46 protein-coding genes, 2 pseudogenes and 1 other annotated feature (1 of these 49 running past the window's edge) are annotated in these 57671 nt (G+C 72.4%); of the genes and pseudogenes, 21 read left to right on the plus strand and 27 right to left on the minus strand.

Annotation, left to right across the window (positions count from 1 at the left end):
• Window positions 1-4343, plus strand: a 4343-nt coding sequence (locus tag FED44_RS38280; RefSeq protein WP_138463265.1) for an SDR family NAD(P)-dependent oxidoreductase, incomplete at its 5' end; no start/stop codon positions are given.
• A 30-nt stretch (window positions 4344-4373) separates the two neighbouring features.
• Here the strand turns inward: FED44_RS38280 and FED44_RS34265 are convergent.
• Complete coding sequence (locus FED44_RS34265; RefSeq protein ID WP_138463266.1) at window positions 4374-5042, minus strand: winged helix-turn-helix transcriptional regulator; 669 nt, start codon at window positions 5040-5042, stop codon at window positions 4374-4376.
• A gap of 79 nt (window positions 5043-5121) precedes the next feature.
• Between FED44_RS34265 and FED44_RS34270 the strand changes: the two genes are divergently transcribed.
• From FED44_RS34270 to FED44_RS37890, 3 genes are all read left to right on the plus strand, one after another.
• Window positions 5122-6600, plus strand: a complete 1479-nt coding sequence (locus FED44_RS34270; protein ID WP_138463267.1) for an MFS transporter — start codon at window positions 5122-5124, stop codon at window positions 6598-6600.
• Between the two features lie 22 nt (window positions 6601-6622).
• Window positions 6623-8305 (plus strand): MBL fold metallo-hydrolase, encoded by a 1683-nt coding sequence (locus FED44_RS34275; RefSeq protein ID WP_138463268.1) that lies wholly within the window; start codon window positions 6623-6625, stop codon window positions 8303-8305.
• Between the two features lie 295 nt (window positions 8306-8600).
• Window positions 8601-9998, plus strand: coding sequence for a lectin (locus tag FED44_RS37890; RefSeq protein WP_138463269.1), 1398 nt, complete (start codon window positions 8601-8603; stop codon window positions 9996-9998).
• Between the two features lie 112 nt (window positions 9999-10110).
• Here FED44_RS37890 and FED44_RS34285 read toward each other — a convergent pair whose 3' ends face one another.
• Window positions 10111-11445: an aminotransferase-like domain-containing protein gene (locus tag FED44_RS34285; protein ID WP_138463270.1), complete on the minus strand. Its 1335-nt coding sequence runs from the start codon at window positions 11443-11445 to the stop codon at window positions 10111-10113.
• Between the two features lie 106 nt (window positions 11446-11551).
• On the opposite strand from FED44_RS34285, the gene FED44_RS34290 reads away from it, so the two are divergent.
• Window positions 11552-12325 (plus strand): enoyl-CoA hydratase-related protein, encoded by a 774-nt coding sequence (locus tag FED44_RS34290; protein ID WP_111699480.1) that lies wholly within the window; start codon window positions 11552-11554, stop codon window positions 12323-12325.
• 152 nt (window positions 12326-12477) lie between these two features.
• Here FED44_RS34290 and FED44_RS34295 read toward each other — a convergent pair whose 3' ends face one another.
• From FED44_RS34295 to FED44_RS34330, 8 genes are all read right to left on the minus strand, one after another.
• Window positions 12478-12903 carry an ester cyclase gene (locus FED44_RS34295; protein ID WP_111699481.1) on the minus strand — a complete coding sequence of 142 codons (426 nt, stop codon included), beginning with the start codon at window positions 12901-12903 and terminating at the stop codon, window positions 12478-12480.
• A 46-nt stretch (window positions 12904-12949) separates the two neighbouring features.
• Window positions 12950-13762, minus strand: a complete 813-nt coding sequence (locus FED44_RS34300; protein ID WP_111699482.1) for an SDR family NAD(P)-dependent oxidoreductase — start codon at window positions 13760-13762, stop codon at window positions 12950-12952.
• Complete coding sequence (locus FED44_RS34305) at window positions 13759-15624, minus strand: dipeptide ABC transporter ATP-binding protein (protein WP_138463271.1); 1866 nt, start codon at window positions 15622-15624, stop codon at window positions 13759-13761. The genes FED44_RS34300 and FED44_RS34305 overlap by 4 nt, the downstream gene beginning before the upstream one ends.
• Window positions 15621-16496, minus strand: a complete 876-nt coding sequence (locus FED44_RS34310) for an ABC transporter permease (protein WP_208759324.1) — start codon at window positions 16494-16496, stop codon at window positions 15621-15623. The genes FED44_RS34305 and FED44_RS34310 overlap by 4 nt, the downstream gene beginning before the upstream one ends.
• Complete coding sequence (locus FED44_RS34315) at window positions 16493-17428, minus strand: ABC transporter permease (protein ID WP_244302505.1); 936 nt, start codon at window positions 17426-17428, stop codon at window positions 16493-16495. Before FED44_RS34315 ends, FED44_RS34310 begins: the two co-directional genes overlap by 4 nt.
• A gap of 4 nt (window positions 17429-17432) precedes the next feature.
• Window positions 17433-19145 (minus strand): ABC transporter substrate-binding protein, encoded by a 1713-nt coding sequence (locus tag FED44_RS34320; protein WP_133305923.1) that lies wholly within the window; start codon window positions 19143-19145, stop codon window positions 17433-17435.
• Between the two features lie 216 nt (window positions 19146-19361).
• Window positions 19362-20264 carry a LysR family transcriptional regulator gene (locus FED44_RS34325; RefSeq protein ID WP_111699485.1) on the minus strand — a complete coding sequence of 301 codons (903 nt, stop codon included), beginning with the start codon at window positions 20262-20264 and terminating at the stop codon, window positions 19362-19364.
• A gap of 24 nt (window positions 20265-20288) precedes the next feature.
• A complete protein-coding gene (locus FED44_RS34330) occupies window positions 20289-21020 on the minus strand; it encodes an alpha/beta hydrolase (RefSeq protein WP_111699486.1) in 732 nt (243 codons plus the stop codon).
• A 195-nt stretch (window positions 21021-21215) separates the two neighbouring features.
• Between FED44_RS34330 and FED44_RS34335 the strand changes: the two genes are divergently transcribed.
• Window positions 21216-21902: an HAD hydrolase-like protein gene (locus tag FED44_RS34335; RefSeq protein ID WP_138463272.1), complete on the plus strand. Its 687-nt coding sequence runs from the start codon at window positions 21216-21218 to the stop codon at window positions 21900-21902.
• On the opposite strand, the gene glpK is transcribed toward FED44_RS34335, so the two are convergent.
• Together glpK and FED44_RS34345 are read right to left on the minus strand one after the other, a co-directional pair.
• Window positions 21903-23420 (minus strand): glycerol kinase GlpK, encoded by a 1518-nt coding sequence (gene glpK / locus FED44_RS34340; RefSeq protein WP_111699488.1) that lies wholly within the window; start codon window positions 23418-23420, stop codon window positions 21903-21905. It lies immediately after the preceding gene.
• Window positions 23421-23439: 19 nt separating this feature from the next.
• Window positions 23440-23640 (minus strand): hypothetical protein, encoded by a 201-nt coding sequence (locus tag FED44_RS34345; protein ID WP_138463273.1) that lies wholly within the window; start codon window positions 23638-23640, stop codon window positions 23440-23442.
• A gap of 211 nt (window positions 23641-23851) precedes the next feature.
• Between FED44_RS34345 and FED44_RS34350 the strand changes: the two genes are divergently transcribed.
• From FED44_RS34350 to FED44_RS34365, 4 genes are all read left to right on the plus strand, one after another.
• Entirely contained in the window at window positions 23852-24550 is a 699-nt protein-coding gene (locus FED44_RS34350; protein WP_138463274.1) for a methyltransferase domain-containing protein, read from the plus strand.
• A gap of 113 nt (window positions 24551-24663) precedes the next feature.
• Window positions 24664-25887, plus strand: a complete 1224-nt coding sequence (locus FED44_RS34355; protein WP_208759331.1) for a PP2C family protein-serine/threonine phosphatase — start codon at window positions 24664-24666, stop codon at window positions 25885-25887.
• A gap of 206 nt (window positions 25888-26093) precedes the next feature.
• Entirely contained in the window at window positions 26094-26981 is an 888-nt protein-coding gene (locus FED44_RS34360; RefSeq protein WP_138463275.1) for a sulfotransferase family protein, read from the plus strand.
• Window positions 26978-28153: a glycosyltransferase family 4 protein gene (locus tag FED44_RS34365; RefSeq protein ID WP_111699492.1), complete on the plus strand. Its 1176-nt coding sequence runs from the start codon at window positions 26978-26980 to the stop codon at window positions 28151-28153. Before FED44_RS34360 ends, FED44_RS34365 begins: the two co-directional genes overlap by 4 nt.
• Window positions 28154-28159: 6 nt before the next feature.
• Here FED44_RS34365 and FED44_RS34370 read toward each other — a convergent pair whose 3' ends face one another.
• Window positions 28160-29146: an ArsR/SmtB family transcription factor gene (locus FED44_RS34370; protein WP_111699493.1), complete on the minus strand. Its 987-nt coding sequence runs from the start codon at window positions 29144-29146 to the stop codon at window positions 28160-28162.
• A 142-nt stretch (window positions 29147-29288) separates the two neighbouring features.
• Here FED44_RS34370 and FED44_RS34375 point away from each other — a divergent pair, with 142 nt between their 5' ends.
• A complete protein-coding gene (locus tag FED44_RS34375) occupies window positions 29289-30455 on the plus strand; it encodes an MFS transporter (RefSeq protein ID WP_138463276.1) in 1167 nt (388 codons plus the stop codon).
• A 162-nt stretch (window positions 30456-30617) separates the two neighbouring features.
• Here FED44_RS34375 and FED44_RS34380 read toward each other — a convergent pair whose 3' ends face one another.
• Entirely contained in the window at window positions 30618-31154 is a 537-nt protein-coding gene (locus tag FED44_RS34380) for an NUDIX hydrolase family protein (RefSeq protein WP_244302507.1), read from the minus strand.
• Window positions 31155-31260: 106 nt separating this feature from the next.
• On the opposite strand from FED44_RS34380, the gene FED44_RS34385 reads away from it, so the two are divergent.
• Window positions 31261-33960 (plus strand): DUF6493 family protein, encoded by a 2700-nt coding sequence (locus FED44_RS34385; RefSeq protein WP_138463277.1) that lies wholly within the window; start codon window positions 31261-31263, stop codon window positions 33958-33960.
• A 2-nt stretch (window positions 33961-33962) separates the two neighbouring features.
• On the opposite strand, the gene FED44_RS34390 is transcribed toward FED44_RS34385, so the two are convergent.
• Window positions 33963-34937, minus strand: a complete 975-nt coding sequence (locus FED44_RS34390) for a patatin-like phospholipase family protein (RefSeq protein ID WP_138463278.1) — start codon at window positions 34935-34937, stop codon at window positions 33963-33965.
• Here FED44_RS34390 and FED44_RS36850 point away from each other — a divergent pair.
• The 4 genes from FED44_RS36850 (at window position 34921) to FED44_RS34410 (ending at window position 41814) form a co-directional block, all read left to right on the plus strand.
• Complete coding sequence (locus tag FED44_RS36850) at window positions 34921-37734, plus strand: MGMT family protein (protein WP_208759325.1); 2814 nt, start codon at window positions 34921-34923, stop codon at window positions 37732-37734. The genes FED44_RS34390 and FED44_RS36850 overlap by 17 nt on opposite strands.
• 203 nt (window positions 37735-37937) lie before the next feature.
• Window positions 37938-38666, plus strand: coding sequence for an NUDIX hydrolase (locus FED44_RS34400; protein WP_138463279.1), 729 nt, complete (start codon window positions 37938-37940; stop codon window positions 38664-38666).
• Window positions 38663-39817 carry a 5'-methylthioadenosine/S-adenosylhomocysteine nucleosidase family protein gene (locus FED44_RS34405; RefSeq protein WP_138463280.1) on the plus strand — a complete coding sequence of 385 codons (1155 nt, stop codon included), beginning with the start codon at window positions 38663-38665 and terminating at the stop codon, window positions 39815-39817. Before FED44_RS34400 ends, FED44_RS34405 begins: the two co-directional genes overlap by 4 nt.
• On the plus strand, window positions 39814-41814 hold the full coding sequence (locus FED44_RS34410; RefSeq protein WP_138463281.1) for a hypothetical protein: 2001 nt from the start codon (window positions 39814-39816) through the stop codon (window positions 41812-41814). The genes FED44_RS34405 and FED44_RS34410 overlap by 4 nt, the downstream gene beginning before the upstream one ends.
• A gap of 93 nt (window positions 41815-41907) precedes the next feature.
• Here FED44_RS34410 and FED44_RS34415 read toward each other — a convergent pair whose 3' ends face one another.
• Genes FED44_RS34415 through FED44_RS34425 form a run of 3 tightly spaced genes read right to left on the minus strand, consistent with a single transcriptional unit; the run spans window position 41908 to window position 45381 of the window.
• Entirely contained in the window at window positions 41908-43119 is a 1212-nt protein-coding gene (locus FED44_RS34415) for an acyl-CoA dehydrogenase family protein (protein ID WP_111699503.1), read from the minus strand.
• Between the two features lie 56 nt (window positions 43120-43175).
• Window positions 43176-44141, minus strand: a complete 966-nt coding sequence (locus FED44_RS34420) for a glucosyl-3-phosphoglycerate synthase (RefSeq protein WP_208759326.1) — start codon at window positions 44139-44141, stop codon at window positions 43176-43178.
• Window positions 44142-44175: 34 nt separating this feature from the next.
• Window positions 44176-45381: an MFS transporter gene (locus tag FED44_RS34425; RefSeq protein WP_138463282.1), complete on the minus strand. Its 1206-nt coding sequence runs from the start codon at window positions 45379-45381 to the stop codon at window positions 44176-44178.
• A 142-nt stretch (window positions 45382-45523) separates the two neighbouring features.
• Between FED44_RS34425 and FED44_RS34430 the strand changes: the two genes are divergently transcribed.
• Window positions 45524-46123, plus strand: coding sequence for a TetR/AcrR family transcriptional regulator (locus FED44_RS34430; protein WP_111699506.1), 600 nt, complete (start codon window positions 45524-45526; stop codon window positions 46121-46123).
• A 48-nt stretch (window positions 46124-46171) separates the two neighbouring features.
• On the opposite strand, the gene FED44_RS34435 is transcribed toward FED44_RS34430, so the two are convergent.
• Complete coding sequence (locus FED44_RS34435; protein ID WP_244302509.1) at window positions 46172-47644, minus strand: helix-turn-helix transcriptional regulator; 1473 nt, start codon at window positions 47642-47644, stop codon at window positions 46172-46174.
• Window positions 47645-47888: 244 nt separating this feature from the next.
• Between FED44_RS34435 and aceA the strand changes: the two genes are divergently transcribed.
• Complete coding sequence (aceA, locus tag FED44_RS34440) at window positions 47889-49181, plus strand: isocitrate lyase (RefSeq protein WP_138463283.1); 1293 nt, start codon at window positions 47889-47891, stop codon at window positions 49179-49181.
• Window positions 49182-49386: 205 nt separating this feature from the next.
• On the opposite strand, the gene FED44_RS34445 is transcribed toward aceA, so the two are convergent.
• The 6 genes and pseudogenes from FED44_RS34445 to FED44_RS34470 form a co-directional block, all read right to left on the minus strand.
• Window positions 49387-50187 (minus strand): ABC transporter ATP-binding protein, encoded by an 801-nt coding sequence (locus FED44_RS34445; protein ID WP_138463284.1) that lies wholly within the window; start codon window positions 50185-50187, stop codon window positions 49387-49389.
• Between the two features lie 62 nt (window positions 50188-50249).
• Window positions 50250-51824 carry a serine/threonine-protein kinase gene (locus FED44_RS34450; protein WP_167521666.1) on the minus strand — a complete coding sequence of 525 codons (1575 nt, stop codon included), beginning with the start codon at window positions 51822-51824 and terminating at the stop codon, window positions 50250-50252.
• Window positions 51825-52092: 268 nt separating this feature from the next.
• Window positions 52093-52680: pseudogene (locus tag FED44_RS34455) on the minus strand (IS3 family transposase); the annotation flags it as partial.
• Window positions 52609-52722, minus strand: a sequence feature (AL1L pseudoknot). (Overlaps the previous pseudogene by 72 nt.)
• Window positions 52723-52725: 3 nt before the next feature.
• Complete coding sequence (locus FED44_RS34460) at window positions 52726-53001, minus strand: transposase (RefSeq protein WP_111701256.1); 276 nt, start codon at window positions 52999-53001, stop codon at window positions 52726-52728.
• 117 nt (window positions 53002-53118) lie between these two features.
• Entirely contained in the window at window positions 53119-53547 is a 429-nt protein-coding gene (locus FED44_RS34465) for a hypothetical protein (protein WP_133306026.1), read from the minus strand.
• Between the two features lie 219 nt (window positions 53548-53766).
• A pseudogene (locus FED44_RS34470) lies at window positions 53767-54541 on the minus strand (transposase family protein).
• Window positions 54542-54697: 156 nt separating this feature from the next.
• Here FED44_RS34470 and FED44_RS34475 point away from each other — a divergent pair.
• The 3 genes from FED44_RS34475 to FED44_RS34485 all read left to right on the plus strand — a co-directional run bounded on the left by FED44_RS34475 (window position 54698) and on the right by FED44_RS34485 (window position 55966).
• Complete coding sequence (locus tag FED44_RS34475) at window positions 54698-55108, plus strand: HsdM family class I SAM-dependent methyltransferase (protein ID WP_138463286.1); 411 nt, start codon at window positions 54698-54700, stop codon at window positions 55106-55108.
• A 34-nt stretch (window positions 55109-55142) separates the two neighbouring features.
• A complete protein-coding gene (locus tag FED44_RS34480; RefSeq protein WP_341868642.1) occupies window positions 55143-55454 on the plus strand; it encodes an NADPH-dependent FMN reductase in 312 nt (103 codons plus the stop codon).
• Between the two features lie 71 nt (window positions 55455-55525).
• Complete coding sequence (locus FED44_RS34485) at window positions 55526-55966, plus strand: YybH family protein (protein ID WP_111701253.1); 441 nt, start codon at window positions 55526-55528, stop codon at window positions 55964-55966.
• Window positions 55967-56010: 44 nt separating this feature from the next.
• On the opposite strand, the gene FED44_RS34490 is transcribed toward FED44_RS34485, so the two are convergent.
• Together FED44_RS34490 and FED44_RS34495 are read right to left on the minus strand one after the other, a co-directional pair.
• On the minus strand, window positions 56011-56373 hold the full coding sequence (locus FED44_RS34490) for an ester cyclase (protein WP_111701252.1): 363 nt from the start codon (window positions 56371-56373) through the stop codon (window positions 56011-56013).
• A 455-nt stretch (window positions 56374-56828) separates the two neighbouring features.
• Window positions 56829-57671, minus strand: the 3' portion of a protein-coding gene (locus FED44_RS34495) for a helix-turn-helix transcriptional regulator (RefSeq protein WP_111701251.1). It continues 105 nt past the right edge of the window; 843 of the gene's 948 nt are visible here — the last part of the coding sequence; the start codon falls outside the window, past its right edge; it ends in the stop codon at window positions 56829-56831.

The raw sequence follows: 57671 nt of genomic DNA on the forward strand, positions 1-57671 counted from the left end.
GCGCCATCGCCGCCGCCCACACCGCCGGCATCCTCACCCTCACCGACGCCGCCGCCCTCGTCACCACCCGCGCCCGCCTCATGCACACCCTGCCCCCCGGCGGCGCCATGACCGCCATCAACGCCACCGAAACCGACATCACCCCCCACCTCGCCGCCTATGAGGGCAGGGTCACCATCGCCGCCGCCAACACCCCCACCTCCACCGTCATCAGCGGCGACCACGACGCCGTCACCCACCTCACCGAACACTTCCGGCAGCAGGGACACAAGGTCCGGGCCCTGACCGTCAGCCACGCCTTCCACTCCCCCCACATGGACCCCATCCTCGACGACTTCCACAAAGCCATCGACGGCCTGACCCACACACCCCCCACCCTCACCTTCGTCTCCGACCTCACCGGCACCACCACCCCACCCGACGGACCCGACTACTGGACAGACCACCTGCGCAACCCCGTCCGCTTCGCCGACGCCACCCGCACCCTGCACGACCACGGCGCCACCACCTACCTCGAAATCGGCCCCGACGGCATCCTCACCGGCCTGATCCGCGAGACCCTCGACGGCACACCCGGCCTGGTCGCCGTTCCCGTGCTACGCCGCGACCGGCCCGAACCCCACACCGCCGTCACCGCCGCCGCCCACACCCACACCCACGCCCACGCCACCCCCGTCGACTGGACCGCCATCCACGGCCCCGCCACCCCCGTCGACCTGCCCACCTACGCCTTCCAGCACGAACACCTCTGGCTCACCCCACCCACCCGCCAGACCGACCCCGCAGCCCTCGGCCTCACCACCACCGCCCACCCACTGCTCGGCGCCGCCCTCACCCTCGCCCACAACGACACCACCGTCTACACCGGCACCCTCTCCCTCACCACCCACCCCTGGCTCACCGACCACACCGTCTTCGACACCCCCATCCTCCCCGGCACCGCCTACCTCGACCTCGCCCTCCACGCCGCCGACCACACCGGCCACACCACCATCGACGAACTCCTCCTCCACGCCCCACTCGTCCTGCGATCGGGCCGTAAGGTCCGGGTGCAGGTGATCGTGAACGGCGCGGACGCCGACGGGAACGCGACGCTCGACGTGTACTCACGCGACGAGGGAGAGCACGGTGAGTGGACCCGCCACGCGACCGCCGTACTGACCAGGGACGACTCCGAGCCCGGCTTCGATCTGACCGTCTGGCCGCCCGAGGACGCCGTGCCGATCGAGGTGGAGAGCGTCTACGACGCCCTGACCCTGGCAGGCCTGCCGTACGGCCCGGCGTTCCGGGGGCTGCGCACGGCATGGCGGCGCGGCGGCGAACTGTTCGCCGAGGTGACGCTCCCGCAGGAGGCGGACGGCGACGTCACGGGCTACGGCGTGCACCCGGCGCTGTTCGACGCGGCCGTGCACCTGCCGGCGTGGGCCGGCCTGGCGGAGGTCCCGGAGGGGCACAACCGGCTGCCGTTCGCCTGGAGTGGGGTGCGCCTGCACGCCACCGGCGCCACCGACCTGCGGGTACGCGTCAAGCTGGGCGACGCCGGGTCGCTGTCACTGCAGGCCGCCGACCCCACCGGCGCGCCGGTCGCCTCCATCGACACCCTCACCGCCCGGCTCGTCTCCGCCGAGCAACTCAGCGTCTCCCGATCGGCGCCCGACGACAGCCTGTTCCGGGTGGAGTGGTCACCGCTCGAGCTCCAGCCGGCGGCGCGCGAGGCCTGGGCCGTGCTCGGCGACCGCGACCTCCACGAAGCCCTGCGCCAGACCGTCACCGCCTCCTACTACGACGACCTGACCGCCCTCACCGACGCCGTCGACGCCGCCGAACCCGTCCCCGACGTGATCGTCCTACCCGTCGGCTCCCACCTCCACCAGGAACACCCTGTCCGGGACGACGACACCGAGCCCGCCGATCCGGAGCGGTCCACATCCGCCACCGGCAACGAGACGGGCGATCACGGCAGGGCGGGCGGAAACCCGGTGGCGGCGGCGCATGCGGTGACCGAACGCACGCTGACCACCCTGCAGACCTTCCTGACCGACGACCGCCTGACCACCACCCGGCTGCTCGTCCTCACCCACCACGCCGTCGCCACCACCAGCCGGCAACCCATCGACCTCACCACCGCACCCGTCTGGGGCCTGGTCCGCTCCGCCCAGACTGAACACCCCGGCCGCATCCACCTCATCGACCACGACCACAACACCCCCAGCCTGCTCCCCCAAGCCGTGACCACCGCCCGCCACCACGACGAACCCCACACCGCCCTCCGCGACGGAACCCTGCTCACCCCCCGCCTCACCCCACACACCACCCCACACACTTCCGAGGACGCTCAACCGCGTGCCTGGAACCCCGACGGGACCGTCCTGATCACCGGCGGCCTCACCGGCATCGGCGCCCTGCTCGCCCACCACCTCGCCACCAACCACCACATCCGCCACCTCCACCTCATCGGCAGACGCGGCCACCACACCCCCGGCGCCGACACCCTCATCCACCAACTCACCCAAGCCGGAGCCCACGTCACCGTCACCGCCACCGACATCACCAACCCCCACGCCGTCCAAAACCTCATCACCTCCATCCCCCCCGACCACCCCCTCACCGCCGTCATCCACGCCGCCGGCATCACCCACGACACCCCCCTCCACACCCTCACCCCCACCCACCACCTCCACCCCGTCCTCGCCCCCAAAATCGACGGCGCCACCCACCTCCACCACCACACCCGCCACCACGACCTCGCCGCCTTCATCCTCTTCTCCTCCATCAGCGGCCTCCTCGGCGGCGCCGCCCAAGCCAACTACGCCGCCGCCAACACCTTCCACGACGCCCTCGCCCACCACCGCCACACCCAGAACCTCCCCGCCACCAGCCTCGCCTGGGGACTATGGGCCCACACCAGCACCCTCACCGCCGGACTCACCTCGGTGGACCAGGCGCGGATCAGGCGGACCGGGCTCCGGCCGCTGACCGCGGACCAGGCACTCGCCCTCTTCGACGCCGCCGCGTTCAGAGACGCCGGCCTGCCCCTGGTCGTCCCGACCGGTCTCACGTCCACCGCGGAGGCGCCGCCGCCCCTGCTGCGGGGAGTCGTCCGGCAGGCCCGCCGCGCCGCGCGCGGCGCGGCGTCCGCGGGTTCCTCCCCCACCGCCCGGCTCACCGGGCTTACCCCCGAGGAGCGGAGCGCGGCCCTGCTCGACCTGGTCCGCACCGAGGTCGCCACCGTCCTCAGCCACCCCGACCCCCACACCATCCCCCCCGACCGCCCCCTCATCGAACTCGGCCTCGACTCCCTCACCGCCGTCGAACTCCGCAACCGCCTCACCACCACAACCCACCTCCGACTCCCCGCCACCCTCACCTTCGACCACCCCACCCCCGAGGGCATCGCGGCGTACCTCGACCGTGAGCTGCCCGGCTCCGCCGAGGACCCGGCCGGTGCGGCCCGCCGTACCGGATCAGCTCCGGCGGGAGGGCTCGCCGCGCTGCACCGCCGCATGCACGAGACGGGCAAGCACGACGAGGCGGCGGGGCTGCTGGTCGCGGCATCGCACGTACGCGAGCACTTCGCCGCGCCGGACCGGGACCGGCACGCGCTGCCCCCGGTCAGGCTCGCGACCGGGCCCGGCCGCGTCTCCGTGGTCTGCTTCCCCGCGCTCAGCGCGATCTCCGGGCCGCACGAGTACTCCCGGTTCGGGCAGGCGTTCCGGGACGACCGGAACGTGTACGTCGTGCCGTCGCCGGGGTTCACCGACGGGGAGGACGACCTGCTGCCCGGCTCGCTGGAGACGCTGATCCAGATGAACGTCGAGGGCCTGCGCCGGTGCGTGGCCGACGACGAGCCGTTCGTGGTCGTCGGCCGTTCCATGGGCGGCGCCGTGGCGCACGCCGTGACCCTCGCCCTGGAGGAGCAGGGCCTTCGACCGGCGGGGCTGGCGCTGATCGACAGCTACCCGATCGACGCCTCCGCCCAGGAGGGCATGGAGTGGTGGCAGGGCGCCATGATCGGCGGCATGCTCGAACGCATCGACCGCTTCGACATGACGCTGCACGACACCAGGCTGACGACGATGGGCGCCTACAACCGGTTGTTCATCGGCTGGCAGCCGAAGCCCCTGGACACGCCGATCCTGCTGCTGCGGGCCGTGGAGCCGCTGCGCGGCACCACGGTCGACCCGGCCGATCCAGCGCGCTGGCAGGCGTACTGGCCGGTGTCGCACGAGACGGCCGACATCCCCGGCGACCACTTCACCACGCTGGAGGAGCACGCGGGCACGACCGCGGAGGCGATCCGCACCTGGATCGGCACGCTCCGCCTCGACGAGCCGGCGGCGTGAGCCGTCCCTCGGCCGCCGGGACAGGTCAGATCAGGCGGAGGCGGTCCCGTCCGCGCCGGCGGCTCTTCCCGCGCGGGGCAGGACCCGCTGGACGGCCTCGCGGGAGCCGGTGACCTGCAGACCCTGCTCCTCGGCGTCGTCGAGGGCGACGCTGCCGCTGAAGAGCGCGAGGACGCGCGGTGGCGGGCCGGTGATCGTCGCGTCGGCGTCCGGGTCGGCTCCCAGGCGGAGCGAGACCCGGCCGCCGTCGGCGTCGATCACCACCGCCTGGTCCCCGGCGCGGACTTGGATCGAGACCGAGGGCCGATCGGGTTCGTGGTCGGCGAGGAACATCCGGACCGGCAGGCGCAGCCACTGGCCGAGAAAGGCGTCCTCGGGCCGGTAGTCGCGCATCAGGGGCACGCCCCAGCGGCCGAGCGCGGAAAGGACCGGCTCCAGTTCGCCTCCGCGATCGGTGAGCCGGAACAAGGTGGTGGCGATCGGAGGCGGGGCGTCCTCGCGTTCCACGAGACCGGCGGCCTCCATCTCGCGCAGACGGTCCGCGAGCAGGTTCGTGGCGATTCCCGGCAGCCCGGAGCGCAGGTCGGTGTAGCGGGAGGGACCACGGGCCAGAAGCTCACGAACGATCAACAGCGTCCACCGATCACCGATGACGTCGAGGGCCTTGGCCACGGAGCAGTACTGACCATAGGAGCGCACGCCGCCAGCCTACCAGGAGCGCTTGAGAGAATCACACACTCGCTTGACTTTCTTGTCTAAGCACTTTAGAAGTACGTCCATGGCTTCTCTCGACAGGCGGGCCGCCGCCGCGGACGCGGATCCGTCCTCAGGCCCGCCCCCCTTCGCCCCGCCCCCGGGCGCCGGTCACCCACGTGCCGTCTTCGCCGTGCTGGCGCTGGCGGTGTTCGTCTCCACGCTCGACGTGTTCATCGTCAACATCGCCGTCCCGGCGATTCAGGCCGACTTCGCGCACTCCACCGTGGCCGACGTGTCCTGGGTCCTGAACGCCTACGCGATCGTCTTCGCCGCTCTGCTGGTGCCCGCCGGCAAACTCGGCGACGTCGTCGGCCGGCGCCGGGTCTTCACGGCCGGCCTGCTCGCGTTCGGCCTGGGTTCGGCCCTGTGCGCGGTCGCACCGTCCCTCGGGTTCCTCATCGCCGCCCGCGTCCTGCAGGGAGCCGGAGCCGCCGCGATCACCCCGGCCTCACTCGGCCTTCTGCTGCCCTCCATCCCACCGCGGCGCCGGGCGGCCGCGATCGGCGCCTGGTCCGCCCTGGGCGCGGTGGGCGCCGCCTCGGGCCCGTCACTGGGCGGGCTCCTCACTCAGGTCGGCTGGCACTGGATCTTCATCGTCAACGTTCCCCTGACCGTGATCGTGCTCGCCGGCGCGTATCGCGTGCTGCCCGAGATCCGCGATCCCGCCCGTCCGCCGCTGCCCGACGGTCTCGGCACCGTCATCCTCGTCGCCGCCGTCTCCCTCGCCAATCTCGGCCTCGTCCAGGGGCACTCGTGGCACTGGGACGGACGGGTGGTCGGCTGCTTCGCCGCCGCCGTCGTGCTCGCGGCCGTGTTCGCGGCGCGCTCCCGGCGTCACCGCGCCCCGGTCCTGGAGCTGAGCATCGTGCGCGTCCCGGCGTTCGCGCTGTCGAGCCTGTCGGCGGCCCTGTTCTCCGCCGCGTTCTCGGCGATGCTGCTCGCCAACGTGCTCTTCCTCACCGGGACCTGGCACTACTCGATCCTGCGGGCCGGGCTGGCCCTGACTCCCGGACCCGTCGCGGCCGCGGTGTGCGCGCCGTTCGCCGGCAGGCTCGCGCAGCGCGTCGGGCCCGGACTCGTCGGCGGCGCGGGCGCCCTGCTGTTCGGAACCGGTTCGGTGATGTGGGTCGCGTTCATCGGAGCGGAGCCCGCCTACTGGTCCCTGTTCCTCCCCGCCATGCTCATCGGCGGCAGCGGAGTGGGCCTGGCCCTGCCCGCGTTCACGATCGCCGCCACCTCCACCCTGGCGCCACGGACGCTGGCCACCGGCATCGGCGCCCAGACCATGTTCCGCCAGATCGGTTCGGCCCTCGGCGTCGCCGCCTTCGTCGCCGTCTTCGGCACCCCCACAGCGTCCACCGTGATCGGCGCCCACGACGACGTCCGGTGGTTCATGATCGCCACCGCGGCGGGCGCCGCCCTCGCCCTCGCACTCATCCGCCGGCCACGCCCCGGCGCGACCGGCACGCCGGATGCGGCCGACCGGCACCCGGCCGGCTGACGACACGATCAGGAGAAGAGACATGAACGGTGAGATCGCGGCGCTCTCCCAGGTGGCCACGTGGCCGAACGCGGACCGGCGCGTCAAAATCGTGCTGGCGAACCAGTTCAGGGCCGCCGGGCTCGACATGGAGGGGTTCGAGTTCTTCTCGGACCTGTCGTCCCGGACGCCGGGCGACGGGCTCCTGCTGGCGCTCGCCGGCGCCTTCCAGGCCCGTCTGGACGGCCAGGCCGGGGCGGCGATCGCCAAGCTCGACGCCGCCACCTCCCTGGACCTCGGGCTGCCCCACTACTATCGCGGAACCTCCCTGGCCGGCCTGCCCGGATGCGCGGGCCGCGCGGAGACCGTGGTCGCGGACCTGGAGTTCGTCCTCATGGTCAAGGACCAGTTCCCGCCGGGCTTCATGCGGCCCGTCCACGCCGCGCTGTCACGCGCGTACGACCTGCTCGGCCGCACCGAGGAGGCCGCACGGGCGCGCGGGCGCGCCGGTGACCCGGCCACCGACCACCTGATCACCGACCACTGGGGGAGCCCCGAAGACGGGTTCCGTTTCGTCCCCCGGCGCATGGTCGAACACGCACCGGGCGTCCACGTGGCGCAGGGTTACGACTTCGCCGATGTCGGCTTCGTCCTCACCGGCACCGGGGTGGTCGCCGTCGACGCCGCGAGCACACCCGAGCACGCGGCCGCGGCCCTCCGCGACCTTCGCGAGATCACCGACCTGCCGGTCACGCACGTGATCCTCACGCATGCCCACTGGGACCACATCGGCGGACTCGAGGCGCTCACGGCCGACGGCGCCGAGGTGATCGCCCAGGCGAACTTCCCCCACGAACTCGCGCTCCAGAGCTCCGGCCCGCCGCCGCTCGGCTACTACCTCCCGATCGGGCACGACCGCCGCGCCCGGGTCGAGCCCGATCGGCTCGTGCACGACGTGGAGAAGCTGACGATCGGCGGAGTGGACTTCACCCTCGTCCCGGTTCCGGGAGGCGAGACCGAGGACGGGCTGGTCGTTCACCTCCCAAGCCTGGAAGTGGCCTTCATCGGCGACATGTGCATGCCCTATCTCGGCGCGCCGACCCTCGCGGAAGGCTCCCCGCAGGGCCTGTTCCAAGCCATGCAGACGGTCATGGACCTGCACCCGCGCAAGCTCGTCCACGGGCATCCCGCGCTGACCGAGAACTACACGATCGAGGCCTTCCCCGGGCTGCTGGCGGCGCTGCGCGACCTGGAGGGGGTCATCACGGCCGGAATCTCGGACGGTCTGACGCTCACCGAGATCCTTCGGCTCGACCATCTTCCGGCGAGCCTCAGGGACCATCCCGCCTCGGTCATGCCCTACCTGGTCACCCGCGACAACTTCATCCAGCGCGTGCACCGCCAGCGGACCGGATACTGGCACCGGAGCGGTGAGGGAGTCGAGCGCTTCACGTCCGGCGAACTGTCGGCCGCCGTGGACCTGCTGGGCGGCGGGAGCGCCTCGGCCTTCGTCACGGCGGGACTCGAACTCGCCCGGCGCGGCGAGCACCCACTGGCCCTGCACATCGTCGACCTCGGCCTGCTCAGCCACCCCGGCGTTCCCGAACTCGCCGGCCTGCGGCAGAGCCTGCTGCAGTCGATGGTCGCGCGGAACCAGATGCTCAACCCGTTCAAGTTCATGCACTACGCCTCGCTCGCCGGCCTCGAACTGAGACCGACCGGCTGATCCCGCACTCGGCGGCGCCGGACGTGAAAGTTTCGGGTGCCCTGGGCGGGGCGGACGGCCGGGGGCGAGGTCACCGCGGGTGGGTGAGCCGGCGGGGCGGGCCGGGCGTTGCCCCCGTCCCCGGACCGCGTCTATGGTCCGGGGACGCCCGAAGCCGAAGATCGACGCTCCGCCTCCGCGGCCACGTGACGCCAACGCTTCGCCTGGTTCCTCACCGCGGCCCCCGTCCGGTCCTGGCCGGCGGGGCGGCGCCGATCGCGGCCCCGCCCGTCCCGTCCACCCAGGTGAGGCACCCATGAGACGCATGCGCGCGTGGTTCACGGCGCTCGGCACGGCCGTCCTGACGATCGCCGGGCTGATCATGCCCGCACCGGTCTTCGCCGCCCCCGCGACGCTTCGCCCCGGCGTCCTGTGGTACGACACGGCGGGCAACCGGCTGCAGGCGCACGGCGCCGGGGTCTTCAAGGTCGGCTCGACGTACTACATGGTCGGCGAGGACAAGACCGCGGGCGCGACGTTCACCGCGGTCGCCTGCTACTCCTCGACCGACCTGGCCACCTGGACCCGGCAGGGCAACGCGCTGAGCCGGCAGAGCAGCGGAGACCTCGCCGCCGGGCGCATCGTGGAGCGGCCGAAGGTGATCTACAACTCGTCGACCGGCCAGTACGTGATGTGGGTGCACATCGACAACTCCTCCTACGGGGACGCGCGGGCCGGGGTGGCCACCAGCCCGACACCGTGCGGGCCGTACACCTACCGCGGCTCCTCGCGTCCGCTCGGGTTCGAGAGCCGGGACCTGGGCCTGTTCAAGGACGACGACGGCACGGCGTACCTGCTGACCGAGGACCGTGCCCACGGCCTGCGCATCGACCGGCTGTCCGCCGACTACACCCAGGCGGTGAGCACGACGGCGGTGCTCGCCGACCTGGAGTCCCCGGCGATGGTCAAGGTGAACGGACGATACTTCCTGTTCGCCTCGCACCTGACGGGCTGGTCCACCAACGACAACGCGTACGCCACCGCGTCCTCCCTGTCCGGGCCGTGGAGCGGCTTCACCACGTTCGCCCCCAACGGCAGCCGCACGTTCGACTCCCAGACCTCCTCCGTCGTGCCGGTCACGGGGTCGTCGGGCACCACGTACGTCTACGTCGGCGACCGGTGGAACCCGAACGACCTCAACAGCTCGACGCCCGTCTGGCTGCCGCTCACGATCAGCGGTTCCACCGCCTCGATGAGCGCGTTCTACGACTCCTGGACCATCGACACGGCGACCGGCACCTGGGCGGCCACGTCGACTCCGCCGCAGAGCTTCACGCTGGTCGGCGCCCAGTCGGGGCGCTGCCTCGACGTCGCCGGCGGGGCCGCGAACAACGGCTCGACCCTCCAGATCTACGACTGCAACGGCGGCGCGGGCCAGAAGTGGTCGCTGACCTCCTCCGGGGAACTGCGCACGTTCGGCGGCACGAAGTGCCTCGACGTGTTCGACCAGCGGACCACGGCGGGCGCCCCGGTGGGCATCTGGGACTGCAACGGCGGCGCCAACCAGAGGTGGACGGTCAACTCCAGCGGCACCGTCGTCGGCGTCCAGTCGGGCCTGTGCCTGGACGTGAACGGCAACCAGACGGCCAACGGCACCAAGGTGCAGATGTGGACGTGCAACGGCGGCGCGAACCAGCGGTGGACCCGCACCTGAGACCCCGCCGTACCTGAGACCTCGCGGCCCCGCGCCCGAGCCCGGCGCCGGATACCCGGCCCGGGCCCGGACGCGCGGGCGGGTCACGGGGGTCACGGCCGGTCAAGGCGGGTTACGGCGGGATCGCCTCGATCGCGGACCTCAGGCGGCGCAGCGCGGGCCCGAGGTCGTCCAGGGGCGGCGTGGCCAGCGCCAGCCGGATCGCGGGGGGACTCCAGGCGCCGGTGGCGAACGCGTCGGCGGTGGACACGAGGATCCCCTCCTCCGCGAGCACGGCCGCCACATGGTCGGGACGCTGGTGCGGCTCCAGGCCGAGCCAGACGATGTACGACCCGGGGTGGGCGACGACGTCCATGCCGCCGAGCGCCGCCCGGGCGATGCCCTGCCGGGCGGCGGCGTCCCGCCTGCGGGCCTCCTCCAGCCGGGTGACCGTGCCGTCCGTGATCCAGCCGGTGGCGAGCGCGGTGACGAGCCCCGGCGCGCTCCACGCGGCCGAGCGCAGGCTCCTGGTGACGGCCCCGGCGAGCCGTCCGGGCACCACGGCGAAGCCGAACCGGAGCCCGGCCGCCACGTTCTTGGACAGGCCGGCGACGTAGCAGGTGCGCTCCGGGGCGAGGGCCCGCAGCGGAGGGGGCGGCGCGGCGTCGAGGAACGCGTACGTGCCGTCCTCGACGATCAGGCAGCCGGCGGCGCGGGCGATCTCGACGACGCGGGCGCGCCGCTCCCGGTCGAGGACCCAGCCGAGCGGGTTGTGCAGGGTGGGCATCGCGTAGATCGCGCGGACGGGCCGCGTGCGGCACAGCCGGTCGAGCGCGACGAGGTCGGGGCCCGCCGGGGTCACGGGCACCGGCGCGAGGTCGAGGCCGTGCGCCGCGGCGAGGAGCCTGATGCCGGGGTAGCTGAGCGCGTCGACGGCCAGCACGTCGCCGGGCCTGGTCAGCGCGCGCAGCACGGCGTCGAGCGCCTGCTGGGTCCCGCCCGTCAGCAGCACGTCGTCCGGCGCGGCGTCGATCCCGCGGTCGAGCAGGTAGGTGGCCACGACCGCGCGGTCGTGGCGGCGTCCGCCCGGAGGGTGCTGGCGGAGCAGCGACTCGACGTCCCCCGACGCGGCGAGGGTCCGCAGGGCCAGGCGCAGCGCGCCGGCCTGGTCCGGGGCCAGCGGCTGGTTGAACGACAGGTCGGCGACGCGCGGCACCGGCAGGGCGCGTGACGGTTCCGGCCCGTCGTAACCGGACCGGTGCCGGACGAACGTGCCGCGCCCCGGCTCCCCCACGACGAGCCCCATCGCCGCCAGTTCGGCGTAGGCGCGGGTGGCCGTGCCCAGCGCGATCCGCCGTTCGCGGGCGAGATCGCGGTGCGCCGGGAGCCGGGCTCCCGGCGGGAGCGCGCCGGAGCGGATCGCCGCCGCGAACTCGTCGACGATCCCCTTGTAGGTCGGTGGCCGCATGCCGGGTGAGCCCTGTATCTGGGACGATTTCTGGATCGTCCCAGATTACGGTTCCTAGGCTCGGTGCGACCACCTCCCCGCGTACGGAGCGAACGGAGCCCCGGGCATGACCATCCACGTGGAGCGGAACGACCACCTGGCGACGATCACGATCGACCGGGAACGCAAGCTCAACGCGCTCGACTATCCGGCCGTCGACGAGCTGCTCGCCGCGCTCGACCGGCTCGACGCCGACGACGCGGTCCGCGTGGTCGTGCTGACCGGCGCCGGCAGCAGGGCGTTCAGCGCCGGGGCGGACATCCCCTCCCTCGCGGCCAGCGTCGCGGGCGGGACCGAGCGCGCCCTGCGTGAGATCGTCCGCCGTGGTCACGCGCTGACCCGGCGGATCGAGGAGTTCCCCAAACCCGTGATCGTCGCGGTCAACGGGCTCGCCTACGGCGCCGGTTGCGAGATCGTCGAAGCCGCCCCGCTCGCGCTCGCCGCCGAGCACGCGGCGTTCGCCAAACCCGAGATCACCCTCGGGTTCCCTCCGCCGTTCGGCGGTTCCCAGCGGCTGCCGCGCCACGTGGGCCGCAAGCGCGGCCTGGAGATGATCCTGACCGGCGATCCGATCCCCGCCGCCAGGGCCGCCGAGATCGGACTGGTCAACGCCGTCGTGCCCGCCGCCGACCTGCTCGGCGCCGCGCGGGACCTGGCCGGCCGGATCGCCCGGCACGCGCCGACGGCCGTCGCGGCCTGCCTTCGGTCGGTCACCCGGGGGATCAACCTGCCGATCGACGAGGGGCTGGCGGTCGAGGCTGCCTGCTTCGCCGCCACCGTGCCCACCGACGGAGTGCGGGACGGCCTGCGCCGGTTCCTCGACCGCTCCGACCGGCCCTGAGGGCCGCAAGAGCCGGCCGCACGAGCCAGCCACACGAGCCGACCGCACGAGCAGGCCGCACGAGCAGGCCGCACGAGCCCGGCGGTGGGGACGCGACGCGGCCGGCGCCGCGCCCCCGCAGCGCCCCCTCCCCGCGCTCCTTGGCGGCTGCCTCAGCCGCTGAGCTGCTGCAGGATGCCCAGACGGTCGGGGAGCACCTCGTACTCCACGATCCTGCCGTCGCGGAACCGGATCGTGCTGATGCTCTGGCCGCTGAAGCGGCGTCCGCTCGGCGGGGCGCCGAACACCTCGCCGCGCTGCACGCCCTCGATGGTCCAGTAGACGACGACCCGGTCGCCCTCGGCGACGGTGTCCGTCACGGTCGCGGTCACGCCTTCGACCGCCGAGCGCAGCCAGGTGATGTGCTGGACGAACCCCGCCCGCCCGAGGTTGCCCCCGGCGGGCACCGCGCCGTCCGTCGCCTCGTCGGCGACGATCTCGTCGAGGACGTCGAGCCGCCCCTGCGAGACGACCTCCTCGTAGAAACGCCTGGCCACCGTACGGTTGATCTCGGTGGTGCTCGTCTCCGTCGTGCTCATCGGCGGTCTCCTTCTCCTGTCGGTAGCTGTGGTCGGTACGTGCGGGTCACGGGCGTACGGGCGGCAGCGGGAGGATGCCGAGGCTCGCGTCGAGGCCGCCGTCGACGACCAGGGCGGTCCCGGTGACGTACGACGCGGCGGGCGAGGTGAGGAACCAGACGGCCTCGGCCTGCTCGCGGGGCTCGGCGAACCGCTGGAGCGGGATGCGGCGCTCGATCTCGGCGGTGAGCACGGGGTCCCGGCGCACCCCGGCGTTGATCCGCGTCCAGGTGAGCCCCGGGGCGAGGGCGTTGACCCGGATGCCGTCGGGCGCGTGGTCGATGGCCGCGGCGCGGACGAGGTTGATCAGCGCGCCCTTCGACGCGTTGTACGCCCAGTTGCCGGGGTCGGCGCGCAGCCCGGCCACGGACGCGGTCACCACGACCGCCCCGCCCCCGGCGGCGCGCAGGGCGGGCACGGCGGCCCTGATGCCCAGGATCGGGCCCCGGAGGTTGACCGCGAAGATCCGCTCCGCGGCCTCCACCGCCCCCGGGGACTCCCACGGCCGGGTGCCGCCGATACCGGCGTTGAGCACGACCGCGTCGAGGCGGCCGAACTCGCGGACCGCCAGCTCCACAGCGGCGTGGTTGGTCTCCTCCCGCGACACGTCGCCGGCCAGAGTCAGCACGCCGTCGAGCCCCGCGAGCTCCTTGAGCGCGTATTCGTCGTGGTCCACGGCGAGCACCGCGACGCCGCGCTCCGCGTACAGCTCGGCGGTGGCCCGGCCGATGCCCGACCCCGCGCCCGTCACGAGGACGGCGCGCGGACCCGGGCCGGCCGAGGAGTCGGAGGAGCCAGAGGAGGGGTTGGGCGAGGTCATGGGGCCTCCAGGTTGAGGGCGGCGTGCGGGAGTGCTCCCGCCGTACGCCCCGCGTCGATCCGCGGGACGGCGGCGAGCAGTTCTGCGGTGTAGGCGGCGCGCGGGGCGCGGAAGACGTCGGCGACGGCGCCGGTCTCGACCAGCCTTCCGTCCTTCATCACGGCCACGCGGTCGCAGACCTGGCGGACGACGCCCAGATCGTGCGAGATGAACAGCAGCGTGACCCCCGCCTCGCGCCGCAGCTCGGCGAGCAGGGCCAGGATCTGCGCCTGCACGGTGACGTCGAGCGCGGACACCGGCTCGTCGCAGACGATCACCTCGGGGCCCGGGGCGAGCGCGCGGGCGATCGCGACCCGCTGGCGCTGGCCGCCGCTCAGCCGGGCGGGCACGCGGTCCAGCAGGGCGGGGTCGAGCCCGACCCGGCCGAGCAGCGCGGCGACCCGCTCACGCCTGCGGCGTCGCGGCATCCTCCCCGGCACCGCCTCGCCGACGACCCGCTCGACCGTGAAGCGCGGGTCGAACGAGCTCAGCGGGTCCTGGTCGACGAGCTGGATCCGGGAGCGCCGCGGGCGCCGGTCACGCTCGCGCAGCCCGCTCCACGGCTCGCCGTCGAGCAGCACCGTCCCGGCGTCGGGGACGATCTCCGCCAGCACGATCCGCGCGGTGGTGCTCTTCCCCGACCCCGACTCGCCGACCAGGCCGAGCGCCTCCCCCGCGCGCAGGTCGAACGACACGTCGCCGACGGCCGTACGCCACGATCCGTCCGGGGAGCGGTAGCGCTTGGTGACGCCCCGCACCGAGACGACGGCATGGTCCCTCACCCGGGCCGGCGCCGCCGGCGCTCGGGAGGCGGTGGCGGGCCGCGCCCGCCCGGGGTGGAAGCAGCGGACCATCCGGTCCTGCCCGTCCTCCCCGTACGACACGGGGGGCGGCGGCTCGGAGCGGCAGCGGTCGTCGGCGAGCGCGCAGCGCGGGGCGTACGGGCAGCCGGTGGCGGCCGCGGGTCCGGTCCGGACGATCGGCAGCCCTCGCACCGGACCGCCGCCCGGGTTGTCCGGGCCGTCCAGGCCGGGCACGGCCGCCAGCAGGTCGGCGGTGTAGGGGTGGGCGGGAGACGCCAGCAGGGCCGCCGCCGGTCCCCGCTCCACGACCACGCCCGCGAACAGGACGGCGATCTGGCCGGCGAGCCGGGCGACGACCGCGAGGTCGTGGCTGATGAGCAGCAGCGCCGTGCCCCGCCGCCGCCGCTCCTCCAGCAGGCCGAGCACCTGCGCCTGCACGGTGACGTCGAGTGCCGTGGTGGGCTCGTCCGCGATCAGCAGGGCGGGTTCGGCCGCGATGGCGGAGGCGATCAGCGCCCGCTGCCGCAGGCCGCCGGACAGCTCGTGCGGATACTGCAGGAACCTCACGTGCGGGTCGGGCACCCCGGCCTCGGCGAGCAGCCGGATCACCTGGTCGTCGAGGTCGTCGCGGCGCGCCAGGCCGTGCACCTCCAGGGCCTCCGCCACCTCCAGGCCGACCCGGCGGAGCGGGTCGAGCGAGGTCAGCGCGTCCTGCAGGACGTAGCCGATGCGGCGGCCGCGCAGCCGCCGCCACTGCCCGCCGCCCAGCGTGCGCAGGTCCCGTCCCTCGAAGGTCAGCGTCCTCGCGGTCACCCGGGCGCCCGCACCGGCGAGGCCGAGCAGCGCCCGGGCCGTGACGCTCTTGCCCGATCCCGACTCGCCCACCACCGCGAGGCACTCCCCCGCGCGGAGGGACAGGTCGACGTCCCGTACGGCCGGTACGACGCCGCGCCGGGTGGCGAAGCCGACCGAGAGCCCCGCCACCTCCAGCAGCGGCGCGGAGGGGTGGTCGCCGCTCATCGGACCTCCCGTCCTTCGTAGCGGGCCTGCAGGGCCCGCCCGGCGACGGTGGCGGACAGCACGGTCAGCGTGATGGCCGCCCCCGGGAACAGGGCGAGGGTCCAGCTCACGTCGAGGTAGTCGCGCGACTGGGCGAGCATCGCGCCCCACTCGGGGGCGGGGGGCCGCGGGCCGAGCCCGAGGAAGCTCAGCGACGCCCCGGCGATGAGCGCGGTGCCGACGTTGACCGTGGCCAGGATCAGCAGGGGCGCGACGACGTTCGGCGCGATGTGCCGCAGCAGGATCCGCGCCGGGGCAAGGCCGAGGCCGACCGCCGCCCGCACGTACGGCGAGCCGCGGACGACCAGCGCCTGCGCGCGCACGACCCGGGCGAACCCCGGCGCGAGGGCGACGGTGATGGCCAGGGCGGCGTTGCGGGTGCCGGGCCCGAGGACGGCCACGACGAGCAGGGCCATGAGGACGGCCGGGAACGACAGCAGCACGTCGGCCAGCCGCATGGCCGCCTCGCCGGCGACGCGGCCGCCCAGCGCGGCGAACAGCCCCCAGGCGGCGCCCGCGACGCCGGCGAGCAGGGTGGAGCCCACGCCGACGAGCAGCGACGGCCGCGTGCCGAAGACCAGCCGGGCGAGCACGTCACGGCCGAGCTGGTCGGTGCCGAGCGGGTGCCCCTTCATAGGCCCGCGCAGCGCGAGCGCCGGGTCCACCCGGTCGGGCGCGTGGGCGAACAGGCCGGGGAAGGCCGCGGCCAGGCAGACGAGCGCGAAGAACGCGACGGCCAGCGCGACGCCCGGCCGGGGCAGCCCCACCTTCCGCAGGCCGGCCCACGCGGGCTCGTACGGCCCGCCGGCCGCCGCGTCCTGGACCGCGCTCACGCCGCCGCCCCGATCCGCGGGTCGGCGAGCCCGTAGAGCAGGTCGACGACGATGTTGATCAGGGAGAAGGTGAGCGCGGAGAGCACCACCACACCCGTCACGACCGGGAAGTCCCGGCCGCGCACCGCCGCCACCACGACGTGGCCGAGGCCCTGCCGGGCGAAGACCGTCTCCACGACCACGGTGCCGGCGAGCAGTTCCCCGAGCACCCAGCCGGAGAGCGTGAGCACCGGCAGCGCGGCGTGCCGCAGCGCGTGGCGCACGCGGATGCGGTGCTCGGTGGCGCCGCGTGCCCGGGCGGTCAGCGCGAACGGCTGGTCCAGGGCGCGTTCCAGCCCTTCCCTGGTCACCTGGGCCAGCACCCCGGCGATGGGCAGCGCGAGCGCGGCGCACGGCAGCACCAGCTCGGCCGGGCCGTCGTCGCCGATCACGGGGAACCAGCCCAGGTGGAAGGAGAAGGCGGCCAGCAGCAGGATGCCGATCCAGAAGTTCGGCGTCGAGATCGAGCAGAACTCGGCGGCGCGCGACAGCGCCCGCAGGCGCGGCCGGCCGGCCGTGAGCGTGGCGAGCGCCACCGCGAGGCCGAAGCCGAGGGCCGCCGCCCCCGCCGCGAGCGCCAGGGTGGCGCCGATCTGCTCGCCGATCACCTGGCTCACCGGCCGGCCGAGCTGGTAGGAGCCGCCGAGGTCGGCGCGCAGGAGCCGGCCGAGGAACAGGGCGTACTGCACGACGATCGGCTCCCGCAGGCCGTACTCCGCGCGGATCGCGTCCAGCACCTGGGGTGTGGCGTTGGCCTGGACCCCGCCCGCGATGACGCGGGCGGGGTCGCCGGGCACCAGCCGCATCCCGGCGAAGGCGAACGTGGCGGCGCCCCACAGCACGAACAGGGTCAGCGCCAGCCTGCGGGTCAGCCGGCGGGCCAGCGGCGGCACGGGATCACGCCCCCAGCCACACGCCGTGGAAGACCGGGTAGGTCTGGGCGTCGAAGGCGACGCCGCGCGCCTTGGCGGAAAAGGCGGTGAGCTGCACCGGCGTGTAGAGCGGCAGCACGTACGCCTGCCGGAGCACCTCGTGCTGGACGGCGGCGTAGTCCTTCGCGGCGGTGGCCGGATCGGACGTCTCCGCCGCCTCCTCCACCCAGGTGTCGATCCGCGGCGAGTCGACCAGCGCGACGTTGCCGCCGGCCTTGGCGTAGGTGTTGCCCGAGGCGAACGCGAAGCGCAGCACATCGGGCGTGGGCCGGGCGAAGCTGACGTCGACGAGGTCGTACTCGCCGCCGATGAGGTATTTGCTCACGAACGCGCCGGTGTCCACGGCCGGTCGCTCGATCTTGATGCCAGCGAGCTTGGCCTGGGCCTGGACGCCCTCGGCGAGCACGTCGCGCTGCTCCTTGTTGCCCTCCGCCCAGTAGGGCCAGGTGAGGGCGAGGGTCCTGCCGTCCTTGACGCGGTAGCCGCCGGGACCCTTCTTCCAGCCCGCCTCGTCGAGCAGCCGCTCCGCCGCGGCGAGGTCGTAGGACGCCAGTTCGCTCTCGGCCGTCGCGTCGTAGGCCGCGGTCGTGCGGCTCAGCGGGTTGCGCGCGACGGGGAACCGGCCGAAGTAGATGTTCTTCACCAGTTCGGCGACGTTCACGGCGGCCGACAGGGCGCGGCGCACGCGCACGTCCTTGAGCGGCCCGCGGGTCTGGTTCAGATAGAGGTTGTAGTTCAGGCCCGGCGTCTCCTGCACGGTGAGATCGAATCCCCCGAGCGACCGCAGTCTGCCGGCGTTGACCGGCGGGACGCCCGCGATCGCCTGGACCTGCCCGCTGGTGAGCGCGCCGTACCGGGTGGCGTCCTCGGGGACGAACTCGAACACGAGGCCGTCGAGATAGGCCGCGCCCTGGTGGGACGCACCGGCGGGCGGCGAGGCGTAGGCGGCGTTCTTGCTCAGCGTGACCCGCTTGTCCTTCTCCCAGGAGACGTAGGAGAAGGGGCCGGTGCCGACCGGGCGGTAGTCCGCGACCGGCTTGGCCAGCGCCGCCGGGCTCTGGATGCCCAGGTACGGCACCGACAGGGCCTGCAGGAACGGGGTGAACGGCCGCTTCAGCGTCACCTCGACGACGTGGTCGTCCACCACCCGCGACTTCTCGTACGGCGCGATCAGCGACGCGGCGTAGGCCGACTTGGTGGCCGGGTCCACCACGTGGTCGAGCGTCGCCTTCACCGCCTCGGCGGTGAACGGCGTGCCGTCGTGGAAGGTGACGCCGTCCCTGAGGGTGAACGTGTAGGTCCGTCCGTCTCCGGACACGGCCCACTTCGTGGCGAGCCAGGGCCCGAAGGTGGCGGGACCGGTCTGGACGACCAGGGAGTCGAAGATGTTGCGGTCGATCAGGCCGGTCACCGCGGTGGCCGCCACCGCGGGGTCGAGCGACACCTGCGTGCCGGCGAGCGCGTAGGTGAGGGTGCCGCCGGCCACCGGGCCGGCCGCGCCGGCCCGTCCGGCGGACGGCTCGTCCCGTCCGCCTGTCGTGACGACCAGGACGAGGACGATGGCCGCGGCCACGACCAGGGCGGCCGCCACGACCGCCGGACGCCTGGACCGCAGGCTGCCCCGTCGCCCGGCCGGTTCGTCGTCCACTTGGGTGGCGGTGTCGTCGCTCACTGACATCGGTGACGCCTTTTCTGTCGCGATGGGAAAAGGAGAGAGCGGGGCACGCGGGCGCGCCGAAATAGCCGGAACCCGGCGGAACCGGCGGATCGATTGGCGAATTCCCGTCCCGCGGACCAGGAGAATTCAGGACATCGACGGAATCACACCACGACAAAACGCGACGGTCAACTTATTAGACCATTGTCGCCGACCCATTTGCGATGCCGATTGAAATCAATTCGAATTCCCTATGGCAACCTGCGCGGCGAGCGCGCCGGGGAATTCCGCGACCGAGGAGAAGAATTCACGCAGGGCCGCGCAGGCACTCGACTCGATCTCCGGGTCGAGCCCCCGCCTGCTCAGCAGGCGCAGCCCGACCGGGTCCTGCGCGGGCAGCGGAGTGATCTCCTCCAGGCCCTTCGGCACGCCGAACGCGGTGGGCAGCAGGGCGATGCCGAGCCGGGCGCGGGCCGCGGCCAGCACACCCTCCAGGTTGACCGCCTCCGTGGTGATCCGCACCGGCCAGCCGAGCCCTTCCAGCACGCTCACGGCCTGCCGCCGCAGGGCGCACGGCTCCTGGAAGGCCACCAGCGGCACCGGCCGGTCCGGCGGCGGGAGGAACCAGCCCGGCGCGGCGAGCCAGCGCAGCGGCAGCGCGGCGACCTGCCTGCCGCCGACGCCGGGCACGACGCCGAGGATCAGCGCCATGTCCAGCGTCCCCTTCTGGGTCGCCTCGGCCAGGGGGGTGCTGCGGTCCAGCCGGAACACGACGTCCCTCGTGGGCAGCGCCGCCATCAGCGCGCCGAGGAGGTCGGGCAGCGTCTGGTAACCCGCGTGCTCGACGGCGCCGACGGTCAGCCCCGCCGTCCGCTCGGCCCCCAGCCGGCAGAGGGCCTCGTCGTGGACGGCGAGCAGCCGCCGCGCCTCCACGAGCAGCGTCTCGCCCGCCATGGTGAACCGGGTGGACCTGCCGGTCTTCTCCACCAGCGGTTGCCCGATGACGCGTTCCAGCGATCGGACGTGCTGGCTCACGGTCGGCTGGCTGGTCCGCAGCGCGGACGCGGCCCGGCCGAAGCCACCGCAGTCGGCGATGGCCACGAACGTTCGCAGTTGCACGAGGTCGAGCAGTGCTCCCATACCCGCGATAATAACCCCTATTACCTACATGAATAAGGGACCTTCAGGGGTAGGGTTCCGCCACCATCGGACGGCGGCAGCGGCGACCTCGGGCGGGACCCGGTGCCCGCCCCGGAACTCCTCGTACGTCACGTCGTACCCGCCGTCCCGCAACTCGGGGACGAGGCGCCTGCTGCAGCGGTCGATCGGCAACACCCGGTCGGAGGTGCCGTGCGAGACGAAGACGCGGGGCCGGCCGTGCCGGATCATCGGAGCCATGAAGCCGGGAGAGAACGCCAGCACGGCGTGGAACAGGTCGCCGTTGGCCAGCCCCAGCGACAGCGCGTAGGAGGCGCCGTCGGAGAACCCGGCGACGGCCACGCCGCCGAGTTCGACGGCCACGCGGGCGAACGTCTCCTCCAGGGTGGCGTCGATCCTCGACACGTCCGCGCCGTAACCGCCGACGATCACGTCCCAGGTGGCCGAGACGGCCTGCGGCGCGAGCAGCGGCACTCCGAGACTGGTGGCCTCGGGGGCCAGCCACTCCAGCGCCTGCTCCGCCGTGCCGCCCGCGCCGTGCAGCACCACGGCGAGCGGGGCCGGCCCGTCCCCGAGGCCGGGCGGCACGTGCAGCAGGGCGCGGCCGTCGAGGCGGTGGGTCCCGGGCTCGGGAGGCGACGCCGCCCGCGGCACGGCCACGGGACGGGCGGACAGCCGGCCGTGCCGCACGCCCTCCTCGGGCTCCGCGTGGGGACGGCTCCGCTCCGGCGTGGTCATCGGCCTCACCTCCCGCTCACCGGTCTACCCGCGGCTCGCGTGATCACCTCCGCGTCCGCGCGCACCAGGGGGAAGGTCCCGTACGACTGCCGCACCCGCGCGAAGCGACGGGACGACCGGCTGGAATAGTACCCACCTGCACACTCCTGCCTGCACGACCCTGCCTGCACGACCACCGCGAACGGACGGCCTCACGTGACCGATGCCCGCTACTGTCTCTTCGATCTCGACGGCACGCTGACCGACCCCGAGACCGGCATCGTCGCCTCGCTGCGGCACGCCCTGGCCGCCGTCGGGTTCCCGGAGGTGGACCACGGACGGCTCCGCGCCCTGATCGGCCCTCCCCTCCAGGACGGCTTCCTGATGCTCGGCGTCCCCGAGGAGCGCCTCGGCGACGCGATCCACGCGTACCGGGAGCGCTTCTCGGAGACCGGGATGTACGAGAACGAGGTGATCGCGGGCATTCCCGCCGTGCTGGAGGCCCTCGTCGCCGAGGGCTGGACCCTGGCGGTGGCGACGTCGAAACCGGCCGTCTTCGCGGCGAAGATCCTCGCGCACTTCGGCCTCGACGGCTTCTTCGCGTACGTCGCCGGGGCCACGCTGGACGGGTCGCGGCGGCACAAGGCGGACGTGGTCCGCCACGCGCTCGACGTCCTCGGCGCGCCGCCGGACGCGACCGTCATGGTCGGCGACCGCCTAGAGGACGTCGCCGGGGCCGCCGCGTGCGGCGTCCGGACCGTCGCCGTGACGTGGGGGTTCGGCGACCCGGCCGAGTTCGGCGCACCTGTGTTCGCCGGCGCCGGGCTCCTCGCCGTGGTGGAGACGCCCGGGCGGCTTCTCGACGTGCTGTCGCGGACGGCGGACGCCCCTCCCTATCCGTGATCAGTCGACGTCGACCCAGTCGAGCGTCCGCTGGACGGCCTTGCGCCATCCGGCATAGCCGCGCTCGCGCCGCTCGTCGGTCCAGGTGGGCTCCCAGCGGCGGTCCTCGTGCCAGTTGCGCCTGAGATCGTCGGTGGACTTCCAGAAGCCCACGGCGAGCCCGGCGGCGTACGCCGCGCCGAGCGCGGTGGTCTCGGCGACGACCGGCCGGGAGACCGGTACGCCCAGGATGTCGGCCTGGAGCTGCATGCACAGCTCGTTGGCCGTCACCCCGCCGTCCACCCGCAGCACGTCGAGGACGACGCCGGAGTCCTGCTCCATCGCGGTGACGACGTCCCTGGTCTGGTAGCAGATCGATTCGAGGGTGGCGCGGGCCAGGTGGGCGTTGGTGTTGTAGCGGGACAGGCCGACGATCGCGCCCCGGGCGTCGGCGCGCCAGTACGGCGCGAACAGGCCGGAGAACGCGGGCACGAAGTAGACTCCGCCGTTGTCCTCGACCTGACGGGCGAGCGCCTCGCTCTGCGCCGCCCCCGAGATGATGCCGAGCTGGTCGCGCAGCCACTGCACGGCGGAGCCGGTGACCGCGATCGACCCCTCCAGGGCGTACACGGGCTTGGCCGAGCCGAACTGGTAGCAGACCGTGGTGAGCAGGCCGTGCCGGGACCGGACGAGCTCGGTGCCGGTGTTGAGCAGCAGGAAGTTGCCGGTGCCGTAGGTGTTCTTGGCCATGCCGGGCTCGAAGCACACCTGTCCGACGGTCGCGGCCTGCTGGTCGCCGAGGTCGCCCGCGAGCGGGACCTCGCCGCCGAGCGGGCCGCCCGCGCGGGTCACGCCGTACAGGCCGGGATTGGAGGACGGCCGGATCTCGGGGAGCATCCGCCGGGGCACGCCGAAGAACGACAGCAGCTCGTCGTCCCAGTCGAGCGTCTCCAGGTCCATCAGCATCGTGCGGCTCGCGTTGGTGGGGTCGGTCACGTGGACGCCGCCGTCCACGCCGCCGGTGAGGTTCCACAGCAGCCAGGTGTCGGTGGTGCCGAAGACCGCGTCGCCGCGCTCGGCGGCCTCGCGGACCCCGGGGACGTTCTCCAGGATCCACTGGATCTTGCCGCCGGAGAAGTAGGTGGCGGGCGGCAGCCCGGCCTTGCGCCGGATCACCTCGCCCTTGCCCTCCCGCTCCAGGGCCGCGGCGATGCGGTCGGTGCGGGTGTCCTGCCAGACGATGGCGTTGTAGTACGGGCGGCCGGTGCGCCGGTCCCAGACGACGGTCGTCTCGCGCTGGTTGGTGACGCCGAGCGCCGCGAGGTCGGACGCCCCCAGGCCCGCCGTACGCATGGCCGTCTCGGCGACCGCGCGAGTGCGCTCCCAGATCTCGGTGGGGTTGTGCTCGACCCAGCCCGCCTGCGGCAGGATCTGCTGGTGCTCCAGCTGGTGGCGGGCGATCTCGTTGCCGGAACGATCGAAGATCATGAAGCGGGTGCTGGTCGTCCCCTGGTCGACCGCGCCGACGTAGTCAGCCATCTCAGCCGTTCACCGGTCCTCAGGAGGTCGGGCCGATTTCCGGCTCGGGCTCGGGCATCGCCGACTCGTCACCGGTCGGGGGCGGCGTCTCGGCGGCCGGCGTCTCGATGTCGGCCTCTCCGCCGATCATCTTCTCCAGCCCGCCGTCGTCCGGCTCCGGCGTCAGCGGCTCCGGTGAGGTGCCTCTCGCGTCCCGCGCTCCGGATCTTTCGGCAACCACGTCCGCGTCTCCTCCCACGTGTCCTCTCCGCCGTCCGCCGGTCCCCCCGGTCCGCGGATCGCGCATGACCGCTCACCTGCCCCCGTTGTACGGTCCTCATTCACCTTCTCACAGACCCGTACGGAGCGTGCGTGCGCGACGGTCCCCGGGGGCCCGCGGCGGGTACACGTCAGACAGCCGGCGGCGGGCCGGGAGCGGCGGGGGCGTGCGGATGGACAGGCGGCGGCGTGACCTGGTCGACCGGGACCTGGAGGAGGCGGCGGCGGACCTGCTGGCGCACGACCCCCGGCTCCGCGGCCTGGACGTGCGGGTGTATTTCGACGGCGCGGTCGCGCACGTCGAGGGAGACGTGCCGGACGCCGCCGCTCTCGCGGTGCTGCGGGAGCGGCTCGGCCGGCTGGCCGGGGTGCTCGCCGTGTGGGACCGGGTGCGGGTGGCCGGCGTCACCCCCCGGGTCGTCGATCTCGGCTGCGGCGGCACCAAGCAGCACCGCGACAACCTCGGCCTCGACCTGTCCCCCGGGCCGATGGTCGACGTGCTAGCCGACCTGTCGCGCGGGGTGCCGCTGGCGGACGAGTCGGTGGACCAGGTCTTCGTGGTGCACGTGCTGGAGCACCTCGCCGACTACCTGCCCCTGCTGCGGGAGTGTCACCGGATCCTGCGGCCCGGCGGGGTGCTGCACGTCCTCGCCCCCTGGTGGCGGCACGTCAACGCGGTGGCCGACCCCACCCACCTGCGGCTGATCGACGTCGCGACCTTCAAGCACCTGTGCCGGCCCGACGGTTCGGGCCGGTGCTGGTTCCCGTTGCTGGTCACCCGCGACGAGTCCACGGTCTTCGCGGACCTCGTCCCGGCGAAGGACGGCACGACTCCCGCGGACGATCGGCGGCTGGCCCGCTTCTTCGACTGAGCCGGGTGAAGCACTCGTCATCTGTGTCCAAAAAAGTCGACACCAGATGGCCCAGAACCGGATGAGGGGCAGCATCGAAGGTAGGTAGTGAAGGACCCCTGGGGGTGAGCAGGATGGAGCAGGGCATCCCCCCTTCTTCTCAGGACCGCGATCTGCTGGGCGCGCTGACGAACATGCTGGCCGACAGCCACCTGACGGCGTTCGAAGGCATTCCGGCGCTCATCGACAACCACAAACACCTGGCGGGCTTCGACGGGATCTCCGTCTACCTTTGCGACCTGCAGCAGAACGCGCTGCGCAGGCTGTGCGGCCCGGGCGACGACGAGGCCCAGCCGGAGGAGCTGAAGATCGACACGACTCTGGCCGGCCGCGCCCTGCAGGAGGTGCGCCCGCTGCGCGGCGACAACCCGGTCCAGTGGTGGGTTCCGATTCTGGACGGCACCGAGCGCCTGGGAGTCCTGCACATGAGGCCCGCCGCCGAGGACGCCGGCCTCGGCGACCGGATGCGGCACATCGCCTCCCTGATCGCCCTGATCGTCGTGAGCAAGCGGTCGTTCAGCGACTATTACGCGCGGCTCGTGCGGACCCGGCCGATGCACGTGGCGGCCGAGATGCAGTGGAACCTGATGCCCCCGCTCACCTTCGCCACGCCGACGGTGGCGATCGGCGCGGTCCTCGAACCGGCGTACGAGATCGGCGGGGACGCCTTCGACTACTCCACCTCCGGCAACGTGGCGCACGTCGCCGTCTTCGACGCGATGGGACACGACGTGTCGGCCGGGCTGACCGCCAACCTGGCCGTCGCGGCCTGCCGCAACAACCGGCGGCAGGGCCTCGGCCTGGCACGGAACAGCGAGATGATCGAGCGGATACTGATCGACGAGTTCGGCCGGGCCGACCGCTTCGTCACCGGGATAATGGGCGACCTCGACCTGGACACCGGTGAGTTCACCTGGGTCAACCGCGGCCACCACGCGCCGGTGCTGATCCGTGGAGGCCGGTGGATCGCCACCCTGAAGTGCCCGCCCGCCCATCCGATGGGACTCGATCTCGGCCTCCCCGTCACGCTCTGCCAGGAACAGCTCGAGCCCGGCGACCGGCTGCTCCTCTACACCGACGGCATCACCGAGATGCGCAACCCCGACAGCGGCGAGTTCGGCCTGGGCCGGTTCGTCGAGTTCATGATCAAACAGAACGCCGCGGGGCTGCCGGTGCCCGAGACCCTGCGGCGGCTGATCCGCACCGTGATGGACTACCACAATCACCGGCTGCAGGACGACGCCACCGTGCTGCTCCTCGAATGGAACGGCGCCGCGTACGAGAAGCTCAACCCCTGAGCCACCGCTCCCCCTCCAGGGTCGGAACATGACGGCGCTCGTACTACTCGACGTCGACGGGGTGCTCATCCCCCGGCATGGAGCGAAGCCGAGAGCACTCGAACGCACGGCAGGCGGGTCACGGATGTGACGACGCGGGAGATTCGAGCTGGCCAGGGGGTGGACTCTCAGGGAATTCCCCGGATCCATGGGTAATCTCGCAGGCCATGACATGGCAGCGGAGGATCAACGGCGCACTCGTCAAGTTCACCGGAGTCCAGCTCACCCGTGCCCGGCCCGCCGCGACGTCGTCCTCTGAGGAGCAGGCCCCGGCCCCCGCGCCGGAGGAGCTGGTGCGCCCGCCGGCCGATCCGGGGGTGGACCGGCTGCTGGTGGCGCCGGTGTTCGTCATGTCTCCCGTACGGTCGGGCTCCACCCTGCTGCGGTCGATGCTGAACGCCCACCCCGAGCTGCACGCCCCGCACGAGCTGCACGTCAGGAGGCTGACGGTGGGGTTCGGCACGGCGCTCTCCCGCAAGGCCATGGAGGCCCTCGGCCACAACCAGGCCGACCTGGAGCACATGCTGTGGGACCGGGTTCTCCATCGGGAACTGGTACGCAGCGGCAAGCGGACGATCGTGGACAAGACCCCCGCCAACGCCTTCGCCCACACCCGGATCGCCGCCTGCTGGCCCGACGCCCGGTACATCTTCCTGCTGCGTCACCCCGCGTCCATCGCGGCCTCCTGGTACGAGGCCGACCCGGTCAAGCGCACCCGTGAGGAGGCCGCTTCCGACGCGCTGCGCTACATGAAGGCGGTGCAGCGGGCCAGGAAGGCGCTCACCGGCCTGACCGTGCGCTACGAGGACCTCACCGCCGAGCCGGAGAAGACGACCCGCGCGATCTGCGACTTCCTCGGCATCCCCTGGGAGCCCGGCATGCTCGCGTACGGCGAGCAGAAGGTCGTGCAGAAGGGCCTCGGCGACTGGAGCGACAAGATCCGGTCGGGCCGGGTCCAGCCGGGACGCGACCTGCCGGGCCCGGACGAGATACCCGACCTGCTGAAACCCATCTGCCGGAGCTGGGGCTACCTGCCGAAGGAGAACGAGCGGTGAAGATCCGCTACATGCTGCTGCACGCCTACGGCATGGGCGGCACGATCCGCACCGTGGTCAACCAGGCGAACGCGATGGCCGCGCTCGGCCACGAGGTGGAGATCGTGAGCGTGGTGCGGCGCCGGGACGAGCCGCAATTCCGGCTGGACCCGGCCGTCACCCTCCGCACACTGGTGGACCAGCGGGCGGGCGTGCGGACCGACTCCCTCGGCCGCCGCGTCTGGCGGCGGCTGCGCGGCAAGATCGTGCCGTTCGGCGAGTACGCCGCCGCCTACTTCACCGAACGCGTGGAGAAGGCCGCCATCGACTACGTCGCGTCGGTCGAGGACGGTGTCCTCGTCACCACCCGCCCGGCGCTGAACCTCATCTCCGCGCGCCGCGCCGGCCCGCACGTCGTACGGGTGGCGCAGGAGCACATGAACCTCGGCAGCTATCCCGAGACGCTACGCGCGGAGATCGCGCGATACTACGGCGCGTTCGACGCGATCGCGGTGCTGACGGACAGCGACCGGCGCGACTACGAGTCGATGCTGCCCGGCACGAGGATCGTGCGGATCCCCAACGCGGTCCACTCGGTGAGCCAGACGCCGTCCCGGCAGGACCACCCGGTGATCGTCGCCGCCGGCCGCCTCGTCAAGCAGAAGGGCTTCGACCTGCTGCTCCCGGCGTTCGCCCAGGTGGCCAGGGAGCATCCGGAGTGGCGGCTGCGGATCTTCGGCACCGGCCCGAAGAAGGCGGCGCTCCGCGCGCTGATCGGCGAGCACGGCCTCTCCGCCCACGTGACGTTGATGGGCCGGACCAACCGCCTCGACGACGAGCTCGCCAGGTCCTCAATCTACGTGCTGAGCAGCCGTTTCGAGGGGCTGCCGATGGTCATGATCGAGGCGATGACCCACGCCCTGCCGATCGTGGCCTTCGACTGCCCGACGGGCCCCCGCGACGTGCTGACCGACGGCGAAAACGGCCTCCTCGTGCCGGCCGCGGACGTGGACGCCCTCGCCGCGGCGCTCAACCGGCTGATCGCCGACCGCGACCTGCGCCTGCGCATGGGCTCCGCCGCCGCGGCCACCGCCCGGGAGTACGCCCCGGAGAACGTCATGCCGCTGTGGGACGACCTGTTCACCGAACTCCTCCACACCAGGACGGGCAGCGACGCGCACGCGCGGCGATGACCCGGCTCATGAACGGGTGGCGCCGGTCAGCCGGTCTCCCAGGGAGCTGCGCCGGTACAGGACCTTCCGCCCGTCGCGGGCCCGGGTGACCAGGCCCGTGGCGTACAGCACACGCAGGTGCTGGGACACGGCGCTCGGCGTGACCCCGAGGCGGCGGGCGATCTCGACGGTGGGCAGCGGCTCGCCGAGCAGGCCGAGCAGCCGCGCCCTGGGCGCGCCGAGGAGTGACACGAGAGCCGCACCGGCGGGGACGGGCTCAGGCGCCCAGAGCGTCGCGAGGCCACGGCTGGGATAGACCAGCGAGGGAGGCTCCTCCGGGATGACCGGGGGCGCGGGCTTGTGCGCGAACACGGAGGGGACGAGCAGCAGCCCACGGCCGGCCGCCGCGACGCGGAAGCTACCGATCACCCTGTCGATGTGCAGCACCCCCTCTTCCCATCGCAGGTTGGGGTGCATGCCCGCGAACAGCAGGCGGGCGCCGCCCACGGCCAACTGCCGCGCCCGGTAGGTCATGTCGGCCTCCAGCACCAGCCGCGCCCGCGGCCACAGCGGCTTCACGGCGATCTCCCAGTATCGGCGCAGGGCTTCACAGACGGCGTCCCTGAGACGGACGACCGGCGCGTCGTCGCCGGCGGCGGCGTCGCGCAGCGGCCCGGGCAGCGGATCCGGCGCGTGCGCGGCGAGCAGGTCACGGCGGACCAGATCGGGAGAGGTCCGGCCGACTTCCGCCAGTTCCTCCTCGAAGTCCGGGGCGAAGGTCGCGGGCCTAGGCGTCAGGAAGCCGGGAAGGGTGTGCCTCTTCGCCACCAGCGACATCAGCAGGCCCGTGTCGAGCCCGCCGATCCTGCCGAGAACCGACCCGCGCCACGGGAGATGCATCGGAGACAGGCCCGGATCGCGGAGCACCCGCAGGCTGAGCACCGTCTCGGTGAGAGGCGAGAGGGCGAACCTGGTGTCCGCGAGGTCCTCCACGCCGAGCACGAAACTGATCATTAAGCCATACGCTACATCGATTGGCGGGGGAAGACCCTCGGCGTGGACTTCGGTCCATGACCTCCACACCCTCTGAACCACCTGCGGCCGTCGCCGTGGGCGACGCGACCGGGCGACGGCGGGGCAGGCCGGTGGCCGGGGCATGAGCCGCCGGATTCTCGTCGTCCTTACCGTGACCTGCGCGGTGGCCGTGGGCAACGTCTACTTCCCTCAGGCGATCGGGCCGCTGGTCGCCGCCGGGCTGCGCCTGCCCCCCGACGCGGGCGCCCTGGTGGTGACCGCCACCCAGGCCGGCTACACGGCCGGGATAGTCCTGCTCGTGCCGCTCGGCGACCGCGTGCCGCACCGCCCCTTCCTCGTCTCCCTGCTCGCGCTCACCGGCCTCGGCCTGCTCGCCGCGGGCTGCGCGCCGGCCCTGCCGCCCCTCGTCGCCGCGAGCGCTCTGGTCGGCCTCACCACCGTGGCCGCGCCGGTCGTCGCCCCGCTGGCGGCCGGTCTGGCTGCCGCCGACCGCCGGGGAGCGGTGATCGGCACCCTGCTGAGCGGCTCGACCGGCGGCATGCTGCTGGCCCGCACCTTCAGCGGAGGCCTCGGCGAATGGCTGGGCTGGCGGGCTCCGTACCTGGTCGCCGCGGCCCTGGCGCTGTTCCTCGCGGCGGCGCTGGCCGTCACGGTGCCGGTCACGGCCCCGTCCTCCCGCCAGCCGTACCCCGCGCTCCTGGCCGAACCGCTGCGCCTGCTCCGCGCCGAGCCGGAGCTTCGCCGCTCCTGCGTCTACCAGGCGGCCGTCTTCGCCGGCTTCTCGGCCGTCTGGACCTGCCTGGCGCTCCTGCTCACCGGCCCGGCGTACGGCCTGGACGCCAGGGCCGTCGGGATGCTCGCCCTGGTCGGCGCGGCGACCATGCTGTGCACTCCCGTCGCCGGCCGCCTGGTGGACCGCGTGGGACCGGACCCGGTGAATCTCGTCTGCATGCTCGGGGTGCTCATCTCGGCGGCGGTCCTCGCCGCCGGGTCGCTCGGCGGCGTGCCCGGCCTCGCCGCGGTGACTCTCGGCACGCTGCTGCTCGACGTCGCCATGCAGTGCGGCATGGTCGCCAACCAGGCCCGGGTCTACGCCCTGCGTCCCGACGCCCGCGGCAGGCTCAACACCGCCTACATGACCTGCGCCTATCTCGGCGGCAGCGCGGGGTCCTGGCTCGGCGTGCGCGTCTGGGGCGCGGCCGGCTGGCCGGGCGTCTGCGCGCTCGTCGCGCTGCTCGGCGCGCTCGCCCTGGCCCGCCATCTCCTGGCCCTCGCCCATCGGCGATAACCGGTTGCCCACGTCGACCTCGGTGCGGTCGCGCCGCCCGCCGAGCGGCCCTATCCGCTGCCGTCCGGGCTCGCCGGCGTCATCGGCGCCTCGCCGGACGCCGCCGGCAGAGCCGGCCGTCGCTGATCACCCGTACGGGCGGCCGGCGCGGCGGCTTCCGCGTCAGGTCAGCCGGCCGACGTGGGCGAGGGCCTGCTTGAGCAGCACGCCCTGGCCGCCGGTCATCTCCTGCTGCACGATCGGGGAGGCCGCCTCCTCGGGCGTGAACCACTCCAGGTCGAGCGCGTCCTGCCGGGGCCGGCAGTCGCCGCGCACCGGGACGATGTACGCCAGCGAGACCGCGTGCTGGCGCGGGTCGTGGAACGGCGTGACCCCGGGCGTGGGGAAGTACTCGGCCACCGTGAACGGCGCCGGGGAGACCGGCACACTCGGCAGCGCCACCGGCCCGAGGTCCTTCTCCAGGTGACGCAGGAGCGCGTCGCGGATGCGCTCGTGGTAGTACACCCGGCCGGTAACCAGCGCCCGGCTCACGGTTCCGTCGGGGCCGATCCGCAGCAGCAGGCCGACACGGGTGACGGTGCCCGTGTCGTCCACACGCACGGGCACGGCGTCCACGTACAGGATCGGCATGCGGCCCCGAACCGACTCGATGTCCTCGGGGGCGAGCCAGCCTGGCGTCGTTTCGGTCATTTCGGTCACGGAACGATCGTACTTGTCCAGGCGAGGGGTGGTTCCCCACATCGGCGACCTCGTGGCCGCGCGACGCGAGCCGATCTTGTCGGTGCCCGCTCCTAGGGTGCCGCTCATGACGAACCCCTGGGACGCGGTCCGTGCCGGAATAGCCGCCGGCGACGCCTCCGCCGTCGCGGCCGCCGTGCTGGACCTCGACGACGACGCGCGCCGCGAGGTGGCGCGGGAACTGCCCGGACACCTTCCCGCCGCCCGCGAGGCCGCGGTGCGCGAGGAGAGGAAACGGGAGCAGGCGCGTCAGGCTCTGTGGGAGGAGCTGTACGAGCGGGCGGCGCGCGCGGGGCGATCGGTCTACGACTTCGCCGAGGCCGACGCCATGGACGAACCACAGGTGGGGAACCGCTGGATCGAGCCCATGCGGGTCGCCGGCGCCGCGGTTCTCCCCGGCGCCGCGGCCGTCGCCACCTGGCTCAACAGGCGCGACTTCGACCGGGGCTGGGAGCCCCCGGACACCGACGACGTCCCGCTGATCGCCGCGGTCGTGGCGGCCAGGCCGCTGGAATGGCGCAGGGATCTCGCCGTACGGCTGGCGCGGCGGCTGCGCGGCGTCCGCCCGCGGCCCGACAGGCGGGTACGGCTGGCCCTGCGGCTGCTGCGCGAGAGCGGAGCCGAGCCCCCCGAGCACGACCCCCTCACCCTCGCCTGGGTTGCGGCGACCCCCTCCGGCGATCTGCCGGCGGATCCTTTGCTGGACGCGATGCTGCCGAGGCTGTTCGAGGCCGAGGGCGTGGGCAGGCTGCTCCGTGCCCACCGGAACTGGCCCGCCGTACTGGCCGCCCTGGCCCGCGACGGCCGGATCAAGCGCGAGGCCCTGCTCGATGGGTGCCGCGGCCGGTTCCTGCGCGGCGGGCAAGCCGCCGACCAGCGCTTCTTCGTCCTCCTGCACGACCGGCTCGACCCCTCACCCGAGGAGATCGCGCCGTACGCGCGTGACTATCTGGCGTTGCTCCCGGCCGCCGCGGCCAACGTGGCCGACCTCGCGCTCCGGCAGATCCGCCGCCTGGGGCCGATCCCGCCCGAGCAGGCGGGTGAGGCCGTCGAAGCGCTGCTGTTCCGCGCCGAGGGCAGGCTGGTGCGGGCCGGGCTGATCTGGCTCGACCGGTTGCTGAAGGACCCCGCCGGCGACCTCGACGCTTACGCACCCGCGCTGGCCATGGCACTGACCGCCGCGCTGGGCAACGCGTCGGGCGACACCCGGGAGCGGGCCGTGAAGCTGGCGACCAAGCACGCGGAGCGGTTCACCCCGGTGGGCGCCGAGATGATCAGGGACGCGGTCGCGGCGTTGCCCGCCCACCAGGGAGCGCGGCTGGCGGCGGTCTTCGGCGGCGAGGTGGCGGCGGAGCCGGAGCCCGCTCGGTTCGTCCCCGTGCCGCTCCCTACGGTCCGGGAACCCGCGCGCATGCCGCCCTCCCCCGGGACGCCGGAGGAACTGGCCCGGATCACGCTGTCGGAGTACGACTGGGTCGCCAACGAGAGATGGCTGGACGGCTTCGTACGGCTGGCGGCCCGGCACCGGACCGGCGCCGAGCGGGACCGGCTGCTCGCCGCGCTGGCGCCGCTCGCCCGTCACTGGAGCCGCAGCCACCGGTGGACACCGTGGTGGGAAACCGCCGACTGGGCCGCGGCGATGGCGAAGGAGCTGACCGAACCGGGCGCATGGCGCCGGGCGCACCCCCAGGGCACGGAGACCGTCACGGAGCGGGTCCCGGACATGAAGCACGGCGCGGGCGCGAGGATCTGGACGCTCATGCGGTACGCCGAGGCCTACCGGGCCCAACTCGAAGGCCGCCTGCCGTCGTACCTGCTCGGCACGCCCACCCGCGTGAACGGGCTCCTCGATCCGGAAGTGCTGGTGGAGCGGATCGAGGGCTACGAGCGCGACGGCGTGGAGGCGCTGCCGCTGGACCTGCGGCAGGCTCTGCTCCGGGTCGGCCGTACCGTCTCCGTCGAGGTCGCCGCGCGGGCCGCGGCCCTGGCGAGCCCGGCGGGGCGGACGGTCGCCCGATGGCTCACCGACCGGCCCGCGGAACCGGAGGTGGTCCTGCGCTGGGGCACCCACCAGCGCGATGTCCGCGTCTTCTCGGAGTTCGTGTGCGGACCGGAGTACCGGGAGGTGCTGGGCGATCTGCTCACGCCCCGGTTCCACGACGAGGCGTGCGAACGGCTGCTCGCGGTGCTCGCCGGGCACCGCGAACTGGCCGCCGCCCGGTCGGCCTGGACACTGCACTCGTCCTGGCCCCTGAACAAGCCCACGCTCGCCGACCTCGAACTGCTGGTCACGGCCGACGGCCCCGCCGGGCAGGGCGTCGCGCTGATCATGGCCCACTACCTGCTCGCGGACCCGGTCGGCGGAGCCGTAGGGCCGCTGCTGCGCCTGGCCGCCACCGGCGGCCTGCCCGGCGAGGAAGTCGGCAGGCAACTCGCCGTCCTGCTGGAACGAGGGCCCGACCGTCTCAGCGGGGTCGTGGAGGCGCTCCGGGCGGCGGCCGAGCGTGGGGCGCACCGTGAGGTGTGGGAGATCATGCGGGGCCTGCTGCCCGGCTACCTGCCGGGCCCCGGCGAGCGGGCCACCCCCGTGCACACCCGGCTGATGAGGTTCGCCGCCGACGTCGCCGAATGGGCGGACGCCCGGGGCGATCTCTCCGTCGTCGCCGAACTGGCCGGTCGTCGCCGGGTGAGCGAACTGGTCCGTCAGGCACGCCGGCTGCACGGGCAGCTTTCGGGTAGCGACAACGTCCCTGCCTTTACGTCGTAGATTCAGCCGGGCCGGTACGGGCCGTGATCCGCTTCGTGCGGAGGACCGAGCGGGCGGGCGAGAGCGGGGTGCGGCTCACGCCGCTCCAGCCAGTGGGTGGCCGACAGGGTCGCACGTTCGATCATGTCGGCCGTGGCGCGGAAGTCGACGGGCAGCACCTCGACCGGGCAGAGCGGCGGGAGCACGTGGAGGCGGGTCCGCCGCCTGTTCTGCCTGATCGAGGCGCTGATGCGCTGCTCGCTGAGCAGGTTGTAACCGTGCAGGGCCATGGCGATCGCCGTCGACGGCGCGTCCGGCAGGTGGCAGGTGAATCCGGGCGCCAGCAGGTACGCCTCGTCGGCGCCCGCGTCCACCGCGTAGTCGAGGGTGGTCAGGTCCGCGACGCCTCCGTCCATGAGGATCCGATCGCCGATCGTCACGGTGGGATACAGGGCCGGGATCGCGGTGCTGGCCAGCAGAGCCGGCAGCGCGGGCCCGCGCGACAGGACCACCGGCCGCCCCGTCCGGACGTCCGCGGTGAGCACCGAAAGCGGCGTCCGTGTCTCCTCCAGGGCGCGGATCGGCAGAATGCGTTCGAGGAACCGCCGCAGGGCGGAGTTGTCGAACAGGTAGTTGCGACGGCCCAGCACGGCCGCGGCCAGCGTGGCCGGATTGAGCGGGAAGGTGTAGTTGAGCACGCCCAGCGCCTGCAGGGCTCCCCGCAAGGGGTGGAAGGGCAGGTTGCCCACCAGCGTGCGGAGCACGTCGGGCCCGCTCACCGGGTAGACGTCGTGGCCGCTCACCGACAGCCACAGCCGGGCGAGCTCCTCCACTCCCTCGGCGTCCGGGCGGGAGGCGTAGTAGGCGCCGTTGAGCGCCCCGATCGAGGCGCCCACCACCATGTCGGCGCGGATGCCGTGGGCGGTGAGCGCGCGGAGCATGCCGACCTGCGCGGCCCCCAGGCTGCCGCCGCCCCACAGGATGAACGCCGTCGTCATCGGCCGCTTCCCCACACTCCCCCGGCCCGGTCTCCCTTCCTACCCGTACGTCCCCGTTTCACCCGCCGCGTACAGAGCCCCCGGCGCTACGCGAATCCCTCCGCCCGGGTGTTTTTCCCGAAACCCTCACGGGATGAAGCGAGACGGCGCATTTCCGCTTGAGATCTTGTTTATCCCGCCGGAGGCGACAGTCGAAAGGCAGGAATCCCCCATGGCCTATGCCGATCAGATTTCTCCCATCCTCCGCGCGACGTTCGAACTTCTGCGGGAGGCCGGAAGGCCTCTGCCGCCAGGAGAAGTGCGCAAAGAAGTGGAGGAGAGAGTGCCGATCGCCCCCGAACTCCGTGCTCCCAACGCGCACGGCCAGGCGCGCTGGTGGGCGCAACTGGGATTCCGTACGGGAGAGGCCGCCTCGCTCGGCTGGATGACCAAACGGAACGGCTGGGCGATCACGGAAGCCGGTGTCCGCGCGCTACAGGACTTTCCCGGCACGGAGTTCTACCGCGAACTGGCGCGCCAGTACCGGGCGAGGAGACTGCCGCCACAGAGTCGCGTTTACCGCGACCCCCGCTGGAATGTCGTCCTGGAAGCCCTGAAACGACTGGAACCGGGCGCCTGGACCACCTATGGCGACCTGGCGGCCCTTGTCGGCATGTCGGCGCAGGCGGTCGGAGGCTTCATGGCCGAGAGCGCCGACACCGACAATGCTCACCGGGTTCTCCAGTCGGGAGGACGGATTTCGCCGCAATTCCGCTGGTCGGACCCGGAACGGACCGATGATCCGCGCCAGGTGCTCGAAGAGGAAGGTCTGGCCTTCGACCAGGCCGGCCGAGCCGACCCCGGCCGGCGCGTCACCGCCGACCGCTTCCGCACGATACTCGCCCACGCCGGTGTCGTCCTGCCGCGATCAGACGCTCCCCTGCCCGTGCCTCCACCTGACCCGACTCCGGCCGCCTTCGAGCAGTTCCAGCAGAACCTCGAGTACGCCCGGCAACTCGTCGACGGCGGCCGCAACCTGGAGCGGCTCGCGGTCGGCTCCTTCGACGTCACCGACCTCTACCGCGCCGCCTGGTCCCAGGCCGTGGCGGCCCTCGACCACTGGGTCACCCGCGAGATCGTCGACCGGGCGGTGACCCTCGCACTGACGCCAAGGGTGCCCCGGCCTCCCAAGTTCAACAGTCTGAGCATTCCCGTCGAGTTGTTCGAGAAGGTCCACCATCACGACGAGCCTCTTGGCGAGATGTTCCGCGCGCACCTGGAGCGGCATTTCGCCTTCATGACCTTCCAGAACCCAGAAAAGATCAAAGAAGGGTTCGCGCACGTCAGCCCGGTGAACCTCTGGGTCAGAGTCGCCGAGGTCCTGACCGACCAGGACTCCAGGAACCCGATCACCGCCGACGGCGTCCGTACCAGGTTGCGGGAGATCGCCTGGCGCCGGAACAACATCGCCCACACCGCCGACCACGATCCGGACCGGCCCGGGCAGAAGACCCCGATCACCGCCGACGAGGCGGAGGCGACCATCGAATGGCTCGAAACGATGGCCATCGCCATCCAACTGGCCCTCGGCGACCCGCTTCCGGAAGCGAGTCCCAATACGGGGGAGATCCGGGCTACGCCTTCGACCGCCGCAGCAGGGCAGGCTGACGGCCCTCGGCGGAAACGCATCTGGGACGAACCCAGCTCCCTCCAGGCCGTCGAGCATTACTGCCCTGCCGACGTACGCGCCACGCTGCTGGCCGTCTACCGTCACGCCGAAAGCCACCCGTCGTTCCACGAGTACTACTTCGGCGAAGGCGAGTATCCCTCGGTCACCGCCTGGTTCAATCTCGGCTCCGACAAGGCCTCCGTGTGGAACGTCTACACCGGCCCGGCGAAGTCCGTCCTGGCCGTCAACTTCGGGTCCTTACGCCATCACGGCGCATCGCGGGAGCGCATGGCACGGCTCGCCGAGAGGCTCGGCATCCTTCCGGGGTCGGCCCGCCTCCGCGACCAACTCGAATCCGCCGACTACGGCAAGTACCCGTCGTTGCAGCCGGTTGCCCTCGCACATCCGGAAGCCCCGGGAGATCATCATCGCGGCCCTGAACGAGTTCCTGGCCGGCGGAATCCTCCTCTAACGCTAGCGGCTGACGAGCCCGGCTTCTCGCCACCACATGGCAAGCTGTTCGCACGCCCAGCCACGGATGTGACCACGGGAGCGGCCTTGCAGCGACATCAGGGCTCGGTGCCCGCCCTGCCCCCGCCGTACACCATGCGCCAAGCCGTCCCTGACGACGCCGGCACCGTCCTGGCACTGCTCAACGCCTCCGCCGCCTGGATACACGAGCGTGATCAGGGCGACGGCTGGCCCAGGGCCGGGTTCGGCCTGGACCGCGTCACCCCCGGCATCACCAGTGGTGCGATCCGACTGGTCGAACACTCCGGCCGCTGGCCGCAGGCCACCTTGGCCGTCGACCAGTGCCCCGACCCCGAGTTCGGCGCGGCCGGCCTCGACCCCGTCGAGGACAAAGCCCTGATCCTGCACAAGCTCGCCGTCGTACGCCCCCACCCGCACCAGCCGCCCGGCTGGGACGTCCCCACACCGCCACCCGGAACCCTGGGCCGGATGCTGATTGAGTGGACCGTCCGGCACGCCCGCCGCCACGGCTTCCCGTGGGTGTGGCTCAACGTCGCCCGTGAGGCGACCCCGCTGCAGGCGTACTACGCCCGGTGCGGGTTCGAGCACGTCACGACCGTCGCACTGCCCGGCCGCCGGTCCGGCTCACTGTGGCGCCGCCCCACCACAGCGCACTGACCCCGTCAGTCCTGGCGGTCCTGGACTTCGACCAGCTGGCTGTGCGCCTGGCAGAACCGATCCTGCGACCGCCGATCCCCTGAGAGCTGACTCGGCTGGACATGTCGGTCGCGATCGAGCATGCCCGCGCGTCCCACGGAGGTTAGGCGTGTCTCACCGAGTAGGCATTTTTGTCAAAGTGACAAGAAGGTAGCCTCGGCCGCATGACCGACGACCCCTGGGTGCCACCCGTCGTACTGCTCGCCGTTGACCTGGTGATTCTCACCCTTCGTGACTCGCGTCTGCACGTACTACTCGTACGGCGCGGCGTCGACCCGTACAAGGACGCCTTCGCCCTGCCCGGCGGGTTCCTGAACCATGCCGGAGAGGACATCACCGCGGCCGCCCACCGGGAGTTGTCGGAGGAGACCGACCTCGACGTCGAGACCCTCAGCCTTGAGCAGCTGGGCGTGTACGGCGACCCTGGCCGCGACCCCCGGGGCCGGGTGGTCTCCGTCGCGTACCTGGCGATCGCACCCAGCCTGCCCGAACCGACCGCGGGAACGGACGCCGCCGACGCCGGGTGGCAGCCCGCCGATCACGTGCTGTCGGGGGATCTCCAGCTCGCTTTCGACCACCGGCGCATCATCGCGGACGGCGTGGAACGGGCCCGCGTCAAGCTGGAGCACTCGGCACTCGCGACGGCCTTCTGCGGCCCGACGTTCACCATCACCGAGCTGCAGAACGTGTATGAGGCGGTCTGGGGGATCCGGCTCGATCCCCGGAACTTCTACCGGAAGGTCCAGAAGACCGAGGGGTTCATCGTCCCAGCGGGGAGGGCTCGCAAGGCGGTCACCGGACGGCCCGCCCGGCTCTACCGGGCCGGTCCGCGCACGGTGCTCTACCCGCCAATGATCCGGCCGGCCCCGGTGAGCATCGAAGGAGGAGAATGAGCAACCGCCCGATCGTCATCCTCACCGCACTCGACCTGGAATATCAGGCGATCCGCGCGCACATGGCCGGCGCGGAACCCCACCGTCACCAGCACGGCACCCGCTTCGAGATCGGAAACCTCGCGGGCGGCCGCTGCCAGGTGGCCCTGGCCCACGTGGGCACCGGCAACCAGTCGGCGGCCGTACTGGCCGAACGCGCCATCAACGAGTTCCGCCCGTCCGCGCTCCTCTTCGTGGGCGTCGCGGGTGCCCTGCACTCCCACATCGCCCTCGGAGACGTCGTCGTGGCCACCCGCGTCTACGCCTACCACGGCGGAACCAGCGAGGACGACGGGCTCAGAAGCCGCCCCCGGAGCTGGGAGATCTCCCACGTGGCCGACCAGGTCGCGCGGCACATCCACAGAACCGGCGCATGGGCGCACGGGTTCTCCGGTGACGGCCGCCTCCCGCACGTGCACTTCGCTCCGATCGCGGCCGGCGAGGTGGTCCTGAACTCCAGAGTGTCGGGGCACGCGCGGTGGATCCGGCAGAACTACCACGACGCCTGCGCGGTCGAGATGGAGGCCGCCGGAGTGGCCCAGGCCGGGCATCTCAACGGCGCCCTTCCCGTGGTCGTCGTCAGGGGCATCAGTGACTATGCCGACGGGACCAAGGAGGTCACGGATCGCGACCAGTGGCAGCAGCGGGCCGTGGCCAACGCAGCCGCGTTCGCGGTGGCACTGGCCGAAGAGATCGCCGCCGAGGACCGGGACGGCGGCTGGCCGAAGGCGGCGAGAGGATCCGTGATGGCAGAGCCCGGAACGACGTACAACATCGCACGCGACAACGCGCGGGTGGGCGTTCAGGCGGGCGTCGTGCACGGCGGCGTCCGGATCGGCGCCGACGCGGGTGAGCCCGCCGACCTGGAGCAGGCGCTCGCCGCCCTCCGCGTCCGGCTGGAACGTGCCCGTACGGACGGCCGCCTCGACGAGGACACCTACGCGGCGGCGGAGGCGGAGCTCACCGTCGCCGACGAGGCTCTGCGGGACAAGCCCCGAAGTAGGAACAAGCTGACTCTGGCGCTGAAGAAGCTGCGCGGGCTGATCGGCGACCTCGGCGATCTGGCGGCGGATCTTGCGGCCGTCATCGCCCTGGCGCAGGCCCTGTCGTGACGCCCCCGCAGGACGCGGCGACGAACGTCGCCGCCGACTCATCGCAGGTCGGCGTGCAGGGGATCGTGCACGGCGACGTCCACTACTACGCGGTGGCGCCGGACGCTCCGGCGGAGAAGAGGTTCGAGATCGGGGTGCGTTTCCTCGAGGGCGGCGCGGCGGGGCGGGCCCTTGAGCTCATCGACGAGGCGCGCGCTCTGGGTTACGTCACGAACAAGGTGTGCTTCCACTGGTTGCTCGCCCTGGTGAGCGGCAGGACGCGGCAGGAGCTGTCCGCGCGTGAGGCGGCCCGCCTCCGCGACCTGGACCGCTCTCTCACCATCACCGGCGACGACTCCTGGGCGGACGGGGTGCGGGTCGTCCGGCGGCTCCTGGACGCCGCGGGGAAAACCGACGCGGACATCCGCGTCCTGATGAAGGAGCTCGACGAGCTCCGCCCCGCGCAGCGCGGCATGATCCTGCGGCATATGGAGGTGTTCCTCGACGGGCCGCTGAAGGACCAGATGTGGCGCCTCGTCCTCCAGCGCGCCTGCGACGACCAGCTGTCCCACGGCCGCAAGGACCGGGTCTGGAAGTTCTTCCAGCCGGAGCCCGTCCTTCCCCGGGTGCGGCAGCCCGCGCCGGTCGCGGTTCCCGGCGCGACCTGGGTGCGGGCGGTGGCAGGGACGATCGTGTCGGTCGCGGCGACCGGGCACATCGGCCTGCTGCTGGCGCAGAACGGTCAGGTCCCCGCTCTGCTCGCCTGCGTGCTGGGCGTCGCCGGAGCCTGCGTCGCAGGCCGCGCCGGGCTCGAGTGGCGCTTCCGTTCCGGACGGCGCCGGGCGATCGACGAGGCGTACGCGCCGGGTCCTCCCCGCAGGACGAGCCTGCCTCCCGATCGCCTCGCCAAGAGGGTGGACCATCAGTTCACCTACTACCTCGGCAAGTACGTGCCGTACGGCATGGACCGCGAGACGTGGCTGACCTGGACGGCCGGCATCCGGAGGCGCATGCGGGACGAGGTGGCGGACGCCTACCGCGACACGGGCGACAAGGTCGAGGAGTTCAACTGGCTGATCCGTCATCGCGCCGGTCGGCTGAAGTGCCAATGGGAGCGGGGCACGCTGTGGAACTACCGCCGGGAGCTGGCCACGCCCCCACGCACCATGGCGGCGGCCGTGTTCGGGACGCTGGCCTTCGCCACCGGAGGGGTATGGGTGGCCGGCGAGGCCGTTCGGGCCGGTGGGCTGGTCGGGATCCGGTCGATCGCCCTGGTCGTGGTGGCGGGCTGGGTCGCCGGGCGCTCCTGGATGCTGATCGCCCTCGCGCATCGGCACCATGCCGCGGACCAGGCCGAGACCGAGAAGCTGGAGAAGGACAGCGAGGAAGCGTTCGCGCGGTGGAAGGACCGGTTGAGGGACAAGCCCGACGACGGCGAGATGGCCATCTGGCTGGACTGTGACCGCAAGGTGCTTCTGGAGCAGGCGCTGAGGCACTACCAGCTCAAGATGAGCGACGTCGTCGCGCACGCGTTCATCGAGGCGCGCAGCGGTTCCGCGACCCGGGCCCGGGTGCCCGGTGGGCCCTGGCGCTACCGGAGATACCAGCTCATGATCTTCCTGCTCACCGCCGACGGGGTGCGGCAGTGGAACGCCGTGCTCGACTTCCCGGAGGGCACCTTCGACGAGCCGCAACGCCTGAACTACCGCTATGAGGCGGTCACGACCGTCCGGGTGCGGCAGGAGAAGAGCAAGGCGCGGACTTTCGAGCTTTCCCTCATGGACGGCCAGAAGATCACCGCGCAGATGATCGGCCCCGAGATGGAGGAGCCTCAGCAGTCCGAGGACTCCGAAGCGGTCTCCGAGGTGACGCTGGACGCGGCGGGGCTACGCCACACGCTGCACGTCCTCGAAGGGGTCGCGGCAGAGGGCAAGGCATGGATGACCCTTGATCGCCACCGCGGCGACACCCGCCGTGAGAATCGCGACCACCCGCCCGACGGCCAGCCCGCCCCGTGACGGACGAGATGGCCGGCCGCCTCCTGCTGGGTGGCGGCCGGCCATCTCGTGGACGGCCGCGTCGTCATGCCGGCCCTCCGCGGCAGTCCGGCGCTACCGGACGGGGAGGCCGGTGACGGCGCGGCCGATGATGAGGCGCTGGATCTCGGAGGTGCCCTCGAAGATGGTGTAGATCTTGGCGTCGCGATGGAAGCGCTCGACCGGGTGCTCGCGGGTGTAGCCGGCGCCGCCGAGGATCTGGATCGCCTGCTCGGTCACCCAGACGGCGGTCTCGCTCGCGACCAGCTTGCTCATCGATCCTTCGGCCTGCTCGAACGGCCGGCCCTGGCGGGCCATCCAGGCGGCCCGCCAGGTCATCAGGCGGGCGACGTCCACCCGGGTGGCCATGTCCGCGAGCAGGAACGCGACGGCCTGGTTCTCGCCGATCTTGCGGCCGAACTGCTCGCGCTCCCCCGCGTAGTCGCGGGCGTACTCGAAGGCGGCGCGGGCGATGCCGACGGCCATCGCGGCGACCGTGGGGCGGGTGGTCTCGAAGGTGCGCATCGCGGCCTGCCCGCCGGCCCGCGCGCCGGCGCGCACCCGGGCCAGCCTCTCGTCCAGTTTCTCCTTGCCGCCGAGCAGGCACCGGCCGGGCACCCGTACGTCGTCCAGGATCACCTCGGCCGTGTGCGAGGCGCGGATGCCGTGCTTCCTGAACTTCTGGCCCTGCGACAGGCCGGGAGCGCCGGGCGGGACCACGAAGGACGCCTGGCCCCGCGTGCCCAGCGACGGGTCGACCGAGGCCACGACGACGTGGACGGAGGCGATGCCGCCGTTGGTCGCCCAGGTCTTCACGCCGTTCAGGACCCACTCGTCCGCCGCCTCGTCGTAGACGGCCCGCGTCCTGATCGCGCCGACGTCGCTGCCCGCGTCCGGCTCGGAGGAGCAGAACGCGCCGAGCCTCACGTCGTCGGGGGTGCCGAACATCTCGGGCAGCCACTCCCCCATCTGCTCGGGGGTCCCGTTGGAGGCGAGGGCGGCGGCGGCCAGGCCGGTGCCGACGATCGACAGGCCGATCCCGGCGTCACCCCAGAACAGCTCCTCGAACGCCACCGGCAGGCCGAGCCCCGACTCCTCGAACCACTGCTGGGCGAAGAAGTCCAGCGAGTACAGCCCGATCTTGGCGGCCTCCTGGATCACCGGCCATGGCGTCTCCTCACGCTCGTCCCATTCCGCGCCGGCGGGCCGGATGACGTCCCGGGCGAACTCGTGGACCCAGTCGCGCACCTCGCGGACGTCGTCGCTCAACTCGGGGCAGAAGGTCATCGGGGGCCTCTCCTCTCCACAGTGTTACCAACGGTAACACTCCAAGGGAGCACCACTCAGCGCAGGCGGGACGCGTACTGCGGGACCGTCGCCATCGGCGGACGCTCGGCCACCGCGACGTCCCGCGTGACCGCGCGGTGCCCGGCGTGGCCGCGCTCGAACTGCACCAGCCGGGACGACGGCTCGTGCAGCGGAATGATCCGGTCCTGGCGTTCCAGCCGGGCCCAGGCGGTGTGCATGATCTGCCCGGCCATCCGGCCGAGCGCCTCCGTCGACTGGTGCGAGTGGATCCGGCGGCCCAGGTCGACCTGGGCGAGGGCGTCGAGCCCCACCTGGTCGAGCAGGTCGATGAGGAGCCCCAGCTCCACGCCGTACCCGGTGACGAACGGCACCCGCTCCAGGACCGCGCGGCGGCCGGCGTACTCCCCCGCGAGCGGCTGCACGAACCCCGCGAGCAGCGGCCAGTGCAGGTTGAGCAGCGGCCGGGCGACCAGCTCGGTGACCCTGCCTCCCGCGTTCGGCTCGGCCGCCCCGAGGAGCGGCCGGTCGTAGCACGCCTTCACGTACGCGACCGAGGGGTCGGCCAGCAGCGGCCCCAGCAGGCCGGTCACGAACGAGGTGCGGAACTCGCGCAGGTCCGCGTCGACGAACACCACCAGGTCACCGGTGGTCACCGCGAGGGACTTCCACAGCACCTCGCCCTTGCCGTCGTATCGCGGGTCGTGCAGCTCGGGGAGGATCTCGTCCTGCGCGAAGACCTTCGCACCGGCGCGTAACGCCCGCACCGCCGTGTCGTCCGCCGACCGGGAGTCGATCACGACCAGCTCGTCCACCAGGGGGACGGCCTCCACCAGCTCGCGGCGGACGGCGGCGACGATCTCCCCGACCGTCTCCGCCTCGTTCCTGGCGGGCAGCACCACCGAGATCCTGCTGTCCCCCTTGGCGGACAGCAGGGCGCGGGCCGGCCAGTCCGCCGCCGACGAGGTACGCCGGGCCAGCCAGGCCTCCACCTCAGGCAGCACGCGCTCTCCCCCCGTCCGCCGCATCCGACAAGGCTCACCTTATGCGGCGGCCGGACGACGCGATCAGGACGAGTCCTCCTCCCAGCGCGAGCACCCCCGCCACGCCGTACATGAGGACGGCGAAGCCGTACGGCGCGGCGGCCGAGGCGGCGACCGGGCCGAGGCTCGCCCCGGTGAACAGGAAGAACGTGAACAGGGAGACGGCGGTGGCCCGCGCGGGGCCGGCCAGCAGGCCCACGGTCTCGATGACGGCGGGGGCGGTGACGCCGATCGCGAAGGCGAAGGCGGCCAGCAGCACCGCCAGCGCCGCGACGCCGGGGGCGGTGAGACCGACCACGAGTGCGATCACCGCGGCGGCACCGAGCATCACGGCCGCCCGGCGGGCCGGGGAGAACCGCGTGAGGTACGGCGTCGCGAACGGGATCGCGGCGATCGCCGGCAGCGCCGTGGCCCGCAACGTCAGCAGCGCGGAGGGGTCTCCGGCGATGCCCGCGGGGCCCTCCAGCTGCAGCGCGGTGTAGAGGGCGACGAACGCGCCGAGCACCGTCAGCGTGGCGGCGTACATCAGCATGAGGCGCGGGTCGCGCAGCAGGACCGGCACGGCGGCGTAGGGGTTGCCTCCCGCTCCGCTGGCGGTGTCGGGCAGCATCACCCGCCGCAGCACCACGGTCATGACGGCGAACGCGGCGCCGCCGAGCAGGAAGACCGGCCGCCATCCGAGCAGGTCGGCGAGGGCCTTGCCAGCGAGCTGGGCCACCACGGCCGAGGCGAACAGCGCGCTGACCACGGAGGTCATCGTCACGGCCCGGCGGCGGGGCTCGACGCGCTCGGCGATGTACGCGAACGCGGTGGGGGCGAAGACGGCGGTGGTGACTCCCTCGGCCACCCGCAGGGCGAGCGCCACCCCGGGTCCGGGGCTCAACGCGACCGATGCGGTGGTCACGGCCGTGGCCGCCATGCCCCAGGTCATCACGCGGCGCCTGCCGTACAGGTCGGACAGCGGGCCGAACAGCAGGAACCCGCCCGCGTAGCCGAGGCCGAACGCGCTCACGAGCCAGGTCAGGACGGCGGCGGGGGCACCCCACTCGGCCGACATCCGGGCCAGCAGGGGGATCACGACGTAGAGGTGCCCGGTGGCGAGGAGCCCGGCCGGCACGAACGCGGCCACGGTGCGTCGCGGCGGCGCGTAGGCCGCGGCGGCGGCAGCGGGTGGGCGGAGGGCGGACGTCGATGTGCTCATGGCCGGGGACGGTAGCCAACCAACCAGTTGGATGTCAACCAACCAGTTGGTGGTTGGCTCGGTATGCTGGGCGCGTCAGCTCTCGGACACCCCGGCTCCTGAAACACCGTCCATCCCGCTCGCGAACACGGAGGAAGGCCGAATGCCGCCCCGAAAAGACGTCAAGGACCCCACCGCCGCCACCAAGGCCGCCCTGCTGGAGGCCGCGCGCGCGGAGTTCGCGGCGTACGGCGTGGCGGGCGCCCGGGTGGACCGCATCGCCGACCGGGCGGGGGTCAACAAGGAGCGGATCTACGGTCACTTCGGCAGCAAGGAGAAGCTGTTCGACACCGTCGTCGCGGCGGCGCTGGACGAGATGGCCGAGGCCGTCGCGATGCCCGGCGACGACCCCGCCGACTACGTGAGCAGGCTGTTCGACTACTACGCCGCCCACCCCGACGTCGTACGGCTGATGATGTGGGAGGCGCTGCACTACCGGAGCGAGGACGCCCTGCTCCCGGGCCAGGAGCGCCGGGTGGACAAGTGCCGGTCGAAGACCGTCTCGCTGGCCGCGGGTCTCGGCCGGGAGCCTGACTCCGCGATGGCCCGCACGCTGTTCACGCTCATCGGCATGGCCATGTGGCCGAGCGCCATGCCGCAGCTCGCGAGGATCACGGCCGGCGAGGACGCGACGACCCCCGAGGGCCGCGAGGCGCTGCGCGGGCACCTCATGGCGTTCGTCCGCGCCGCCGTCCGGGACTGACCCCGCGGATCCGGCCCCGCGTGAGCCGCCGGTCCACGCCGCCGCGGCTCAGGCCTGGGTGGCGTGGCGTTCGAGGAAGGCGTACACGTCGGCCTCGTCGACACCGGGGAACGAGCCCGGCGGCAGCGCGGCCAGCACGTGGGAGTTGGCGCGAGCCGAGGGCCAGGCGTAGCCCTCCCAGCGCTGCGACAGCTCGGCGGGCGGGCGGCGGCAGCACTCGCCGGTCGGGCAGTTCGACCTGGTGCGGTGGGTGGTCTCCCGGCCGCGGAACCACCGCGACTCCCGGTACGGCACGCCGAGCGTGATGGCGAAGTCCTTCTCCTGCGACGGGTCCACGTGGGCGACGCAGAAGTACGTGCCGGTGGGCGAGTCGGAGTACTGGTAGTACAGCGAGAACCGGTCGGGCGAGTGGAACACCTGGCGGCCCGACCACTGCCGGCACAGCCGCTGGCCCTCGATCGCCCCCTGCTCGTCGGCGGGGAAGACGATGCCGTCGTTCTCGTACGCCTTGTAGATGATCCCTCCGGCGTCGTTGCGCACGAAGTGGCAGACGAGGTCGAGATGGCGGGTGGCGAGGTTGGTGAACCGGTGGGCGGCCATCTCGTAGGACACCGCGAAGACGTCGCGCAGGTCCTCGACCGACAGGGCGCGGTCCTGCTTCGCCTCCCGCAGGTACGGCACGGCCGCGGTCTCGGGGACGAGGACGGCGGCGGCGAAGTAGTTGGCCTCCACCCGCTGGCGCAGGAAGTCGGCGAAGTCGCGCGGCCGGTGGTGCTGGAGCGCGATGTGCCCGAGCGCCTGCAGCAGCACGGTCCGGGGCGTGTGCATGCCGAGCTGCTGGCGCTTGACGTAGATGCGGCGGTTGCGCAGGTCGGTCACCGAACGGGCCGACCTCGGCAGATCGGGCGCGGACCGCACGGTGAACCCGAAGTGGGACACCAGCGCCTGGACGGTGCTCTCCGACAACGCGCCGGTGCGGTAGCCCACCGCCGTCAGCGCGTCGGCGGCGGCCTTCTCGATCTCCTCGAAGTAGTTGCCCAGCTCCCGCTGCGTCCGCCGTAGCTCGGCGTTGGCGGCCCGCGCCTCCTCGGGCGTCGCCGTGCCCTTGGCCTCCCTGGCCCGCAGCTCCTCGTACAGGCCGAGGATGTGCTCCAGCACGTCGTTGGGCACCCGCGCGGAGACCTTGAGCCGGCTCAGCCCGAGGCTCGCGTACAGCGGGTCGCGCTGGGCCTCCTCCAGGGCGATCTCCAGCTGGGCCCGCCGGTTCGGCGCCTGCCTGCGCAGCAGTTCCTCCACCGGCACGCCGAGCGCGGCGGCGAGCGACTTAAGCAGCGACAGCTTCGGCTCGCGTCTGCCGTTCTCCAGCAGGGAGAGCTGGCTGGGCGCGCGGCCGACGCGGTCGCCGAGCTCGGAGAGCGTCAGGCCGCGCTGCTTGCGCAGGTGCCTGAGCCGCTGGCCGAAGGCCAGCAGATCGAGCTCGTGCGTCAAAGACAGCGGTTCTTCGCCCAGCGCGGAGGTCATGCCCCGATCCTACGCGGAAAATCCGCGATTCTTCCACGCCCAAGTGATCTTCCGCACGTGGATTGGTCTAGTCCATTGAGAAAACTTTACACTTCTTCACAATGGAATACTCATCAGTTTCATCACTACGAGAAAAATTCTCACTCTTTCCATGCTAGCCGCCTTGTCTGGTCTCTTGATATCGACACAAACTCGGAAGCAAGCCCCAGGTGACGACGGAGTACGCAACAAGGGAGTGAACGGGATGTCGGATCGGCTCACCTCGGCCGCCGAGCGGCTACAGCAAGAATGGGACACCGACCCGCGATGGCGGGACGTCCGGCGGACCTACTCCGCCGAGGACGTCGTCCGCCTGCGCGGATCGGTGCGGGAGGAGCACACGCTGGCCCGGCTCGGCGCGGAGCGCCTGTGGAGCCTGCTCCACAGTGAGGACTACGTCCACGCCCTCGGCGCGCTGACCGGCAACCAGGCGGTGCAGCAGGTGAAGGCGGGCCTCAAGGCCGTCTACCTGTCGGGCTGGCAGGTGGCGGCCGACGCCAACCTGAGCGGTCACACCTACCCCGACCAGAGCCTCTACCCGGCCAACTCGGTTCCCGCGGTGGTCCGCCGGATCAACAACGCGCTGCTGCGGGCCGACCAGATCTCCTGGGCCGAGGGCGAGGAGGACGCGCCGCACTGGCTCGCGCCCATCGTGGCCGACGCCGAGGCCGGGTTCGGCGGCGTGCTCAACGCGTTCGAGCTGATGAAGGCCATGATCGAGGCGGGCGCCGCAGGCGTGCACTGGGAGGACCAGCTCGCCTCCGAGAAGAAGTGCGGCCACCTCGGCGGGAAGGTGCTCATCCCGACGGGCCAGCACGTCAAGACCCTGAACGCGGCCCGCCTGGCGGCCGACGTGGCGGGCGTCCCCACCCTGGTCATCGCGCGGACCGACGCCCAGGCCGCGACGCTCCTGACCAGCGACGTGGACCCCCGCGACCAGGCCTTCACCACCGGGGACCGCACGGCCGAGGGCTACTACCGGGTCCGCAACGGGGTCGGCGCCTGCGTCGCCCGCGGCCTCGCCTACGCGCCGTACGCCGACCTGCTGTGGATGGAGACCTCCACCCCGGACCTCGACGTGGCGCGCGAGTTCGCCGAGGCGATCAAGCGGGAGTACCCCGACCAGATGCTGGCCTACAACTGCTCGCCGTCGTTCAACTGGCGGGGGCACCTGGACGACGCGACGATCGCCAAGTTCCAGCGCGAGCTGGGGCACATGGGATACAAGTTCCAGTTCATCACCCTGGCGGGCTTCCACTCGCTGAACTACTCGATGTTCGACCTCGCCCGCGGCTACGCCGACGAGGGCATGACGGCGTACGTGGGACTGCAGGAGGCGGAGTTCGCCGCCGAGCACCGCGGCTACACCGCCACGCGCCACCAGCGGGAGGTCGGCACCGGATACTTCGACCTGGTCAGCACGGCCGTCGCGCCGGACTCCTCCACTACGGCCCTGAAGGGCTCCACGGAGGAGGCGCAGTTCGCCGCGACCCGCTGACGGAAGCGGGAGCGCCGGGCGCACACCGGGCCCGCACCCGTACCCGCACCGGGCCCGCACCGTGCCGCAGCCGGGGCCCGCCGTGGACTCTCTCACCTCTCTACGAGCGCCCTCACGAGGACCCGTACGAAGGGGAGCAGGAGCCGCGGCGGGCCCACCCCCACGAGCGGCACGCCTTCAACCGGCACACTTGAGCCGGCACGGCTCAGCGCGGCGCGCGGGCGTACCAGCGGCCGTCGAGGGAGTCGATGCGCAGCCGCCGCCCGAAGCAGTCCGACAGGTGCGTCTCGGTGAGCACCTCCCCGACCGGACCGGCGGCCAGGATCCTGGCGTCCCGCATCAGCAGCGCGTGCGTGGTGGTGGCGGGCACCTCCTCCAGATGGTGGGTGACCATCACCGTGGTGAGGCCCTGCCGGGCCCGGGCCAGGTCCTCCAGCGCCTCGATCAGGTCCTCCCTGGCCGGCAGGTCGAGGCCCGCGAACGGCTCGTCCAGCAGCAGGATCGCGGGGTCGGCCATCAGCGCCCGGGCGACGCGCACGCGGGCCCGCTCCCCCTGTGAGCACACCCGGAACCTCCGGTCGGCGAGGTCCTTGCAGCCGAGGTCGGCCAGCAGGCGGTGGGCCCGCTCGCGCTCCTCGTCGCCGTACCGGTCCCACAGCGGCGCGCTCGTCCCCGTGTGCCCGGTGAGGACGACGGTGAGGGCCGTCGCGCCCTCCTCCTCCAGCAGCGTCTCGTCCACCAGCCGCTGACTGGCGGCGACCAGACCGATGCTCCGCCGCAGCTCCCGCAGGTCGGTGCGGCCGAGCCGCCGCCCGAGCACCGTCGCGGTCCCGGAGGACGGGTGCCGTACGGCCGCGGCGACCGAGAGCATCGTGGTCTTCCCCGCGCCGTTGGGCCCGAGGATCACCCAGTGCTGGCCGTGCTCCACCCGCCAGTCGGCCGCGGCCACGAGGGTGCGGCCGACCACGCGAACGGTCACGTCGTCGAGTTCGAGAGCTGCGTCCATGACCCCAAAGCATGGGGCATGGACGCGCCTGCTCACGACGCCGTCCCAGGAAGTGGACGGCCTCAGGGCCAAGACGGCGCGGGGGTGGCGACGACCCCCGGCGGCTGACCGGCCGGTGACTGGCTCGCCGTCGGCTGGCCCGGACTCGGCTGGGGCGACTCCCCGTCCCCCCACTGCGGCTCGGTGGTGATCCCCGGCGACGGCGGCGGAGAACTCGGCTGCTCCGGCGGGGAGGGCCGCCCGGGACCGCAGTCCCCGTGCCGCCCGGGCGCGCAGTGCCCCTCCGGCGGGGGACGCAGCGTCCCGCCGTCCGCCGGCGGCGAGGGCACCGCCGTGGCCCGTTGCTCGTCCGGGGTCGCCGGCGCGGACGGCGGCATCGTCCGCGTCGCCGTCACCGTCGCCCTCGGCCGGCGGGCGCTGACGGGCAGCACCGGCGGCCGGGAGGTGCTGAGCACGTCCGGCGGCGGCGTGGCGCCGTCCTCGGGGATCACCACGGGCCGCGCGGGCGGCGGGTCCGCCGTGCGGTCCATGCGGGCCGCGCCGGTGCCCGCCGCCACCACCGTCACCGCGGCGATCGCGACGGTCGCGAGCGCCGCGAACCCCGCGTGGGACGCCTGCGCCCCCGCCTGTGCCCTCGACCGCGCTGTCGACCGCGCCGCCCGCCGCCGCCCGGCCCTGCCGGGCGGCGGTCGTTCGCCGCGCCCATCCGGCCCGCCGTCCTGACCGCGTACGGCGGCCATTCCGCGGGCGCCCGCCGGGTAGGCCACGGGCTGCCAGATCTCCTCCAGCACCGCTGCGACCGCCCGCCGCGGGTCGGCGGTCGTGTGGACGCCGCCCGCCGCGAGCAGGGAGGCCAGCAGCCGGGCGGCGTCCGGGCGTTCGGCGGGGTCACGCCGCAGCGCCGCCGCCACGTCGTCCCGCAGCAGCCTCGGCACCGGCGAGACTCGCGGCTCCTCCACCAGGATGCGCCGGGTCAGCGTCTCGGGGTCGCCCGCGCCGAACGGATGCAGCCCGGTCGCCGCGAAGGCGACCAGGCAGCCCCAGGAGAACACGTCCGAGGCGGGGATCGCGGGACGGCCCCGCAGCCGTTCCGGCGCCACCCACCCCGGACTGCCCATGATCTGCCCGGCCTGCGTGTGCGACATCGCGACGTCGAGGTCGCGGGCGATCCCGAAGTCGATGACGAACGGCCCGCGCGGGGACAGCAGCACGTTGCCGGGCTTGAGGTCCCGGTGCACCAGCCCCGCCTCATGGGTCGCCGCCAGGGCGGCGGCCGCGCCGAGGGCCACGCCGTACGCGAGGTCGGGGGTGAGCGGGCCGTACGCCGAGACGACCTGGGAGAGCGCGGGGCCGGGGACGTACTCGGTGACGATGTAGGGGCGGTCGCCGTCGAGGCCGTCCTCGACGAAGGCCGCGGTGCAGAACGGCGCCACCCGCCGGGAGAACTCGGCCTCCTCGGCGAATCGGGCCCGCAGCGTCGGGTCCGACAGGTGGACCGGGTGCGGCGTCTTCAGCGCGACGTATCCGCCGCCGGGATGTTCCGCGAGGTAGACCACGCCCATGCCACCGGCGCCGAGCCGGCCGAGGAGCAGGTAGCCCCCGATGATCACCGGGTCGCCCACGGTCAGCGGGCGCACCCCGGGTGGCATACCGTTCCGGGGGCCCGTTCCGCCACGTGCCATACGGAAGCTCCCTCTCTCGCGGAAGTGCCGCACAGCAACTGTGGCCGTTTGGAACGCGCCATGCGGTCAACTGACCACAAGCGGCATGAGAGGTAAGCCCAATGGCACCCCAAAGTAAGGCGCGGGCAAAGCCCCAGGTCACACAGGTCCCATTCGCCACAAAAAGCCGCACGCCGAGGTGTCTCAGGGGTCGTCACGGCCAGGCACGCGGTCGCGGCGAGCGTCACCACGCCTCGCGGACCGCCTCGACGCAGGAGGCGCCGATGGCGAGCGCGACGATCTCAAGCCGCTTCGGATGCTCGTCGTGCCCCGTGCGCAGGTGGTCGGCCAGCCGCCAGCCGACGATCATCCGCGAGAAGGCGTCGATCACCAGCGCCGCGTACACGAATCCTGCCGTGGTGGGGATGTAGGTCAGGTCGGCGACCCACAGCCGGTTCGGGGCGGGAGCGGTGAAGTCGCGTTTGACCAGGTCGGCTGGCCGTTCGGTGAGGGCGTCGGCGATCGTGGTCCGCGTCTTGTGGTCGCCGCGGACCGCACCGGCCAAGCCCAGGCGCTTCATCAGCCGGGCCACGGTGCACCGGGCCACGCGGGTGCCGCGCCGGTTGAGTTCCTTCCACATCTTGCGCACGCCATACACCTCGAAGTTGTCGTTCCACACCGTGGTGATCTCGGCCATGAGCTGGGCATCGCGCACCGCCCTCACGGACGGCGGGCGGGACTTGGCCGCGTAGTACGTCGACGTCGCGACCGGCAACACCTGGCAGATCGGCTCGACGCCGAAGGTGGCGCGGTGGGCGTCGATGAAGGCGACTACCTGGGCGGCCGTGGGTCGAGTTCGGCCGCGAAAAAAGCGGCCTTAGACCTTGAGGATCTCGTTAGCGCGGCGCAACTCGCGCACCTCGCGCTCCAACTCGGCGATCCGCTGGGCATCGGCGGTCGAGGTGCCCGGCCGCTGCCCCTCGTCGATCTCGGCCTGGCGCACCCACCCGCGCAATGCCTCGCGGTGAACGCCGAGCTGGCCGGCCACCCGGGCGATCGCGCCGGGGGCACCGCCGGTCTGCCGGCGGACCTCAAACACCATCCGGACCGCGCGCTCACGAAGCTCTTGGGGGTACTTCCTCGGGGCTGGCATCGTGTCGTGATTCTCCCTTCCGCCAGCAGATGATGCTGGCTTCAGGGCCTCCACGAAAGTCGGAGTGGTTCAGTACCCGGCGTCGACCTGGCAGCCGGAGGCTTGAAAGCGACAAGATCATAGCTTGCCCGTGAAGGTGTGGGTGTTGTTGCACAGGCGGGTGCCCGGAAGGCAGCGCCGAGCCTTGATCACTACCGTGTCGGCGCCCTGCCGGGCGGCAACGGAGAAGGCGAACTCTCTGCTGCCCTTCTTCCGGCCCGCCTCCACGCGGCCGCCGGTGCCGCCGACCCCCTTGCCCGCTTTGGAGAAGCTGACCTCGACGACCGCCGTCCACAGATCCCACTTGATGTCGTTCACAGTGCCCGAGGCGGCGGCGTAGCCGTCACCACACACTTGCCACACGTATTTGACATCACCGTGCTTGGTGGTGAGCCATCCCCCGCCCCCGGAGCAGCTCCGCGCGGCGGCTGTCGCCGGGGCGGGAGCCAGCGCGGTGAGAGCGACGGCGGCGGCGACGAGTGTCTTTAATCCGGAGATCTTTCGCATGATCGGCAGTCTAGGAAAACCGCTTGCAACCCACTTTCAGGCGCGCATCCGGCCACGATGCCGGTGCCGGAGGACCTGCCCAACGCCAACCGCGCTACATCTGCGACTGAATCCCGGTACAAACGATCTTCTCAAACATGCACTAAGGCGCGGGCGCGATTGGTGCCCCTCTGTGGTCTCTGAGCGCACCTGCTGTCGTACTACGACGACTGAGCTTTTTTATCCTGAGTAGCGGTCGTCTTCGACGGCTTGCAGGACAAGGACGGCCTGCACGATCCGGGTGGCGCGGTGGGGACAGCAGCGGAGCTTTGACAGCAGCTTCCACGCTTTGAGGGTCGCGATGGGCGTTCGCCGAGGGCTCGGATACGTGCGTGGGCGCGGTTGACATCGTTTTCCCGTGTGACAGCCGGTGGCGCGCTTGAACGGGGTGCGGATCGCGCCTCCCGCGCCTTGGTAGCCCTTGTCGGCGAAGGTCGTGACGCCGTTGGCGGTCGGTCGGGGCGTTGATTAGGCCCACGGTGCGGGCTGCGGTCAGGTCATGCACGGCCCCGGGCAGAGCCGGAGAGGCCCACACCAGGCGGCCGGCGGGGTCGGCGAGGACCTGGACGTTCACTCCGTGGCGCTTGTGCTTGCCCGAGTAGTAGGGCTTCTGGTCGGCGACCCGGTCGATCGGGATGAGCGTGCCGTCGAGGATGGCGTAGGCCAGCCGGGCGGCCCGGAGCGCGGCAGCCTGGACGTCGTCGGCCAGGGCGGCGAGCAGGTCGACCGACTCGCGCACGTACCGCCAGGCGGTGGTGGTCCCGATGGCGAAGCCGGCGGCCAAGCGGGCGTAGGTGTCCCCGTTCCGCAGGTGAGCCAGTACCAGCAGTGCCTGCTGTCCTGGCTTGAGGCGCCGCCACCGGCTGCGGCGTCTGGCGCGGCGGGCGCGGATGAGCTCGGCAAGACGGGCAAGGGTACGGTTCGACAGGGGAATCGCGGCAGGGTAAGAGAACATCGAGGCTTCCGGTTGAGGCATCGGATCTTGGTCGACTGCTGTCTTACCGGGAGCCGCACCTCACCCCTAACTGGCCCGGTGAAGTCGCCTCGATTGCACTTTTGCCAGTGGAACCAGTTCGGGTAGATCGAGTAGGGCTCGATTTTTGCTGAGACCATGCGGTCAGAGTTTGGCGGCGGATTCGTCAGGTCGTCGCAGCGAAGCCTTGCCTGGAAAGCTGGGTCGGTCATCCCGGACAAGCGACTGCAGCAGCTTGTCGACCACTTCGACCGTTACCGGCTGCGTAACGAGGACTTCGAGTTCCCCGACCTGCTCGGCGCCGCGTATGAGTATTTGATCGGCCAGTTCGCCGACTCGGCCGGCAAGAAGGGCGGGGAGTTCTACACCCCGCGTGAGGTCGTCCGGATGATGGTCCGCCTGGTCAGGCTTGGCCACGGCATGCGCGTCTACGACCCGTGCTCCGGCTCGGGCGGCATGCTCATCCACGCGAAGGAGTACGTCGAGGAGCACGGCCAGGACCACCGCGACCTGAGCCTCTACGGCCAGGAGTACAACGGCCCCGCCTGACAGTCGCAGACGGTGTCGGTGACGCTTGAACGGGGTGCGGGCGCTCAAGAACGCCATCGACCACCTGTACGCGGAGTGGACGGCCGGGTTCGTCTCGTACGGCGTCGTGGGCGGCTCCCGCGCGGTCGAGCAACTGCGGCTCGTCTGCGGGGCATTGCAGATGGCCGATGTGACCCCGCAGATCACACTGCCGCTGCTGACCGAGTTCGAGGATTACACCGTCTTCAAGCCGGGCGCCCACAGCGTCAGGGCCCTGGACACGCTGCTGGACCATGTCGTCGCCTGGAGCGCCGCCCTCGCGCCGCTGCGCGCCGCTTCCCCGGCGGCCACCGTCGCCGCGACCTGACATTTCGCGGTGCTGTCCGGTCGTACCAGTGAGAAGCCGAATTCCGCACCGAATCAGAGGGACGAGTAGCGATGTCTACGCGACGCGAGGAAGACGAAGCCGAGATCCGGCAGCGGATCGCCAGGATCGTCGAAGGAATCCGGGCCAAGGATCTCGAAGGCCTGAGGCGGCTGTACGCGGCGGACGTCGTGTCCTTCGACGTCGAGCCGCCGCTGCAGCACGTGGGGGTGGACGCGAAACTGAAGAACTGGGTGAACGTGTTCACGTTCTTCCAGGAGGTGGATTACGAGGTGCGCGACCTGACGATCACCGTGGGCGACACGGTGGCGTTCGGACACTGCTTCGGCCGGCTCAGCGGCACGCTGAAGAACGGGACGGCGACGAGCGGCATGTGGGTCCGGGGAACTTTCTGCTTCCGGAAGTTCGACGGCGAATGGTTGATCGCGCACGACCAGGTTTCCGTGCCGCTCGACATGTCGAGCGGCAGAGGGGTGACCGACCTCGAGCCCTGACGCGGGCCGCGCGGCCGTCCGATGTCGAGAACGGCCCTCGCCGATCACCCGCCGATGCCGCGGTAGGTCCACATCTCGGCGAGCAGGCCGTCCTGTACGCGGATGAGCCAGACCAGCGGGGCGCCGTCCGCGTCCTGGCCGCGGCCGGCGTTCCCGACGACCGCCACCAGGTCGCCCTCCCCGAGGACGGCGTCGATCCGGAAGCGGAGGTCCGGCTGCGCGCCGCGGATCCGCCCGACCGCCTCCCGCACGCCCTTCGGCCCGGCCACCTCGGGGCGCGCGTGATCGACCCAGCCCGGGCTCAGGATCTCCTCGGCCGCCGAGGCGTCGCCGGTGTTCCACATGTCGAAGTAGCGCGTCGCGAGCCGTCGCGGCGACCGCGACTCGTCGTCGTTCACGGCGGTCATCTCACATCCGGTGTGCACGGGCGACTGGAACAGCGGGAAAGCAGGCCGGGGGGCGGTGCAGCCGGTCAGGAGGGGGTGGAGCCGGAGGTCCGGGCGCGCAGGGGAACGCCGACGAGGCTCGCGCTTAGAGCGCCTAACGGGGCAGCGGGAAGATCCGGCCGAGTATTAGCGCTAAGGGCTGAGTGGCAGGTCACGATCGACACAGCCACGTTGACACAGCCACGTAAGTGTTCGCGCCACGGCGATGCGTGGAAACCCCCGCCCCTTCCGCGCCAAGTTGGGGTGCCACCGGAATACGGCAGAAACGGGCCGCGAGCTGAGGTAGTTGCTGGTCAGCGTCGATCGCGGCGATGTTCGCAGCGGTCGCGGAGTTGCGCGTAGAGCGTTTCTGCGCCGAGGTGGATCATCACCATCATCTGCACGGTGGGCTCCCGGCGGCCGGTCGCAGGGAGTGTTCATTCCAACGTCTGTTCCAGCAGGCACTGGGCCAGGCGCCGGACGGCAGTGCGCAGTTCGTGCGGCGACAAGATCGTGAACGGGAAGCCGAGCCCGGCGAGCATGGCGGCCATGCCGTCCAGGGACTCGGCACGCGTCCGCAGGAGGACTCCGTCCGGTGTTTCGGTGAGTGTGGCCACCGACGGCGGGATGCGGCGGGCCGCCTCGGCTAGGGGAACGTGCAGAATGACCTCGACAATGTGCGCATACGGTACTTGGGCCAGCGACGCGGTGACCTGCCGCACCGGGTCGGACTCCTCGGGGATCTCATAGGAAGCCGTTCCTGGGACGACGGAGGAGATCCGGTCGACGCGGAAGGTGCGGATCTCGCCGGACCGGTGGTCGTGGCCGGTCACGTACCAGCGGCCGGAGTGGAAGACCAGGCCGTGGCCGTCCAGTTCGCGTTCGGTCTGGGAGCCTTTCCAGGAGCGGTAGCGCAGTGTGACCCGGCGGCGGTCGCGGATCGCGGCGGCCAGGGTCAGCACGGCCCGGCTCGCGGGCGTTGGCGCCGCACGTTCGGCGAGAGTGAAGTCCAAGGTCTCCTCCAGTGCGCCGACCTGTTCTCGCAGCATGGCTGGCAGCACCCGCCGGATCTTGGCCAGGGCGGCTTCGGTAGCCTCGGCGGCAAGGCCCAGGCGGCGTCCGGCGAGCAGGCCGAGAACCACGGCGGTGGCCTCGTCGTCGGTGAGCATCAGCGGTGGCAGCTTGTAGCCGGGCATCAGCTGGTAGCCGCCGTAGCGGCCGCGCTCGGCGGCGACCGGGATGCCCAGTTCGGCGAGTCGGGCGGCGTAACGCCGGACGGT

Source organism: Microbispora triticiradicis (assembly GCF_005864065.1).
Taxonomy (GTDB): Bacteria; Actinomycetota; Actinomycetes; order Streptosporangiales; family Streptosporangiaceae; genus Microbispora; species Microbispora triticiradicis.

Bases quoted from the DNA above. Each gene is read 5' to 3' on its own strand.
- FED44_RS34270 (WP_138463267.1), top strand. From the start codon at position 5,122: ATGGCTTCTCTCGACAGGCGGGCCGCCGCCGCGGACGCGGATCCGTCC.
- FED44_RS34275 (WP_138463268.1), top strand. From the start codon at position 6,623: ATGAACGGTGAGATCGCGGCGCTCTCCCAGGTGGCCACGTGGCCGAAC.
- FED44_RS37890 (WP_138463269.1), top strand. From the start codon at position 8,601: ATGAGACGCATGCGCGCGTGGTTCACGGCGCTCGGCACGGCCGTCCTG.
- FED44_RS34285 (WP_138463270.1), bottom strand. From the start codon at position 11,445: ATGCGGCCACCGACCTACAAGGGGATCGTCGACGAGTTCGCGGCGGCG.
- FED44_RS34290 (WP_111699480.1), top strand. From the start codon at position 11,552: ATGACCATCCACGTGGAGCGGAACGACCACCTGGCGACGATCACGATC.
- FED44_RS34295 (WP_111699481.1), bottom strand. From the start codon at position 12,903: ATGAGCACGACGGAGACGAGCACCACCGAGATCAACCGTACGGTGGCC.
- FED44_RS34300 (WP_111699482.1), bottom strand. From the start codon at position 13,762: ATGACCTCGCCCAACCCCTCCTCTGGCTCCTCCGACTCCTCGGCCGGC.
- FED44_RS34305 (WP_138463271.1), bottom strand. From the start codon at position 15,624: ATGAGCGGCGACCACCCCTCCGCGCCGCTGCTGGAGGTGGCGGGGCTC.
- FED44_RS34320 (WP_133305923.1), bottom strand. From the start codon at position 19,145: ATGTCAGTGAGCGACGACACCGCCACCCAAGTGGACGACGAACCGGCC.
- FED44_RS34325 (WP_111699485.1), bottom strand. From the start codon at position 20,264: ATGGGAGCACTGCTCGACCTCGTGCAACTGCGAACGTTCGTGGCCATC.
- FED44_RS34330 (WP_111699486.1), bottom strand. From the start codon at position 21,020: ATGACCACGCCGGAGCGGAGCCGTCCCCACGCGGAGCCCGAGGAGGGC.
- glpK (WP_111699488.1), bottom strand. From the start codon at position 23,420: ATGGCTGACTACGTCGGCGCGGTCGACCAGGGGACGACCAGCACCCGC.
- FED44_RS34350 (WP_138463274.1), top strand. From the start codon at position 23,852: ATGGACAGGCGGCGGCGTGACCTGGTCGACCGGGACCTGGAGGAGGCG.
- FED44_RS34355 (WP_208759331.1), top strand. From the start codon at position 24,664: ATGGAGCAGGGCATCCCCCCTTCTTCTCAGGACCGCGATCTGCTGGGC.
- FED44_RS34360 (WP_138463275.1), top strand. From the start codon at position 26,094: ATGACATGGCAGCGGAGGATCAACGGCGCACTCGTCAAGTTCACCGGA.
- FED44_RS34370 (WP_111699493.1), bottom strand. From the start codon at position 29,146: ATGATCAGTTTCGTGCTCGGCGTGGAGGACCTCGCGGACACCAGGTTC.
- FED44_RS34375 (WP_138463276.1), top strand. From the start codon at position 29,289: ATGAGCCGCCGGATTCTCGTCGTCCTTACCGTGACCTGCGCGGTGGCC.
- FED44_RS34385 (WP_138463277.1), top strand. From the start codon at position 31,261: ATGACGAACCCCTGGGACGCGGTCCGTGCCGGAATAGCCGCCGGCGAC.
- FED44_RS36850 (WP_208759325.1), top strand. From the start codon at position 34,921: ATGAACGCCGTCGTCATCGGCCGCTTCCCCACACTCCCCCGGCCCGGT.
- FED44_RS34390 (WP_138463278.1), bottom strand. From the start codon at position 34,937: ATGACGACGGCGTTCATCCTGTGGGGCGGCGGCAGCCTGGGGGCCGCG.
- FED44_RS34400 (WP_138463279.1), top strand. From the start codon at position 37,938: ATGACCGACGACCCCTGGGTGCCACCCGTCGTACTGCTCGCCGTTGAC.
- FED44_RS34405 (WP_138463280.1), top strand. From the start codon at position 38,663: ATGAGCAACCGCCCGATCGTCATCCTCACCGCACTCGACCTGGAATAT.
- FED44_RS34415 (WP_111699503.1), bottom strand. From the start codon at position 43,119: ATGACCTTCTGCCCCGAGTTGAGCGACGACGTCCGCGAGGTGCGCGAC.
- FED44_RS34425 (WP_138463282.1), bottom strand. From the start codon at position 45,381: ATGAGCACATCGACGTCCGCCCTCCGCCCACCCGCTGCCGCCGCCGCG.
- FED44_RS34430 (WP_111699506.1), top strand. From the start codon at position 45,524: ATGCCGCCCCGAAAAGACGTCAAGGACCCCACCGCCGCCACCAAGGCC.
- FED44_RS34435 (WP_244302509.1), bottom strand. From the start codon at position 47,644: ATGACCTCCGCGCTGGGCGAAGAACCGCTGTCTTTGACGCACGAGCTC.
- aceA (WP_138463283.1), top strand. From the start codon at position 47,889: ATGTCGGATCGGCTCACCTCGGCCGCCGAGCGGCTACAGCAAGAATGG.
- FED44_RS34445 (WP_138463284.1), bottom strand. From the start codon at position 50,187: ATGGACGCAGCTCTCGAACTCGACGACGTGACCGTTCGCGTGGTCGGC.
- FED44_RS34460 (WP_111701256.1), bottom strand. From the start codon at position 53,001: ATGCCAGCCCCGAGGAAGTACCCCCAAGAGCTTCGTGAGCGCGCGGTC.
- FED44_RS34465 (WP_133306026.1), bottom strand. From the start codon at position 53,547: ATGCGAAAGATCTCCGGATTAAAGACACTCGTCGCCGCCGCCGTCGCT.
- FED44_RS34475 (WP_138463286.1), top strand. From the start codon at position 54,698: ATGCGGTCAGAGTTTGGCGGCGGATTCGTCAGGTCGTCGCAGCGAAGC.
- FED44_RS34485 (WP_111701253.1), top strand. From the start codon at position 55,526: ATGTCTACGCGACGCGAGGAAGACGAAGCCGAGATCCGGCAGCGGATC.
- FED44_RS34490 (WP_111701252.1), bottom strand. From the start codon at position 56,373: ATGACCGCCGTGAACGACGACGAGTCGCGGTCGCCGCGACGGCTCGCG.